We start from the raw sequence: 54372 nt of genomic DNA, 5'->3' as shown, positions 1-54372 counted from the left end.
TTGGCGAAGGTCGGCCCCTCGAGCAGGATCCCGTCGGCGCCCTCGACCATCCGCTCCGCGGTGCCGAAGGTCTTCTCCGTCCCGTACGTGCCGAGGCTCTCCCCGAAGATCAGCAGCTTGGGCCGGGCGGTGACCGGCATCGCCGCCCACCGGTCGTGCACCGCGGTGATCAGTGCGGCCGCCGCCTCGGTCACCTTGGTCCGGTCGACCGCGAACGAGATCGAGCTGGGCAGGTACGAATACTGCATCGACACCAGCGCGGTGTCCCCGCCGTACATGTACTCCAGCGAGCTGGTCACGTCGTTGTCCACCCAGCCGGTGCCGGTCGGGGTGAACACCGCGACGACGGCCCGGCCGAACGCGCCGGTGCGGTCCATCTCGCGGACCAGCAGCGCGGCCCGGCCCTGGACGTCCTCGGCCGAGGCCAGCCCGGCGTAGAGCCGGATCGGCTCGGACGCCGGCCGGCCGTTGAACGCGCTGAGCTGCTCGACCGACGGCACCCGGGCGACGAAGTTGCGGCCCTGCCGGCCGAGCGAGTCCCAGCTGATCAGCGACTGCGGCGCGCCCGAGCGCAGGGTGGTGGCCGGCTGGACCACGCCCCGCCCGGTCCCGCTGTCGGTGAGCGCGGCCGACCGGTCGGCGGTGGTGTAGAGGTTGCCCATGAGCAGGCCGTCGAACGCGCCGTAACCGAGCATGGTGACGACCAGGAAGCCGGCGCAGTAGGCGGCAGACTCGGGCACGAGCCGGCCGAGGAGGCGGGCGATGCCGTGCGCGGCCAGCCGCAGCAGCCGGGCGATCAGCAGCAGCACCCCGAAGGTGAGCAGGCTGATCCCGACCGTGCGCAGGGCGTCGTACTCCTGCTGGGGTTGCATGCCCAGGCGCACCCGGAGCTCGCGCTGCCAGCGGGTGCCGAGCCACAGGAACACCAGGATCAGCACCGGGAGCAGGGCGAACAGCAGGCGCCAGGCGATCCGCTCGACCCGGCGCGACGGCCACCATCGCAGTCGCACGAGAGCGCCGATGGCGGTGCCCACCGCGTACCCGATGGCGCCGGTCAGCCCGGCCACCACGCCCTGCAGGAACCAGGGGCGGGGGAGCAGCGACGGGGTGAAGGAGAGGCAGTAGAAGACGGCCGACAGGCCGAAGCCGGTGACGCTGAGCCTGCAGCGAACCATCCGGCGGCGCGGGACGACGTTGTTCTCGGGGCTGCGCCGCGGTGCTGGAATCCAGCTGCGCCGCGGCGCGGATGTCTCCGACGGGTCCGTCACCACCAGCTTGCGCATCAGGCGTTCCCCCCTCGCCGGCGGACTCCGTCAACCCATCTTCAACCACCGATGCCAGCGGCTGGGGGGCTCAATAGCTGGGCGGACCGTCATTTCGCATCATCTGGGGGAGACGGCCGCGGATCTGGTTGCGAAAAGGGTTCAGGTCGAGCGCCACCGGCCGATCACTGGCTGCGAGGAGGTGTTCACCATGCGGCTGCGAAACTGGATCGCGGTAGTGGTCAGTGTGCTTTTGCTGGCCGCGGCGGGGACGGTCGGCATCCTGGTCAACCGGTCGGCGCTGCGTGCGGCCGACGCGGTGCACCGCAACGACTCGCAGGCACTCGCGGTCAACAACGGCACTCTCACCAAGCAGCTGCAGTTGCTCTCGGCGAAGGAGCTGGCCTCCTTCCTCGGCGACCACACGCTGCACCTGGGTAAGAACAGCGCGGCCGACAAGGCGACCCTGGCCACGCTGGTGACCAAGAGCTCGACCTTCTCCTACGGCGCGCTGATCACCGACCTCAGCGGCACCGTGCTCACCGCGAGCCGCACCACCGGTCTGCCGTCGGCCACCGACGCCGCCTGGAAACCGCTGCGCGCCGCGCTCCTGGCCGGCCAGCCCGGCTTCTCCTCGATCATGAACGTGAACGGCACCTACCTCGAGGCGGTGGCGGTGCCGATCACCGTCGGCGGCAGCGCCGCCGGGCTGCTGATCGGCCTGAACGCGGTCGCCTCCACCTCGCTCCAGCAATACCTGGAGACGCTCAAGGACGACACCCACACCACCGTGGTGGTCGACGCGGCCGGCACCATCGCGGCCACCGACAACGCCGCCGACGTGGGCACGACGGTGGACTCGGCGATCCGGTCGGCGATCGCCGCCGCCCCGGCGAGCGGCACGTTCGTCGAGTACACGGCCGGCTCGACCAAGATGATCGCGATCGTGGTCGGGCAGCTGCCGGGCGGCTACGCCTACGTGCGGACGCAGACCCGCCAGTCGTTCGACGGTGCGGTGCACGCCAAGAGCCAGACCCTGAACATGACCCTGCTCGCCATGCTGCTGATCGGCGTGGCCGCGGTGTCGATCCTCGGGTACCGCACGATGCTGCAGCGCCGCCGCTCCGACGAGCGGTTCCAGGCCCTCTTCCAGCACGCCCCCGACCTGGTGTCGGTGCTCGACGCGGACGGGCGGATCGCGTTCTCCAGCCCGAGCGGCGCCGCGATCCTCGGCTTCGGGACCGGCAAGCTGGTCGGCACCAGCGTCTTCGACATCATCCATCCCGAGGACCGGCCGTACATGATGCAGCAGTTCGGGATGCTGCTGAACGAGAAGGACGCGGTGATCCGGCTGCAGTGCCGGGTCCGGCCGGCCACCGGCGAGTACCGCTGGTTCGAGTTCACCGCGTCCAACCAGATGGGCAACCCGGCGCTGGCCGGCGTGGTGATCAACGCCCGGGACGTGTCCGAGAACCGGGCGTTCCAGGAGCGGCTGGAGTTCGAGGCGCAGCACGACGCGCTGACCGGCCTGCCGAACCGGCGGCGGATGCAGGACGTGCTGGGCGCGTCGCTGCCGTTCGACGCGGTCGCGGTGCTCTTCGTCGACCTGGACGGCTTCAAGCCGGTCAACGACGCGCACGGCCACGAGGCCGGCGACGAACTCCTGCGCCAGGTCGCGGCCCGGCTCAGCGCCTGCGTCCGGGAGAACGACGTGCTCTCCCGGGTCGGCGGCGACGAGTTCGTGGTCCTGATGCCGGGCGTGCTCGACCCGGGTTCGGTCGAGGCCACCAGCGCCCGGATCCGCTCCGCGATCGAGGCTCCGTTCATGATCGACGGCAACGAGGTGCGGATCGGCGCGAGCGTCGGCGTGCACCTGGCCCCGCACTCCTGCGACCCGGACGAGGCGCTGCGCGCCGCCGACCACGCGATGTACACGATCAAGAAGGCCGGCGGCAGCCGGGCACTGCGCGAGCCGGTCGTCGCGGGGGTGTCCGGGAGGCACCGCGCCGAGCCGTGAGAGGGCACACTGGGGGTCTGAAGCCCCCAGCGAGCGCGAAACGGCGGTGCCTGCGGTGTCCCGGATCCTGTCCCGGCGTGACCTCGACTTCCTGCTCTACGAGTGGCTCGACGTCGAGGCGCTGACCTCGCGGGAGCGCTTCGCCGAGCACTCCCGGGAGACGTTCGACGCGTTCCTCGACGTGTCCGCCCGGATCGCCGAGCGGGATTTCGCCCCGCACAACCGGCGCAACGATCTCGAGGAGCCGACCTTCGACGGCGAGCGGGTGACGATCATCCCGGAGGTCGCGGCGGCGCTGAAGGCGTTCAACGAGACCGGCCTGATCTCGGCGAACATGGATGCCGAGGTCGGTGGCATGCAGTTGCCGCACGTGGTGGCCCGGGCCTGCTTCCTGTGGTTCCAGGCGGCGAACACCGGCACCTCGGCCTACCCGATGCTGTCCATCGGCAACGCCAGCCTGCTGCTCGCGCACGGCACGCCGGAGCAGATCGAGACGTACGCGAAGCCGATCCTGGACGGCCGGTTCACCGGCACGATGTGCCTGTCCGAGCCGCAGGCCGGCTCCTCGCTGAGCGACGTGACCACCAAGGCGGTGCCGGCCGGCGACGGCAGCTACCGGGTCACCGGCAGCAAGATGTGGATCTCCGGCGGCGACCACGAGCTGAGCGAGACGATCGTGCACCTGGTGCTGGCCCGGGTGGCCGGCGCCCCGCCCGGCGTGAAGAGCCTGTCGCTGTTCATCGTGCCCAAGCACCACGTCGCCGCGGACGGCACGGTCGGCGACCGCAACGGCGTCGCCCTGGCCGGGCTCAACCACAAGATGGGCTACCGGGGCACCACCAACGCGGTGCTCTCCTTCGACGACGCGACCGGCTACCTGGTGGGCAGGGAGGGGCACGGCCTCGCCTACATGTTCCACATGATGAACGAGGCGCGGATCGGGGTGGGCTCGGGCGCGGTGGCCCTCGGCTACACGGGTTACCTGCACGCCCTCGCGTATGCCCGGGAGCGGCTGCAGGGGCGGCCGGTCGCGGCCAAGGACCCGGCCGCGCCGCCGGTGCCGATCATCGAGCACCCGGATGTCCGTCGCATGTTGCTCGCCTCCAAGACGTACGTCGAAGGGGGTCTCGCTCTTGTGCTCTATGCGGCGAAGCTGCTGGACCAGCCCTCGGCCGAGAACGACCTGCTCCTCGACGTGCTGACGCCGATCGTGAAGGCGTGGCCGTCGCAGTGGTGCCGGCTCGCCAACGATCACGCGATCCAGATCCACGGCGGCTACGGCTACACGCGCGAATATCCGGTCGAGCAGTTCTACCGGGACAACCGGCTCAACTCGATCCACGAGGGCACCGACGGCATCCAGGGCCTCGACCTGCTCGGCCGCAAGGTCCTGATGCGCGACGGCGCGGGCCTGGCGCTGCTGCTGGATCGGATCCGCGCGACGGCTTCGGACAGCGAGCTCGGCAAACCCGTGCTCGCGGCGGCCGATCGGGTCGCGGCCACCACCGCCAAGCTGTGGGCCGACGGCAACCCGACGGTGGCGCTGGCCAACTCGACGGCCTACCTCGACGCCGTCGGTCACCTGGTGATCGCCTGGATGTGGCTGGAGCAGGCCGCGGCCGTCGGGGACAAAACCGACAAATTCTACGAAGGCAAGCGGCTGGCCGCCCGCTACTTCGTCACCCACGAACTGCCACGCACCGGCCCGCTGCTCGACCTGCTCGACTCGCGGGACACGCTGCTCGCCGACCTCGACCCGCAGGTGTTCTAGGTGGGCAGCGCGACCACGGTCCAGGCCGGCGACCTCGAGGTCCGCATCTCCAACCCCGACCGGATCTACTTCCCCGACCTCGGGCTGACCAAGCTCGACCTGGTCAACTACTACCTCGCGGTCGGCGACGGGATCGTCCGGGCGCTGCGCGAGCGGCCGTGCATGCTGCACCGCTTCCCGTCCGGCCTGGCCGGCGAGAAGGTCCACCAGAAGCGCGTGCCGAACGGCGCGCCGCCCTGGCTGGAGACGGTCCGGGTGACCTTTCCGCGATACCACCGGCACGCCGACGAGCTGTGCGTGACGAAACTGGCCGACGTGATCTGGGCGGTACAGATGTCGACCGTCGAGTTCCACCCGTGGAACTCGCGCCGAGCCGACACCGAGAAGCCCGACGAGTGGCGGATCGACCTCGACCCGATGCCGGACTGCACCTACGACCGGGTCCGCCGGGTCGCCGCGGTGGCCCGCGAGGTGCTCGACGACCTCGGCATCACCGGCTACCCGAAGACGTCCGGCGGCCGGGGCCTGCACATCTACGTGCGGATCAAGCCGGAGTGGGAGTTCGGCGAGGTGCGCCGGGCGGCCCTGGCGTTCGCCCGCGAGGTCGAGCGCCGCGCCCCCGACGACGTCACGACCACGTGGTGGCGCAAGGACCGCGACCCGGCCAAGCTGTTCGTCGACTACAACCAGAACGCCCGAGACCACACGATCGCGAGCGCCTACTCGGTGCGCGGCGTGGCGGCCGGCACGGTCTCCACCCCGATCGAGTGGTCCGAGATCCCCGACGCCGACCCGCACGACTTCACCATCAAGACGGTCCCGGACCGCTTCACCCGCCTGGGCGACCTGCACGCCACGATCGACGACACCGCATACGACCTGACCACCCTGCTGGAGTGGGCCGAGCGCGACGGCCTGGAGACACCCCCGGAGGACTAGGACGCCCTTGATCGAAACACGGGCGGGGCAGGCTGCTTCCTGTGGAGATTCTGCTGCTGGTTCCGGGGTCACCGGGGCGCTGGGGTCAGCCGCTGCCGGCGCTCGAGCTGCTTGACCATGCGGTTCGGGTCGGGCCGGACGATCGGCTCGGCCGGGTGACCGACGCCGTGCTCGTGGATGCCCGGCCGCATCCGCGCGAAGCCCGCGAGACCTGCCGCACCCTGCGGTTCGACGGCCTGGCGGTGCCGTTGATCGCGGTGGTTGCCGAGTCGGGGCTGGCCTCGGTCACCGCCGACTGGGGGCTGGACGACATCGTGCTGGCCGGCGCCGGGCCCGGTGAGCTGCAGTCGCGCCTGCAGATGGCGGCCGGGCGGCTGGCCGCCCGGACCGTCGACGGGCCGATCGAGGCCGGGCGGCTGACCATCGATCCGCGCTCGTTCAGCGTCACCGTCGGCGGGCGGCGGGTCGCGCTCGCGTTCCGGGAGTTCGAGCTTCTCAAGTTCCTGGCCCTGCATCCGGGGCAGGTCTTCACCCGCGAGCGGCTGCTGCGGGAGGTCTGGGGCTACGACTTCGCCGGCGGCCACCGCACGGTGGACATGCACGTCCGGCGGCTGCGGTCCAAGCTGGGACCGGGCAACGAGTTCCTGATCGCAACGGTCCGCCAGGTCGGTTACCGGCTCGGCGGCACACCCGAAGTAGATATCTTTAAAGATAGTACTTGCGATCTTTATAGATCGGAGCTACAACTGAGACATGGCATCTGTGACGATCACCTTCAACCCTGACCTCGAGGGGGACATCGAGGAAGCTCGCTCAATTCTGGACCGGCTCAGCGAACGCAGCGCCGCAACTTCGGTCAGCCCCGAGGTGGTGCGGGAGAAGATCATCGCGCTGCTGCGGGGTTATGGCGAGAAGCGTACGGAGTACATCCGGCAGGTGGCCCTGGCCGCTCCGGGCCGTGCCGCGTTCGCCGACCTCACCGCCGTGGTCGGGTCGGCCAAGGCCATCGGCGGCACCCACTCGGCGATCGAGCGGGCGTGGCGGGCCAAGGGCATGTCCACGACGTTCATCTCCACCGACCCCAGCGGCAACGCGCGCATGGAGCCGCACCTGGCCACGATGGTGCTCGAGGTGCTGCACGACCAGGTCGACGAGCCCGACCCGCTGCGCAGCGCCCGCTTCTAGGCACGGAAAAGGGTCCGCCCTCACGAGGACGGACCCTTCACCCCGGATGGATCACTCGGCGAGAGCCCCGCAGCAGGTCTCGATGATCATGCCGGCGACCACGTAGGGGTCCATGTTGGCGTTCGGGCGACGGTCCTCGAGCCAGCCCTTCTTCGCCTTCTCCACGGCCCACGGGATGCGCACCGAGGCACCGCGGTCGGAGGCGCCCCAGCTGAAGTTCTCCCAGCTGGCCGTCTCGTGCGCACCGGTCAGCCGGTCCTTGATCCCGGCACCGTACGCCTCGACGTGCGCAGCCGCGTTCCGCCCCAGCGCCTCGCACGCGGTCACGATCGCGTCGTAGCCCTGCATCGTGGCCTTGGTGGAGAAGTTGGTGTGCGCGCCCGCACCGTTCCAGTCACCGGGCATCGGCTTGGCGTCGAACGAGACGACCACGCCGAAGTCCTCGGCGATGCGGTGCAACAGCCACCGGGCGACCCACATCTGGTCGCCGATCATCGGAGCCGGCAGGACCCCGATCTGGAACTCCCACTGGCCCATCATGACCTCGGCGTTCGTGCCCTCGATCGAGAGCCCCGCCTTCAGGCACGCGGCGGTGTGCGCCTCGACGATCTCGCGGCCGACCATCTTCTCGCCGCCGACCCCGCAGTAGTACGGCCCCTGCGGCGCCGGGTAGCCGTTCTCCGGCCAGCCCAGCGGCCGGCCGTTCTGGAAGAACGTGTACTCCTGCTCGATGCCGAACATCGGTTCCTGATCGGCGTACTTCTCGGCGGCCGCGACGCAGAAGGCGCGGGTGTTGGTCGGATGCGGGGTGAAGTCGGTCAATTCGACATCACACAGCACGAGGATGTCGCCCTCGTTCCGCAGCGGGTCCGGACAGGTGTAGACCGGCCGCAACACACAGTCCGACTGGTCACCGGGCGCCTGATTGGTGCTCGATCCGTCGAATCCCCAGATTTCGGGTTCTTTGCCATCCGCCACGATGCGGGTCTTGTTCCTGAGCAACGGCGACGGCTTAGTGCCATCGATCCAGATGTATTCGGCCTGATATGGCATCCCGCAGCTCCCTCGGCGTTCTTCCGCTGGCGCGACAAACGTTTCAGGACGGAAAGTCGCGAACCATTGCCGCCATATGACAGGCCGGTAAACGGAGGCCGATCCGGCCAAGGCAAAGGCTTTTTGTCGTACGCCCCTGCCAGGCTCCCGCCATGACGAGTCCACTGCGCGACCGAGATGAGTTGATCCGAACCCTTTCACCGCTCCTGGGCGGAGAGGGATGTCACCCATCTCGGGGACACTCTTCAGCCTGAGTTTCCGTGACATTGCTGCGGCTGCGGGCGTAACGTCGGCGATAGCAATTCTGTTATCGTCTTGGGTCATGGCCTTCACGACGGTGCTGTTGCCTCAAGCTGCAGACGAACTCGGTGCCCTGCCGAGCGGCGAAGCCGTCGCCGTGGCCAATGTGATCAAGAAGCTGGAGTCGGTGGGGATCAGTTGAAGACCATCGACCAGGTCATCGAGGAACGCAAGCAGACTGACCCGGATTTCGCCGACGAGTGGGATCGTGGAGCGTTTGCTCGCGAGGTAGCGCTGGCGATGGTGCGGTATCGCACCGAACAGCAGCTCAGCCAGCGCGATCTGGCGAAGCAGACCGGTCTCAAACAACCCGTCATCGCCCGGCTGGAGACCGGCGAACACCCGCCGTCGTTGATGACGCTCGCGAAACTGACCCGGGCGACCGGGCTCGAGTTCCGCATCGAGATCACCCAGGGCGGCGTCGCGATGCCGCAGCGCCGGCTGACGTTCACCGCGCGATACCGGTGCAAGATGTCGTTCGACGTCCGCAATCGGGACGACAGTCGGCTGACCTCGGCCGAGCTGGCCTCGGCGGCCGACGCTCTGACCGCCGAGCTGCACAATCTCGAGGAATGCAACGAGTCCATGCGGGACTCCGTGGTCTTCAGGGACGCCGAGGCCGGCACGGTCACCGTCGCGATCACCGTCATCGCGGACGACGAACCCGGGGCCGCCCAGTTCACGTCCGACGTCTGCCGGACGGCCATTCACGCCACCGGTGGCTCCACGCCCGGGTGGTCGTCGGACTCGGAGGGGCCGTCGAGTCCCGACTTCCGGCCGACGGACCTGCACGTCAAGAACGCGGCCTGACCAGCGCCGCGAGTGCTAGTGGCGGCCCCGATTCAAGGGTTTGCCGTTGATGGTCAGGTGCAGGCGGGAGCTTCGGACGCCGCCCAGGTACGGCTCCAGGCGGTCCAGGGCGTAGTTGATGGCGCCGGCCTTCTTGTCCGGGTTGTGGCCGGGGAACTCGATCACGTAAGCGCCGGCCCGGGTGGCGGCCTCGGCGGTGTGGTCGGTGCAGTTGTTGGGCACGACCACGATCAGCTCCGGGCGCTGGGTCTGCCGCCGCAGCGAGGCGATGGTGTCGGCGATCGCGGCGGCCTCGTTGTAGGCCGGCACGACCGCGGCGACCCGCAATTGCCGTCGCTCGGTGCGGACTTTGCGCGTCAATTCACCCGGTGAAGAAAGCGGGAGCGCATTGTCTGTGTGTATTCTGTGCCGGGGCTGTGCGAACATGCCGGCGGTCATGCGAATCCTTGCTGATCGGTGAGCGTGCCCAGGGGACTTGGGCGTGTTGATCTTAGGAATGCGGCCGGGCCGGCCAGGTAGTCCGTCTGGTTTGGACAGCGATTCCGAATGGGCCACCCGAGTGGCGTATTCTCCCGGAAATTCGGGAAGGAAATGAATTGCGGGGTACGCACGTTTGATCGTCCTGATTCTTGGTGGGACCGCGGATGCCCGGGCCCTCGCGGGGGCGCTGCCGGGGCACACCGTGATCAGTTCGCTCGCCGGGCGGACCAGCTCGCCGCTGCTGCCGCCGGGTGAGGTGCGGATCGGCGGGTTCGGTGGCGCGGACGGGCTGGCCGGCTTCCTGACCGGGCGTGGCGTCGACCTTCTGGTGGACGCCACCCATCCGTTCGCGGCGACGATCAGTGCCAACGCGAGCCGGGCGGCGGCGCTCGCCGGGGTTCCGCTGCTGCATCTGCGGCGGCCGGGGTGGGTCGAGGAGGCGGGCGACGCCTGGCACCGCGTACCCAATCTTGGGGAAGCTTCCGCTCTTCTTCCCCGGCTCGGCCGGCGGGTTTTTCTGACCACCGGGCGGCAGGAGATCGCGGCGTTCGCCGGGGTGGAGGGGTGCTGGTTCCTGGCGCGGTCGGTGGAGCCGCCGGCTCCGCCGATGCCGGCCGATCTCGAGGTGATCCTGGATCGGGGGCCGTTCACGCTCGAGGGCGAACGGCAGCTGCTCGCCGGTCATCGGATCGACGTGCTGGTCAGTAAGGACAGTGGTGGGCCGGCGGCCAAGCTCGCGGCGGCCCGGGAGCGCGGGATTCCGGTCGTGCTCGTCGATCGGCCGCCGCTGCCGGCCGGGGAGATCGTCGCGACGGTGCGCGAGGCGGCGGCCTGGGTCACCCGGAAGCGGGACTCAGCGTAACCGCGCTGTTGCGCGCCGGTGGCACCCTCGGGCTATGTCACGCCGTCAGCTCTGTGGAGACCTCAATGGTGTTCGTGCGCTGGTGGCGGACGGGCTGGCCCCGCTCGAGGAGATGCCCGAGGACTTCTGGGTGACGTCGGCGCTGGTCCGGGTGCGCGGCCTGGACGGCATGCTGGTGGCGGCGGCCGGCGGGCTGTCCGCCTGGAGTCGCACGCTGATCAGTTCGGCCCTCGTGTTTCCGCTGCTCTGGGCGGTGGCGTGGGCGGCCGGTGCGGTCGGTCTCGGGGCCGTCTGGGTGATCGTCCTGACCGTGCTGGCGCTGGCCGTGGCCATGCCGGCGCTGCTCTGGGTGACCGGGCGCCTCTCCCGGACGGTCGACAGCAGACGGATGGGGCCGGCGCCGGCCGCGGGCGAGGCCGGCAAGGAGGACGTCGTCGAGGTGCTGCTGCGGGCCCGGGTCCGGCTCGTGTCGGCGGCTCTGCGACAGGTGGGATCGCGGCGCTGGGATGCCGGGCATCTGACCCGGCTGGTGCACACGGACCGGGTGGTCAGCCGGATCGCGGATGCCGATCTGCTGCTCTGCCAGGCCATCGACTTTTTGGAGATCCATGCGGCGGAGCAGCGGCGGGGAATGGTGGCATGACGGACGAGGACATCTTCGCCGGCGACGTGGAGGGCCGGCTGGAGAGACTGGATCGGCAGGTGCGGGCCGTGGTGCTCGACGCGCAGTGCCGGGACTGGATCGCGGAGAGGCCCGACCGGGTGGGGTTCGCGCGGCTCGGGCAGGTGCACCATGAGTTACGGTCGGCGATCCGGCGGTACAACCCGATGCGCAAGGCCGAGGACTGGGTGTGGCCGGTGCTCAGCACCGCCACCTGGCTGGTCACCACGCTGGTGATCCTGCTCGTCGCCGATCGTCCGGCGGCCCCGCTGACCCTGGCGTTCGCGCTGGTGGCGGGCCTGATCGTGGCGCAGGCGGCGATCTCGGTGACGGAGCAGCGGAAGAAGAAGGCGGCGGCGGCCGGGATCGAGGACCCGGCCCTCTACGCCGACCTCACCCAGCGGATCGAGGCGTGCGCGGCGACGGCGCGGGCCGATCCGGAGCAACGCGCCGCCGCCGAGGATCTCGGGCGGGCCCTGGACTGGGTGTCCGCGACCCGCGACGAGATCAGCCGTGGGTCTTCGCCAGCAACTCGATGATCTCGGCGGTGGTGCCGGTCTCGCCGAGGCGGGGGAAGATCTTCTCGACGCTGTTGCGGTGGGTGACCTCGTCGATGTCGGTCATCGCGTCGACCGCCAGGGTCACGTGGTAGTTGTGCTCGTGCGCGGCCCGGGCGGTGGACTCGACGCCGATGCTGGTGGCGATGCCGGTCAGCACGACCTGGGTGACGCCGCGGCGGCGTAGCTGCAGATCGAGGTCGGTGCCGTGGAAGGCACCCCAGTTGCGCTTGGTGACCACGATGTCGCCCGGGCCGGTGATGTCCTCGGCGATGACGTCCCAGCCCTCGGGGCGGGGGCGCGGCGGGCGCGGGCCGCCGTCGATGCGGCCGGTGACCGCGTCCGAGCCGTCGGCCAGGTTGGTGACCCGGACCAGGACCACCGGCAGGCCGTGCGCGCGGAACGCGGCGGCCAGCGATGCGGTGCGGGCGACCACGTCGGGGGCGGCGATCGGGGCGGTGGGTGTGGCCACGATGCCGCCCTGCAGGTCGATGACGACCAGGGCGGTCTTCGGGTCGAGGGTGGTGACGGGCATGGTTCAGGGCCTTTCATCGGAAGGGGTGCCGATCCGGCGCAGGGACCGGTCGGCGAGGACCACGACCAGCAGCAGGGTCGCGACGACGAGCAGGAAGATGGCGAGGTCGTGCAGGCCGGCGGTGTCGGCGCCGTGCTTGAAGAAGGCACCGGTGGCGGCCGAGGAGACCATCGCGCCGAGGTAGGCGAACGTGCGCAGCAGGCCGGCCGACGCGCCCATCCGGTCGGGGTCGGCCTGGAAGTAGACGGCGTTCTGGTTGGCCAGGCTGTTCAGGCCCTGCGGCAGCCCGCAGACCAGCGAGATCAGCACCAGCAGCCAGAGCGCGCTGCCCCCGTGCAGGATGAGCATCAGCGCCGCCACCGCGATCTGGCTGACCGCGCCGACCAGCAGCTTGCCGCGGAACTCGGCGCGCCGGCCGGTGAGCGCCGAGACCCCGATCGCGACCAGCGACATCGGCAGCAGGATCAGGCCGGCGTGCGCGGCGCTGAGCCCGCGACCGGCCTCCAGCCACTGGGTGAAGCCGTAGAGGAACGCGTACGCCACGGTCTGGGCGAGCAGGGTGCGGACGTACGTGGCGATCAGCGGCGCGTTGCCGCCGAAGACGCGTACGTCCAAGAACGGGTCGACGTAACGCAGCTCGCGCCACCCGAAGCCGGCGGCGAGGACGATCGTCAGCGGCAGCAGCCAGAGGTGCCCGATCGACGGGCTCATCAGGAAGAGCATCAGCGCGGTGAGCGTGCCCGCGAACAGCCCGATGCCCAGGTGGTCGAGGCGCGCGTGGGCCTCCGGCCGGTCCGAGCGGGGCAGCAGGATCGCGCCGAGCACGAGACAGAGGACGGCGAGCGGGATGTTGACCGCGAACAGCGCACGCCAGCCGGCCGCGCCGATGAGCAGGCCGCCCAGGGTCGGGCCGACCACGACGATGGTCTGTGCCGAGACGGCGAGGGTGGTGAGCAGGCCGCCGGGCTTCTCGACGCCGGAGCGGCGGATCAGATACATCGCCGCCGGGTAACCCGCGCAGGTGCCGAAGCCGAGCAGGACCCGGGCCGCCACCAGCACCCACAGCGACGGCGCGAACGTGCCGATGATCCCGGCGATGCCGACCACGGCGGCGCCGGCCAGGTAGAGCGGCCGGGCACCGTAGCGGTCGACGAGCCGGCCGACGACCGGCTGGCCGGTGGCGGTGGCCAGGTAGAGCCCGGAGACCAGCCAGGCGGTCTCGGCGGGCACGGCGTGGAAGGTGATCGCGATCGGGACGAGCGCGACCGCGAGCATCGACGAGTTGACCGGGTTGAGGATCGAGCCGAGGACCAGCGGCAGGATCAGCCGCCGGTCGAAGGTGCGCGGCGGCGCCTCGACGGCGGCGGTCACTGCCCGGCCAGCCGGTCGAGCAGGCCCATCGCCTCGATCACGGTCTGCCGCTCGGCCTCGGTGAAGTCTCGGGCCAGCGCCTCGGCCAGCCACTCCTCCCGCTCGCGCCGGGAGCCCTCGACCACCTGGCGGCCCGCCTCGCTCAGCGAGATCTGCTGGCGGCGGCCGTCGGTCGGGTCGGGGGTGCGGTCGATCAGCCCGCGCTCGGCGAGCGCCGCGACCAGGGCGGCCATCGACTGCGGGCGGATCCGCTCAAGGGTGGCGAGCATGCTCGCGGTGGCCGGGCCGTCCTTGGACAGACGGCTCAGCACCGACGTCTGCGAGGGGGTCAGGTCACCCAGATCGGCGACCTCGCGAAGCCGGCGGCGCAGACGGCTGTAAACCGTCCGCACCTCGCTGGCCGCACGACGAGCCGAAGCCGGGGTCTCTGTCATGCCCCAACCATAAACTCGTCAGTCTGAACTGACAAGTTTGAACTGATCAGTTGTGCCTGCCGTATTACTGCCCCAGGAGCCATGTGTGCGGCGCGGCCAGCCCTCGCGCCTTGGCCGGCCCCCACGAACCCAGCGGGTAGGAGATCGGGCGCGACGGGGTGTCGAGCAGCGGCTGGACCGCCTTCCAGGCGGCCGACAGCCCGTCCGGCCGGGTGAAGAGGGCGCGGTCACCGACCAGCACGTCGTGGATCAGGCGGGAGTACGGCGGGAGCGGGTCGGCATCCTGCACGCTGGTCAGCGGGAGCGCGACCCGGGCCGGCTCCAGCTCGTCGGCGATCCCGGGCTGCTTGGCCAGCAGCGACAGGTCGACCTCACCGGTGCCGGCCAGCGAGAACGACAAGACGTTCGATTGCGGTGGGAGCTTCGGGAACGGCTTTCCGGGGGTACGCAACACCAGGCTCACCCGCTGCTCGCTGACCGTCATCTTCTTGCCCGTACGCAACAGGAACGGCACGCCCTTCCATCGTGGCGAGTCGATCCACAGCTTGGCGGCGACGAACGTGTCGGTCCGCGATCGTGACGCCACCCCCTTGATGTCCTGGTAACCGGCGTACTGGCCGAGCACCGCCTCGGCCGGGTCGATCGGCCGGAATTTGCGGATGACGGTCTCCCGGGCCGACTGGAGCTCGGCCGCGGACAGTCCGGCCGGCGGCTCCATGGCGACCTCGGCCGCCACCTGGAACAGGTGGGTGACCAGCATGTCCAGCACCGCGCCGGTGGCGTCGTAGAACTCGGCCCGGTTGTCCACCCCCAGCGTCTCGGGCACGTCGATCTGCACGCTCTCCACGTGCTCACGGCTCCACAGCGCGCTGAACGCGGTGTTCGCGAAGCGCATGGCGTGCAGCTGCTGGGTCGCTTCCTTGCCGAGGAAGTGGTCGATCCGGTAGACCTGCGACTCGTCCAGCACGGCGTGGACCTGCCGGTTGAGCTTGCGGAAGGCGTCCGGCGAGGTGCCGAACGGCTTCTCGTAGACGACCCGGGCGCCGGTGGCCAGGCCGTGCTTGTCCAGCGCCTTGGTGAGCTCCGGGAAGGCCACCGGCGGCACCGCCAGGTAGTGCACGAGCTGGGCCTTCGGGCCGACCTCGGCCCGGGCGTCGGCGATCACGTCGAGCAGGCTGCCCGGTGAGTCGGTGTTGAAGCCGCCGCCGGCGAACCGCAGCCGCTTGGCGAACTCGCGCCACGGCCCCTTGCCGGGCGCCGGCCCGAACTCCTCGAGCGCCTCCCGGACCCGGCCGCGGAAATCCTCGTGCGAGACGTCGCCGCGGCCGTTGCCGACCAGGATCCACTTCTCCGGCAGCAGGCCCTCGATGGCGAGCGTGTAGAACGCCGGCAGGACCATCCGCCGGGCCAGGTCACCGGTGGCGCCGAACAGCACGAAAACCGTCATGACCGGCAGCTTTCCCGCTGCCGGGCCCGCTCACACCGGGCGGCGCCGTCGCGTAGGTCTCGGACGCCCGCCATCGCCGGGGTTCGCCACCACCAATCTGCAACTTGCACGGAGGGGGGTGCCATCGGTGCCCACCAATGGGGCACAGTGGACAGATGCTCACCGACGTGGACCTGCCCGCGCCCGGATTGCTCTGGACCAGGTGGGCGACGATCGCCGCCTCGCTGGCCGGCCTCGGGTTCGCCGATGTCTGGTTCGTCGACGACCGCGGGGCCCACCACGACAAACACGGCGGCAGCTGGGCCCGATTCGCGCTGCTCGACGGCGCCCGGGCCGTGCTGTTCGGCTATGACCTGGAACACAGTGCGACCGCCGCCGCCGATCCGCCGATCGACCTGCTCACCGGCGCGCCCGGCTGGCTGCCGTGGGCCGAGCTGACCGAGCTCGCCGATCAGGGCCGGCTCGGTTTCGTGGTCTGGCACGCCGAGGGCCGCTGGTCGCGGGTCCGCTACCGGGACGACATCGGCGACGGCCTGGTGCAGACCACCGGCGCGGTGCTGAGCAGCGAGAACACGCTGCGCGAGCTGGCCGACGTCATCACCGAGTGGGGCGAGCACGACCTGAGCACTCCCGCCGAGCGCGACGAGGTGCGCGAGGCGGCCGAGAAACTGCTGGCCGCGGCGGTGCGCGGCGAGGTGGCGGCCGGCGCGTTCGAACGGCTGCTGGGCCGGCTCCCGTCGCTCGACCTGAACAACGCGCTGTTCGCGGCGGGCCGGGGCGGGATCACGGCCGGCACCCGCCCGCCCCGGATCGAGCCGGGCGAGCGGCCGCCGATGCGCCGGGTCCGGCAGCTCAGCGAGGGCGAGCACGACCGGCTGGTCTGGGCGGCCATGCACGACACCGGGGAGCTGCGCCGGCCGGTTCCGCCGGTCACCGCCGAGCTGGACGCGCTGGCCGACTGGGCCCGCGGGCGGGCCGCGGCCGGGGACGGCCGGTGCACGGTGCTGATCTACGCCGACGCGACGAGCATCGGCGGCCAGCCGGGCGAGCATCCGCCGGCCGAGTTTCCGGGCGAGGACCGCCGGGAGGTGTTCCGCGAGCTCACCGACCTGGTGCGGGCGCTGCGCCGGGCCGAGTCCGACCCGCGCTACGGCCGATGGCTGTTCCTGCGGCTGGAGACGACCGGCGACGGCCTGCGGGTGGAACGGCGCTACGACACCTGGCCGGAGTGGTGGCCGGACGACGGCGTGACCGGTCCGTGGCGCACCAACCTCCAGGAGGAGATGGACGGCCGCGCCCCGGACTGGCGCCCGGACTGGGTGCGGCTCCTCGACCCGTCGGTGGCGTTCCGGCCCTGATCGCGCCAGCTTCAGCTGCGGCTTTAACTGCGGCAGCGGTCGGCGGAGTACAGGTGGCTGTCCGGGAACTGGGCTGCGGTCAGGGCCGGGCCGATCACGATCACCGCGGTTCGGCGGATGTCGGCCTCCTTCACCAGAGCCGCGATCTCGGACAGGGGGGCCCGCAGGATCTGCTCGTCGGGGCGGCTTGCCCTGGCCACCACCGCCACCGGGCAGTCCGGGCCGTACGACGGGAGCAGCTCGGCCACCACCGCGTCGATTCGCTGGACGGCCAGGTGCAGGACCATCGTCGAGCGGGACGCGGCCAGCGTGGTCAGGTCCTCGCCGGCGGGCATCGCGGTGGCTCGCTCGGCGGTTCTGGTCAGGATCACCGTCTGGGCCACGCCGGGGACGGTCAGCTCGCGGGCCAGCGATGCCGCGGCGGCGGCGAATGCCGGCACGCCCGGGGTCACGTCGTAGGGGACTCCGGCGGCGTCCAGGCGGCGGAACTGTTCGGCTATCGCGCTGAAGACCGACGGGTCGCCGGAATGCAGGCGGGCCACGTCCTGGCCGTTCGCGTGGGCCCGGACCAGCTCGGCGATGATCTCGTCCAGGGTCAGCGACGACGTGTCGATCTTGCGGGCGCCGGGCGGGCAGATCTCCAGGAGCTCCTCCGGGACCAGGCTTCCGGCGTACAGGCAGACCGGGGACGCGGCGATCAGCCGCTGGCCGCGCACCGTGATCAGGTCGGCGGCGCCGGGGCCGGCGCCGATGAAATGGACCGTCATACCGTCACCGACCAGATCGTTACCGGCATCATCGTTCTCCATCCCGTGAAACCACCGACCGGGGAACCCCGGCTCACCGACAGGCGGACCAGCTCGCCGCCGTGCTTCGCATGGGCGGCGGCCACCGCCGCCTCCGACTCGACGGTCACCGCGTTCGCCACCAGGCGGCCGCCCGGCGGTAACGCTGCCAGGCCGGCGTCCAGCACGCCGTCGCGGGTCAGGCCGCCGCCGATGAAGATCGTGTCCGGGGTGGGCAGGCCGGCCAGCGCGGCCGGGGCGCGGCCCTCGACCACCCGCAGTGACGGGACGCCCAGTGACCGGGCGTTCGCGCGGATCGTCGCGCAGCGTGCCGGGTCGGACTCGACGGTTACCGCCCGGCAGTCCGGGTGGCTGCGCATCCACTCGATGCCGATGCTGCCCGAGCCGCCGCCGACGTCCCAGAGCAGAGCTCCGGGGACCGGCGCCAGCAGCGCCAGGGTCACGGCGCGGACCTCACGCTTGGTGAGTTGACCATCAGTTTCGTACGCGTCGTCGGGCAGACCGGGCACGACGGGTACGGCCGGGCCGGCGCCGCAGTCCACGGCGATCACGTGGAGTGGGTCGACCTCGTGCGACCACTCGGCGGCGGTGCCCTCGACCAGGCGTTCACCCGGGCCGCCCAGCTGCTCCAGCACGGTCAGCCGGGCGGCGCCGAAACCAGCGTCCACCAGCAGCTCCGCCACCTGGGCGGGGGTGCCGGCGTCCCGGGACAGGACCAGGATCCGGCGGCCCGGGTTGAGCAGCCGGCGCAGGGCCGCCGGGTCGGCGGTGACCAGGCTGAGCACGTCGGTGCCGGCCAGCGGCCAGCCCATCCGGGCGGCGGCCAGCGACGCTGCCGATGGGTGCGATTCCACGCGTACGCGATCAATGCCCAGCAAACGCACCAGGGTGGCGCCGATGCCGTGGAACATCGGGTCGCCGCTGGCCAGCACGCAGACCCGCCGCCCGCGGTGCTCGTCGAGCAGGCCGGGCAGGGCCGGGAGCAGGGGCGATGGCCACGGGACGCGGGTGGCGCCGACCTCCGGCGGGAGGAGCTCCAGCTGGCGGGAACTGCCGAAAATCACCTCGGCTGCGGCGAGGGCGCTCATCGGCGTACCCGCAAGATCGGACCAGCCGCCGGCGCCGATGCCGACCACCGTGACCAGATCGGGGTTGTCGGCGCGCATGGCGTGACGTTATCGCGGTGCCGGACGCTGAGATTTTCTGCCTCCGGTTGAGCGAAGCCGCCGTGGGCTGCGTACTTCAACCAGACGGCTCCCCGAGACCGGGTCGTCACGCCGCCCGCAGGGGGTGGGCGGCGCCGAAGACGACCGCCGGACAGGTGAGGACGATGGCGCAAGGGCCGCCGATGTTCCAGACCTCTCGCGAGAAGCGCGAGCAGCGGGACCAGCGCGAGCAGCGCTCCCCTGGGGAAGAGGACGCACAGTTCTTCGCTGACCTGCGGGCCGCTCCCAACGATGACAACTGGGGAACTCAGCAGCCCTCCCGCTATGACGACGAGACGGACTCGCGCTATTCGACCGGTACGCGGTTGTCGGACCCGCGGATGCCGATCGAGCGCACCCCCGTCGACCCGTGGAGCGGCGCTGACCAGGACGAATACGCCTCGGAGCGGCGGGCCGTGCCGGAGCTCGACGACCGGCGGCCGCAGACCTGGGACACCTACATCGCCGACCGCGAGGTCGACGATCCGTACCGGCGCAGCGACATCCTCGTCGAGTCGCACACCGACCCGACCGGCTGGAAGGCCTCCGGGCCGGCCCAGCCGCCGATCCCGGACGACCGGCCGCCGGCCGAGGCTGTCAGTGGAAACCGGCTGCTCACCATCCTGCTGTTCTTCTCCGGGCTGGCCACCAGCGTGTCGCTGTGGCTGTTCGACACGCAGGCCGGCGCGATCAACGACACCGCCACCGCGATGCTCGCGGCCGGCCGGATCACCGGGCTGATCGGCGGCTACCTGCTCTTCATCCAGCTGCTCATGATGAGCCGGGTCTCCTGGCTCGAGGAGTGGGTGGGCGCCCGCGACCTGCTGCGCTGGCACCGCTGGCTGGGCACCTCGCTGGTGGTCGCGGTGCTCGCGCACATCGTCTTCATCGTCTACGGGTACGCGCTGACCGGCGACACCGGCGTGGTCGATCAGGGCTTCACGATCATCACGACGTTCCCGGACATGCTCAAGGCCACCGCCGCCACGATCATCCTGGTCGTGATCAGCCTGATCTCGATCCGCGGCGCCCGGGCGAAACTCCCGTACGAGCTGTGGCACCTGATCCACCTCACCGGCTACCTGGTGCTGCTCCTCGGCTACGGCCACCAGGTCGCCACCGGGGCCGACCTGAGCGGCAAGTTCGCCTCGGTGTTCTGGCCCGCCCTCACCGCCCTGGTCATCTCGGCGCTGGTCTGGGGCCGGCTGGTCGAGCCTCTCTGGCTGAACGTCCGGCACCGCTTCGAGGTCGCCGAGGTCGTGGCCGAGGGCACCAACACGTTCTCGATCTACATCGACGGCAAGAAACTCGAAAAGCTGCCCGCGCAGGCCGGCCAGTTCATGCGGTGGCGCTTCCTGACCCGCAACGGCTGGTGGCAGTCGCACCCGTTCTCGCTGTCCGCGGCGCCCAACAAGGAATGGCTGCGGCTCACCGTCACCGCCGTCGGCGGGCACACGTCACGCCTCGGCATGATGAAGCCGGGCACGCCGGTGTGGGCGGAGGGGCCGTTCGGCACGTTCACCGCCCAACGGCGTACCCGTCGCCGTGCCCTTCTGATCGCCGGCGGCAGCGGCATCGCCCCGATCCGCGCCCTCCTCGAGGACATGCCGCCGGACACCATCGTGATCTACCGGGCGTCCCGGCCCGACGAGCTGGTCTTCCGCGGTGAGCTGGAGGAGCTGGCCGAACGGCGGGACGCGTGGGTGCGCTACATCGTGGGATCGCGCAACGACCCCGGTCCGCGGCGGCTGTTCACGCCGAACGGGCTGCTGGGCCTGGTGCCGGACGTGAGCCGGCGCGATGTCTACCTGTGCGGGCCGCCCGGGCTCGTCGAGGCGGCGGTTTCCACGCTGCGGGAGCTCGACGTGCCGGACAGCCAGCTGCACCTGGACCCGTTCGAGTTCTGATCCCCCTTTCGGCTTTCGGCCCTCAAGCAAGGAGATTCGCGATGCGACGCAGTACCGCCGCCGCTGTCGGCACTCTCACCGGAGCCGCCCTGATCGTCGGGGTTCGGCTGAGCGTGCAGCCGGTTGCGCCGATCGCCGCACCGCCTGCTGTCGATCTCGTGGACAGCACACCGTCGGCTTCTCCGTCCAAGGCGGCGTCCTCGAAGAAGCCGGCGGCGTCGTCTTCTTCCAAGGCCGCCGAGAAGGAAGAGACCGGCCTCAAGGACGGCGTCTTCAAGGGCAAGGGCTCGCAGAACATCTACGGCACCGTCCAGGTCTCCATCAAGATCGCGGACGGCAAGATCACGGCGGCCGAGGCGACCTACCCCACGACCGGCAACAGCGCCACGATCAACCCCGGCGCGGTCGCGAAGCTCAAGCAGGAGACCCTGCAGAAGCAGAGCGCCAACGTCGCGGCGGTGTCCGGGGCGACCTACACGAGCAAGTCGTACCAGGAGTCGCTGCAGGCGGCGTTGGACTCAGCCAAGGCGTAGGGTCCTCCTCGTGCGCCACGTCGAGCAGGTGATGGGTACGGCCGTCAGCATCGAGCTGGCCGACGACCGCCCCGAGCGGGAACTCCGCGAGCTGATCGCCGACGTGTGCCGCTGGCTGCACGAGGTGGACGCGCGCTTCTCCACGTACAAGGACGACAGCGAGGTCAGCCGCATGCGCCGCGGCGAGCTGACCGCCGCCGACTGCTCGGCCGACATGCGCCACGTCCTGTCCGCCTGCGCCGACCTCTGGCGAGACACCGACGGTTACTTCGACGCGTACGCCCTGGGTCCGCTCGACCCCTCCGGCTACGTCAAGGGCTGGTCGGTGGAGGTCGCCTCGGACCGGCTGCTGGCGGCCGGCTCGGCCAACCACTACATCAACGCCGGCGGCGACATCCGCATGCGCGGAACCCACCCCGAGGGCGGCCCGTGGCGGGTCGGCATCCGCCACCCGTGGGAGTCCGACAAGGTCAGCTGGGTGCTGGCGCTGACCGACGGCGCGATCGCGACATCGGGCACCTACGAGCGCGGCAACCACGTGATCAACCCACGCACCGGCCAACCGGCCAAGGGGCTGCGCTCGGTGACAGTGGTCGGCCCGAGCCTGGCGTTGGCCGACGCGTACGCGACGGCCGCACTGGCGATGGGCGAGCCCGGCCTGAACTGGCTGGCCAAGCTGGCCGCCGACGGTTACGAGTCGGCGGTCGTGACCGACGACGGCCGGGCCTTCAGCTCCGCCAACCTCCCCGCCGCGGTCTAGGGCGCATCTGACGGATCACCCAGGGCTGCGGCGTGGCCCAGAGCGCGCCTGACGGCGCCCGCGACGCGCCCACATACAACACCGGTATGAGGGCGCGTCGCGGGCGACGCCAGCCACACTCTGGACCTCGCCTCGCACTTGGGTGATCCGTCAGATGCGCCCTAGCTTCGTTCTGCGTTCTTTTCTGCGCGGGCCTCCAGGTACTGCCGTTCGGGCAGGCTGAGCGTGCGCCGGGCGGCCAGCCGGTACTGCGCACGTGCCGCCGCCCGGTCGCCGGTCATCTCCAGCAGATGTGCGCGGACCGCCGCCACCCGATGGTGTTCGGCCAGGGCCGGATCGGCCGCCGCCGTCGCCAACTCGGCCAGCGCGACCACCGGACCGTCCACCTCGGCCAGCGCGACGATCCGGTTCAGCGTGACCATCGGCCCCGGCGCGAGGAGCCGCAACAGCCCGTACAGCTGCAGGATCTGCGGCCAATCGGTGAGCTCGGGCCGCGCCGCCTCGTCGTGAATCGCCGCGATCGCGGCCTGCACCTGAAACGGCCCGATCGTCGCGCTCCGCAACGTCCCGGTGATCAGCGAAACACCCTCGGCGATCGTCGTGGAGTTCCAGAGCGTGCGGTCCTGCTCGGCCAGCGGCACCAGACCGCCGTCGGGCCGCGTGCGCGCCGGCCGCCGCGCATCGGTGAGCAGCATCAGCGCCAGCAGCCCGGCCACCTCACCGTCTTCGGGCAGCTGTCCTCGCAGCTGCCGGGCCAGGCGGATCGCCTCGGCCGTCAGCTCGACGCGGCTGAGCTCCGCACCGGAACTCGCGGTGTGCCCTTCATTGAAGATCAAATAAAGCACCTGGAGTACGGCGGTGAGCCGCGCCGCCCACTCCTCCGCCGACGGCATCTCGAACCGTGCGCCGCTCGCCCGGATGCGCTGCTTGGCCCGGCTGATCCGCTGCCCGACGGTAGCCTCCGGAACCAGCAGAGCCCGCGCGATCTCCGCCGTGGTCAACCCGCCGACCGCCCGGAGCGTCAGCGCGACCTGCGAGATAGGCGTGAGCGACGGATGACAGCAGAGAAACAGCAGGGTCAGCTCATCGTCACCACGCGGCTCGACCGCGTCCGGCATCCGCCCGGCCGTCTCCTCACGCCGGCGCCGGGCACTCTCGTTGCGAGTCAGCTCGACCCGCCGGCGAGCGGCCACCCGAATCAGCCACCCGGCCGGACTATCCGGAACGCCCTCGACCGGCCACTGCTTCGCCGCCGCCAGCAGGGCCTCCTGCACCGCGTCCTCGCAGGTGTCGAGGTCACCGTAGCGACGCACCACCGCCCCCAGCACCTGCGGCGCGCACTCGCGGAGCAGATCGTCGAGCGCCCTCACATGTCCCCTCACATGTCCCACTGGCTCATGTCCAGCACGGGCCGCACCTCCACCTCGGTATTGGCCGCGTCCGGCACCTTGGCCGCCCAGGCGACAGCTTCGTCGAGCCCCGCGCAGTCGATCAGATAGAACCCGGCCAGATGCTCCTTCACCTCCGCGTAGGGCCCGTCCGAGGCGATCGTGCGACCGTCACGGACGGACACCCACTTGGCCAGCTCCGGATCGGCCAGCCCTTCGGAGGCGACCAGCACACCCGCCGAGCCCATCTCAGCGCTCAGCTCCATGTGCCCACGCCCAAAATCCATCCGTTCCTGATCGCTCAGCTTCGCCCAGACCGCCAGCGACCGCTCATTCGACTGAATCAGAATCAAGTACTTCACGGTCTCTCCTCGCTTCCCCGCCATCGTTTCGGTGTCGCAGAGATGTCGAAGCCGAGATCGCGGTTTCGACGTACCGGCGGAAAGGAGTTGCCATGTCGAACGACGAGACCCAGATCCGCAACATCCTCACGGCGCAGGCCGCCGCCCTGCAGGCCGGCGACGTCAAAGCCATGCTGTCCCATTACGCCCCCGAGGTGGTGTCGTTCACGCTGGCCCCACCGCTGCGCCAGCAGACCGACCCACACGACCCCGCCCCCACCGAGCGGTGGATCGCCACCTTCGAGGCGCCCCCAGCCCGCACATACACGCAGGTGACCGTGACGGCCGGCGCGGAGGTAGCTTTCGTGACCGCCCTGACCAGCCTGTCAGCCACCCCGAAGGGCAGCCCCGAGCCATTCACCCTCTGGCACCGCACCACCATCGGCCTGCGCAAGACCAACGGCCAGTGGCTGATCACCCACGAACACGAATCCGTCCCTTTCGAGATGGACGGCTCCTTCCAGGCCTCAGTCAACTTGAAGCCGTAACCCAGCCCTCCGTTGGTCAGAAGTCGGCGAACAAGTAGGGCAGCTGGCGGGGGAACATCATGGCCAGGGTCGGGATCGCCGCCGGCGTGATTTCGCCCAGGCCCCGGGTGAAGACCTCCACCGGGTCCAGGACGCCGTAGACCAGGGCGCTGAAGCCGGCCGCCGTGAGAGTGGCGGCTGGGGTCGTGCCCTTGGACACGGCGAGGGTGCCGTCGCGGGCGTCCAGGTGCCAGATGCCGCCGATCAGATCGTCGTCGGCGATCTCGACAGTGACCTCGCCCGGGCCGGCCTGCGAGCCGGACAACGCCTCGATGTCGAGCACCCGGACCATCGGGGCGTTGTCGGTCGGGTTGTCGACCTTGCCCGCGACGGTCACCGTGAAATCGACGCCCCACAGCTCGGGCACGTCGTCGGCGCTGATCCGGACCGAGACGCGGGCCACCTGGTCGACGTGCCGGGCGAAGAACTGGAGCAGCAGCGCCCGGCCGAGCGGTCCCGTGCAGTGCAGATCATGCGCGACCAGGTCGCCGCCGTGGGCCTCGATCACGTAGCGCACCACGCCGACCACCTCGCCGCCGGAGCGGGCCACCGCCACCCACGACTTCATGTCCCGGTTTTCCGAGGCGCGCACCTCGTCGAAGACCGCGAACCCGTGCCGTCGGCTCATCACGCGCTGGATGAGCCCGTCATACTCCTCGAAGGCCTCGCTCATCGGCAGGCGCTCCACCTCGCCCGGGAGCTCCGCGCGCAGCAGATGACCGAGCCCCTCCGGGGCGAAGACGGCGGTCCGGTGCCGGGGGATGCCCACGAAGCCGAACTTCGCGTAGAAGCTAGGGCGGAACGGGTAGAGCGCACTCACGGCACAGCCCTCCTCGCGCACCTGCCGCAGCAGCCGCTGCAGGAGCTCACGCACCAGCCCGCGGCGGCGGGCCGCCGGATGCGTCGCGACCGAGGCCACGCCGGCCATGTCGTAGACGGTGCCGCGCACATTCTCCCGCATGCGCAGGGCAGCCACCCCGGCCAGCGTCTTGCCGTCCTCCTCGGCGATCAGGTTGACCGCCGTCTCGAAGAACCGCATGCGCCCGCGATAGGTCTCCTCATCCTCCGAAGACCACGGCGAAGGCATGAACGCATAGCTCTGCAGCGGGAACATGGTCGTCGTGCGCTCGGCCGCGCTGATCTGCCGGAAGTTCATGGAGTTATCCAACACCGGGAGGCCGGGGGAGTGCGCGCCAGATTTCCAGGCTGTGGATAACCGGGAAAGCGCAGCTTGCGGACCGGCGGCGACGCGCCGGGGGACCCCGGTTTGGCAAGGCGGACGGCAACAGGCTAAGGTTTCATCCGTCGCCAGGGAAGCGCAAGCGCCCCGGGAGAGACAAGCGGACGTAGCGCAGCTGGTAGCGCATCACCTTGCCAAGGTGAGGGTCGCGGGTTCGAATCCCGTCGTCCGCTCGGAGTGGCCTTGCGGGGCTGACTCGGTGGAGTGGCCGAGAGGCGAGGCAACGGCCTGCAAAGCCGTGTACACGGGTTCAAATCCCGTCTCCACCTCGGCGAAAGCCAAGGGCGATTGGCGCAGCGGGAGCGCGCTTCCTTGACACGGAAGAGGTCACTGGTTCGATCCCAGTATCGCCCACCAGCTCAGAGGCCATGTCCAGACGATGGACATGGCCTCTTCTGGTTGCTGAGTGACTAGCTGAGTGACTATCCCTCCATGCTGGAACTCCGTGCATCGAAGACGCGGTCCAGGGCTGTCACTCTGCTGAGCAACGTGTGAGCCACGTCTGTGGTGCCGTGCCGGCTCGCGGCTTCCGCCCGGTGCCGGCTAGTCCTGTCGCAGCCAGAGCGGGCGACACAGCGCATGCTCGGGCAGGTCCCGGCGGAGGAGGGCGACTGGGGCTTTACGAGACTCGAACGCCTGAGGGGTTTCCCCAACACGCTTTCCAAGTCTGCGGAGTGCCGTCCGGGGCGGGTCGATCACGTTCGCTACCTGAGAGAATCCCCGTGCAGCCTGACTCCCGGACATGGCCGTACAGAGACGAATGAGACGGAGACTGAGACGGGTCGGAGGGTTCCCGGGCCGCCGAGGAGACGAACGCATGACCTTCTCCGAGTGTGCCGACGGCGACGGCTTTGACGGTGCGGGTCTCGCGACGGCCGTGACCGCGGTCGCAGGTCGTGGAAGTGCATGCCGGGCACGACCGGTGCGATCAGGCGGCGGGGGTTGCCGTCGGTGGCCGGTCGCCAGTAGCGGCGGCTGAAGTTGGAGCGGCGGTAGAGGCCGCCCTCGGCGCCGACGAAGACGTGAGTGTGGTCGTGGGAGTCGAGGTGGTCGCGGAGCCGGGTAACCAGGAACGGCGGCAACAGGATGTTGCGTACGGCGGCCGGGGTCTTGGGTGGTCCGAGTTCGAGGGTGCCGGCGATCTCGTGCAAGGAGGAGCTACGAGCAAGGGCTTTAGCTTGAGACGAGGGTGTTGGCGGTGTCCGCGACCGCGCCGATGGTGGCCTGGGTGCGGGTGTTGGCCGCATGCAGGGCAATCGCCATGGCGCCGACCTCGTCCCTGGTATGCACATCGGCGGTCACGGTGAGGTCCCCGCCGGCGATCGCGTCGACGGTGGCGGACACTCGGCGCAGCGGCGCCACAATGCGCCGAGCGGCATACAACACCAAGCCGAGCGCGAGCCGGATACCGACAATCAGCACCACGATGACCTGCGAGCGCCCCTGCTTGACAGTCGGCTCTGGCCGCAGCCCCGGTGCGGAGGCCCTGGGCCGCTTCAGCCTTCGCCGCGACGGCCAAGAGACCGGCCGCGCCCGCTGTCGTCGGTGCGGCCACTGTCAGATCGTGTGCGCAGCGGAGGTTGCGTCCAACCACGCGGCAGCGCGGGCACGGACCGGCGAATTTCTCCGGACCACGGCAGTCATGCCGGTAAGAGCGCCATGCTGATTGCGCCTCCATGAAGGCGGTGCGATCGGTCCCGTCGCGACCGTTTCCTGCGGTTGATGCCGTCGAACTGTTCCTTCCGATGCGCAGATGATCAGGCGCGTAGCGGTGGTCACGCGGACCGGCGGGTATCGGCGATCCGGCGTACCAGTGCATGGACGGTCGTGTCGATCGTCTGTCCTTCCCGGGCGGCGGCCGCGATCATCTCGGAGAAGTTGTCGACCCCGGACAGTCGTTTGGCTGCTTCCCGGACGAGGCCGCGAATCTGGGCGAACAGTTTGACGGCGTCGGCCCCGTCGTCGATCCGGCTGCATTCGACCCGGCCGTTGAACGTCAGGGTGCCCATCTCCCGCAACAACGCGTCCAGCTGGCCGAGCGGCGTTCGTAGCTGCGGCATCAGGTCCCGTAACTCGCCGAGGAGCCGGCTGGTGGTCCGCACGTCGTCCGAGATCCCTTCGGCCAGCAGTCCCAGGTCGTCGATGAGGATCGGGTCGGGGGCCTGGTCGCGGATCAGTTCCGTGACGAAGGTCCGCAACGCGTCGGCCTCGAGCTTCGAGGCGGCGACGGAGTACGCGAGCGCACCGAGGGTGGTGCGAATCCGGTCGATGATGTTGGTGAGCAGTTCAGCGGCGGCGAGGATGCCGCCGACGCCGTCCTTGACGAGCCCGGCGACCGCGGAGACCCCGGCGGCGCGCTCACCGAGCTGGTGACCGAGCAACGCCGTCTGCAACGAGAAGAGGTAGATCTTGCGAGCAAGGTCCCGGACGTACGCGGACTGGTCGGCGAGCTGCGCGCCGTGGGACTCGAACATGTCGATCCGTTGCACGAGCGCCAGCAACGAGTCTGAGACCCGGGCGTACTCCTGGCCGAGTTCGGCGGCCTGCAGCGCGGCGCCGCGGCGGTCGGGCCGGCCCGACGCGTGGAACTGCTCTTGGGCAGCCTCCATCACCTCGGTGCGGGCGGCGACCTCGGCCGGGAGGAGTTGGCCCATGAACGCCTCGTAGCCGGCGAACCCGGCACCGGTGAGCAGTTCGCCGAGCTGGGCCGTGCCCGCCGCGATGATTTCCGGGCCCGCCGCGCCGGCCGCCTCGGCGGCCCGCTCGGCGTTGAGGACGTCGGTGTAGATCGCCTGGACGGCGGCGAACAGTTCGGGGTGGCACGGCTTCTGGCGGATCGACAGGTATCCGCCGGTGACGGGCCGGATCGAGGCGAGCACCCAGTAGTAAGAGCCGTCGGCGGCGAGGTTCACCGTGTAGGCGCTGATCTGGAGCCCGGCGGCGAGCCGGTCCCAGACGAGCGCGAACACCGACCGGGGCATCCACGGGTGCCGGACCATGTTGTGCGGCTCGCCGATCAGCTCCTCGCGTGCGTAGCCGGAGACGCGGACGAACACCTCGTTGCAGGACAGGATCCGGCCCTTGGCGTCGGTGCGGGAGAAGAACAGGTCACTGACCCGGAACGTGCTCTCTCGTCCGGTGACGGCGGGGCGGGCGTGACGCACGAGGTCCTCCAGCGTAGTGGTCTGCCGACAGGACCGCGCCGTGTCGAGTCCAGCACTCGCCGACGCCCACCCGGCGGGGTAAGGGCTCTACGGCAGCCGTCAAGCGAAGCGGTGGCGGCCTGCCCCCGGATGGCTCGTTCCTCCCCGACTACTTATCGGCCGATCCATCCGCGAGCGGAGAGCATCCGACTGAGCAACGTAAGGCCCTCGCCCGGTTCGAGCATCGGCCAGGCCGGGCTTGCCACGCGGGCGGCCCTACGCGAGACGGCGAACTCGCGGCCGGCGGGCGACGCGGTCACGCACACGCTTGCTCCGCTGCATCGCCTGGCAAGCGTCCTGGAGGGCGAGCTGGACCTCAAGATCACAGTACGACCATGCGCGCCGAGTCCCCGCTAGCCTCGTGGTAGCCGCACCATTTCGAGAGTCCCGCCGCGGCCTTGGGCGTCGGAGCGCAGCGCAGTACACCCGTCATGGTGGCCGGGCGGCAGGGCTCGCTGCACCGTCGCTGTTCGAGCATCGGATCAGTCTGGCGGCGCTGCCCGGTGACCGGCGTTGGGCTGGTCAGGTGTTGCGTCGGCGTACGGCTGGTAGCGTCACAACTGGCCCCTGAGCTGCGGGTATGCGGTTCGGATTCTGCCAAGTACGGTCCACCATATCCGCTGGTCAGCGCCTTGATCAGCGTCTGTTCTGGACTGTGATCTTGCGTTTGTGGGAACAGTTTTGCTCCCACAGTAACTGAAGAGGTCCCATTCGACCGTTACCAGAAGCTGCCGCTGTCCAATGCTGACACGGAAGTGGTCACTGGTTAGGTCCAAGTATCGCCCACCATCTATATATGCAGGTTAATCGGCCGGTTACCGATCAGTTGGTAATGTGTCTTATGGTATCTCGCCCGTTACGTCGGAGCATGGTCACCGCTCTCGTCCGGGGTGACAGCTTCCGTTAGCCGATTGCCCTGCTCCCCGGTGAGCACTTCCTACTTGCCAAGGTTGTTGGCGGAGGCAACGGCCGTTCCGGAGCGGCAGCGTTCGCCGCCCGAGCCGTGGCGGAGCATCTTCGTTCCCGGACCCCAGAGCAGGTTACCGAGGTCGCGGCTGCTTCGCCGCCGCGACCCGCGGCGCGCGCTGCGGGTGGCGGCCGGGTGGTTGGCCGCGCTGCTGCCTGCCGCAGTCGTCACCCAGCCGTGGGCGTAAAGCCGAGGTACCGCTTGCGGGAACACGGTTGGTACCGGGAGAACATCCCGGCATGAGCTGGCCGAGATGCGTATGCCGTCCGCATGGCCGCCGGTAACGGGAACCCAGCCGCGCCTCCGCCTCCCGCAAGTCGGCGTCGTCCCAGCCGTCGCCGACCACGATCGGGCTCGCGTACTGGGCAGCGAACAGGCGGATGAACCGCCACGCGCCGACGGCATCCCTCAGGCCTCGGGCAAGCTCGACATGAAGATCGAACTGGGCTCCCACAACCCGACACCGTAGCCGGGTCAGCCCGCACTACTGACGCGCATCTGTCTCCGGATCTGGCGAGTCGCTCGCAACGGGACAAGCCGATGATCACCGACGGTGGTTCCCCGTGCGGGCCGGACAGCGGCGCCGTCGATCGGCTGGTTGGATGGTGTCGTGCAGCCGGATATCGAGTGGCTTGACGGCCAAGAGATCGATGGCGTCGTCGAGCGATCATTTCGCGTCACGCTGCCGGGCCGCCGTGTTCCGGGTGTGCTGTGGCTGCCGCCGTCGGGGTCCGCCCCGGTGCCGCTGGTGCTGTTGGGTCACGGCGGCAGCGGGCACAAGCGAAGTGTCCGGGTGCTCGAGCATGCCCGCTGGTTCGTCGCTCAGGCCGGATTCGCCGCGGTCGCGATCGACGGCCCGTACCACGGCGAGCGGGTGCCGGCCCCGGTACCGGCCGAGCAGTATCAGGCCCAGATCGCCGAGCTGGGGATCGAGGTGGTCCTCGACCGGATGATCGACGACTGGCGGGCCGCCGTGGACGCCGTTGCCACCTCCGGCGGGGTCGACTCCGGCCGGCTCGGCTATCTGGGCATGTCCATGGGGGCGCGGTTCGGCCTGGCGCTGGTGGCCGCGATGACCGACCGGTTCGGGTGCGTGGTCCTGGGCAAGTTCGGTCTTCGGCATGGAGGCGATTGACCACCTGGCAGAGGCCGGTCCGGGTCTTGGCAGGCCGCTGGTCGACCGCATTCACGGCAGCCGGCTGCACAACCTGAAGGAGCTGCGGCCTGGCTCCGCCGGGCGGTCGGAGATCCGCCTGCTTTCGTCTTCGACGTCGAGCGGGAAGCGGTGATCCTGGTTGCTGGGGACAAGGCGGGCCAGTGGAACCGCTGGTATCGGGAGAACATCCCCGTTGCGGAGGAGCGGTACGAGCAGTACGCGGTCGAGCGTAAGAACAAGGAGGGGCCATGACCGGGCGTCGGTGGAGCGAAGTGAAGGCCGAGGCGGTGGCCCGCCAGCCGTGGCTGGCCAGTGACGAGGCGGGGGAGCAGCGAGCGGCGATTCGAGCCGAGAACCTCGGCCGTATCCGGGGGGCATGAGCTGGCGGAGATGCGCAAGTCGGCCGGGCTAACCCAGGCCGAGGTAGCGACGACTCTTGGGGTGAGCCAGGCCCGGATCTCGCAGATCGAGCATGGCCAGGTCGACAGCCTGGACACGCTGCGCGCGTACGCCGAGGCGCTCGGCGGCGAGGTTTCTATAGTTGTCTCCCGCGGGCCGCTGACTTTGCGGGTCGCCTGACCCGGTTGTTGGTTGGCCGATTCGTCCGGCGGTGGGAATGTCAGAGGCCCCGTCGTCGTCCGGCACCGAGCCGAACAGGGCTCGACGGCGATGGTGAGGGTGGCGAGCGGTGGGCCTCTGGGAAGTCCGCGCCTGGTGTCCGGCGCGTCGGAAGGCGAGGCCGGTGCGCTCGCCTGCATTACTTCGTTTGTCCTGGTAGTGGCCCGCATGGCTAGCGGATGTGGGGAGCGCCGGACGATGATTGCCGCTGACCGGTGCGATGCCGATCGGTCGACAGCGCGTTGAGCTGAAATATTGGCTGCTCATGCGAATGTGAGCAGCATCCTCGGCATACTCGGGGTAGGCGCCGAGGCGATCCAGGCGCTTTCGAGCGTGGCCCGCTTGACCCGGTACATCGCCTCCCTGAGGGGCACACCGTTGCTGCGGTCGATGGTGGCGTAGTAGTCGATCAAACCCGTGCCGTGGTTGGTCCGGTACACGCGTGAATGCGGCGTCTGCAGCTCGTAGGTGCGATTGGTCTCCAGCCGGCCCGCAGGCCGGTGACGCACCCGAAGGCGAACACCATGTCGCTCCGCCCATGCCGTGACACCTCCGATTGTCTCGAGGACTGGTGAGGTAGAGCTTCGTGCGAGTCGGAACCGCAGCAGCAGCGCACCCACTGGGCGGCCGTGGCTAGATACGGTGCCGATACGCTCGGGCGCATACCGGATCGGTTGGAGCGGGCCATGCTGGAGATCGACAAGTTTGATCTTGACGAGATCGCGTTCGCGTTGTCGGATCAGAACGTCTACGACGAGCACCTGCACCTGGTCGACCCGGAGACCGGGGAGATGATGCTGTGGACCCGTGACGGCGGCATCGACGGCAAGACCCCGGTCGACCTGGACGACCTGGACCTCGTCGCGATCCGCCCCCTGCCCTCGTACGTCTGGCATGAGGACATGGCCGACTTCACCGAGTTGGTCAGCGATGACCAAGCGGCCCGCCGGCTCGCCCGCGCGATCAACGGCCGCGGTGCGTTCCGCCGGTTCAAGGACGAACTTCACGAGGAGTACCCGCACCTGTTACCGGCCTGGTATGCGTTCCGTGACGCCCGAGCCGCACGCCGGGCGGTCGACTGGCTGTTCGACGCTTCGCTGATCAGCCACGACGCCGCGGACCGCTTCCGGGCAGAGCATCCCGATCCGGCTGTGCCCTGAGGCCGATCCCCCCTAACGGGTGCGTCCGCGAGGTTGTCGGGTTGGTAGCGTTGGCGGCTTGCCGGGACCAGATCGGGCGGAGATCAGTGGGTAAGAACAGTCGCGAACGGCACAAGGCCAAGCGGAAGACGGCGGACGCGGCGCAACGCCGAAGGTCCGAGCGGGCGGCGGGTGGTGCCGATGATCCGTTGGGCCTGTTCGGTACACCGCGTGTTCCCTCGCAGCTGGAGCTCGCGGAGCAGATCATCGAGCAGGCGATCCACGCCCAGCATGGCGAACACAGCGCCGAGCTGGACCGTTGTCATGCTCTGTTGATCGCGGGGCCGGGTGGTGCAATCGGGATCCAGGTCGTCAACCGTGCCCTGCTGGCGCGGTTGCTGCACGATGTGGAGCAGGCGTGGCGGCGCGGCTGGCAGCCGGCCGAACTGGTCCGGGTGGCGCGCCGCGAATGCGGCGCACGTCATGGCCGGCTGATGGTCGATGCCATCGCGGCGCGGATGCGCGGCTATCCCATGGCCACCGTCGACCCGTGGTGGCAGTCACAGCTGGCGATCCTCGAAGCACGGGTCTGGTGGGACCACGATGACCATTACGTGAGGATCTGGGGTGACCGGCAGGGTCTGGACCGCGCCACCTCGATCGCCGCGCTGATCGACGTGCTTCATCTGCTCGCGACGCTGCCGGCGATCGAGGTGGTCGGCCCGGCTCCCGGCGATGCCCGGCCGGCCACGGCGCCCGCGCCGACGGACGTCGACCAGCGGATGCTCGATCGGGTCCGGGCGTTGCTGGCCAAGGCGGAGTCTACCGACTTCCCGCAGGAGGCCGACGCGTTCACGGCCAAGGCGCAGGAGTTGATGGCCCGGCACCGGATCGACCACGCCCTGCTGGTGGCCGCGACCGGTGAACGCGACCAGCCGGTCACCCGCCGGGTCGCCGTCGACAATCCGTATGAGGCGCCGAAGTCGTTGCTGCTCCAGGTCGTCGCGGAGGCGAACAGTTGCCGGGCGGTGTGGGCGAAGCGCTTCGGTTTCACCACCGTCGTCGGCTTCCCGGCGGATCTGGATGCCACCGAACTGCTGTTCACGTCGCTGCTGGTGCAGGCGACCAGGGCGATGACTCAGGCCAAACCCACCACCGACGAGTACGGGCGTAACACCACCCGCTCGTTTCGGCAGTCGTTCCTGACGGCGTACGCGTCGCGGATCGGTGAACGGCTCAGCGCCGCGGCCGACGAGGTCGGCCAGGAAGCGGCCGGCTCGGCCGGCGGCGCCCAGCTGCTACCGGTGCTCGCGGCCCGTGACGACGCGGTACGCGAAGCGTTCGAGAAACAGTTCCCTCAGCTGACGCACCATACGACGAATATCAACAATCGGCAGGGCTGGGCGTCGGGCCGGGCCGCCGCCGACCGGGCAGCACTGCACGGCCGGCACGCGGTCGCCCACGAGTGAACCCCACCGGCAGCCCCGGCAGCGGCCGGTTTCGCTCTTCGCGGTGTCCGCTGCCGGCCGTACGGAGTGTCGCCCGCATGCATGGCCGACGCCCGGGGCGCTTCCCTGGTCAGGCGGTGCGGGTCGAGGCGAGTATGACGGTGTCGAGTCGGCGGTTGGCGTCGGCGGTGTCGAAGTGCGCTGGGTCGAAGTCGCTGCCTTTCTCGATGCCGAGCCATTCCAGCAGGTGCTGGTGTTCGGGGTGGGTGGGATCGGCGAGTGTGTCGATGAGGTCGGCGTAGCCGTGGACACCGCCGCAGTCTTCCGGTGGGCAGGCGCTTGCACCGGCCGTGCAGGTGGGGTACCGGCCGCCGGGCTCAGCGGTCAGCAACTGTTCCAGCACGATTTCGTGTTCCCAGCAGTCGCCGAAGTCGTACTCGTACCTGACGGTTTCGCCTTCTCGATCGGCCAGATCGCGCAGGGTCGTGCGGCGTTCGTCCTGCAGCGGGGAGTCGAGGTCGGGCACGCCGTAGCGGCCGCTGGGATGGATGAACATGTGCAGGTGTGAGTTGGTCCAGCCCATGGCGGCTTGAATCACCCGGTCCAGCCGGTCGAGGCGGATCGTCGCGGGCACGAGCAGGCGGCGCCACACCGGCGGTTCCGCGTCCAGCAGGGTGATCTTGAGCTGGGCGATCTGGTCGCCGGGCGCGACGGCGCCGTACCGGGAGCGCAGAGCCCACTCGGCCAACGGCGTCAGCCGTAGCGTCCCGGCTGCGGCGTCCTCTTCGGCGAGCGCGCCGAGGGTCACCAGACCGGCCGCGGCGCGGCGTACGTCATTGTCTGTGGTCTTGCGCAGGCGAGTCAGTTGCTCGGTCGTGGCGTCGTCCAGGTAATAGCGCGCGCTGAGCGCAGACCAGACCTCCTCCTGCACCGCGCCGGTGGGCGCGGCACCGCCGCCGTCCGCGATGCCGCCGAAAAGGACGGCGATGCCGTCGGCGAAGTTGTCGCCAAGCAGCGACTGGAACCAACCGGCGGAGCAGATTGCCGGTCCGAGTTGGTCGAAAGCAGCGAACATGAGGTTCCACAGCTGGGCCGGCCGATCGATCAGCCGCTGGTTCTTCTTCACCGGGACCAGCCGGCCGTGGACGACGCGGACGAGTCCCGCGGCCTTGGCCCACGCCACCACGATCGCGAGGACAGGCAGCTCAGCGCTGCTGCGGGTACGGAACACCCGCTCGCCGATGACGGGATCGATTTCGTCGCCGGTATCCAGCAGGCCGACCAGATGGCGGGCGTCGGCCATGGTCAGCTGTCCGGTCTGAGTTAGCTTGCGGCCCTGTCCGACCCACCGTGTCAAAGCGGTGACCTGCCTTAGCGCAGGTGTGGAAGCTGCCACGGCGGCGAGATCGTCTTCAGGCATGGGCAGTAAACCTCTCGAGCGTCATCGTCATCATCGACAGCTGCGACAACAACCGTACGGCGACGCGCACGCGGGGCTGGCCGCGCTCGATCTGCCGGCCACCAGCGACCGAACGGGCGGGACGCCGGCTCTCATCCGAATTTGGCGGCTGGCGATCGAGTTCGACGTCATTCAGCTCCGTCGCACCCGAGTCCTCGCCGGCTCAGGCGCGAGTCTCATCGCGAACACACTGGCGGGCGCCGCAGAGCCGGAACAGGTCCTCGACTTTTGGTCCGATCTGGCCGACGAGTTGCTGGATCCTCCGGCGCCGGCGATCGCGCCGAAGAACGGCGAGCACCTACGTGACTGGATGAGGCCCTGGATGCCCCGGTTCCTCGGCATCTTGTACACCGCTACAGCAAGCAGCGAACCCGCCGTCCTGGACACCATGATCGACCAATTGCTCGACGAGTACGAGCGCCGCCTCCCGCCGGGCGATCCCGCGCTGTTTGCCGGACTGGCCGCCGCGGTCGTCCGCAACACCCTTTCCGACCTGGCCTCCCGCAACGGGTTTGCCTGCGCCATTCTGCTCGGGGTCGGCGCCCCGGGGCGCCGACCGGACTGCGACTTCTTCTTGTGCTTACGAGACACCGGCACGGCCCCGGATCGTACCCGGGGCACAGGGCAGTTACCGACCCCGGGAATACCCTTCGGACCCTGGAGCCGCTCGGTCAACATGCTTCAGGTGAGCCTGCTGGCGAGCGCGGACAAGGATGTCACGGCCAGCAGCGCGGCTCGCGGCATGGACGGATGCGGTTGTCGCCACCCGAGTGCGCAGTCATTCGGCCGAGGGATACCGAGGGCTTCTTTCCGGGGCCACCCTCGAGGAGGGGCCGAAGGGCTAGGAGGCGGAGATGGTGAACCGGCGGCGTGTAGCGACGAACGTCAGAGTCCTAGCGCCTGAGGTCGTCCCCATAAGTCCCGAGGACTATCAGAAGGCCGTCACGGCACTGGCCCAGATGATCGAGCAATGGTGGCGCAACCACCACTACAACGAGCCCTCTGATCCTGGCCGGCCGGCTGGTCTGCCCCACTCGCCTCTGGTCGGCCGACCTGGGCAAACTTGAATCGAGGGTTTGATCTCCAGGCTGTTGTACAATATGACGTACAACACTGGAGGGGTCATGAAGGTCATCACTGCTTCGGACTTGCGGGCGAACCTCGCGAACGAGTTCGACGCCATCGAGAACGACGCCGAAGATCTTGTAGTTACCCGCAGTGGGCACGAGCCGCTGGTCGTCATGCTGAAGAGCGACTATGACGCGTGGCGCGAAACTGAGTACCTGTCTCGTGGCGCCAACGGCCGCGAGTTGCGCCGTCGGCGGGCGGAGATGGAAGCCGGTGGGCTGGTCCAGCATGAGCTCATCGAGCCGGACGCGGAGGGCTCTGTGTGAAGCTCGTCTGGCACCCGGATGCGTGGGACGAGTACGTGGGCTGGCAGTCTGGTGATCGCAAGACCCTTAAGCGGATCAATGATCTCATCAAGGACATTCAGCGAGGCGAAGACGGCGGCATCGGTAAGCCGGAACTCCTCAAGGGCGACCTCTCGGGCTGGGCCTCGCGGCGCATCACCGAAGAACACCGGCTCGTGTACCGCGTACTGGACGCCCAGGACCAGTTGGAGATCATGTCCTGCCGCTATCACTACGGTCGATAACGCTTCGTTCCTGATCAGGTGCTGCTGGCCTGGCCGGGCTTCCACCTCGGCGGCCGGTGGGTTTCCATGGCCGAGTTGTTCGGATCCGGCGAGCAACTCACCGCCGGTGGTGGGTTCACCGGCGGCGACGGAGAGATGTTCTTTGCCGCCGTGGCACGCACTGCTGTGGACTGGGACGGGGCGGCCCACGGGTTGATCTTGACCGCTGATCGTGGATACACCAGCGCGGCGAGGTGGACGAACGGTGAGCCGGGTCAGGGTATCCGTCGGCGGACGGCTGGTAGCGTCACGATCGGCCCCTGAGCTGTGGGGATGCGGTTCTTATTCTGCCAACTATGGTCCACCAATAGGCCCTGACCTGGGCAAACGTGAATCGGTTGTTGGCAGTGCGCGAACCATGTCGGTCAGACATATGGTGAGCTGGGAAACCCTCTGCTAAGGCGGCCACCCGGTAACCGGGGCCGTCTGGCTCGTGCGCAGAGATGATGACGAGCTCAATGCGTTGCCGGTCCGGGCGTTGGTGCCGCCGGACGTGGCGCGAAGTTCAGGTGCCGGGCGTTCTTGTTGCGGCGGTCGGGGCCGGGACCGACTTCGTTGGTGTCTTGCGGAGACCCAGTAGCAACACTGTGGCCGATGAGAGCAGCACCGCCGGTACGGGCAGATCGTGCGGATCGAACGATGTCACGCCCGCCACGCCCGCTTCCGCGACGAAGATCTTCTGAATGATGTAGTTGAGCTGGTAGACGCCGACGGCAAGGCATGCCGCGGTGCCGAGGGCGTAGCCCCAGGCGGTCCGGCGCCAGAGTTGAACCGCTACCAGGGCAACCGCGGGAACGAGCAGGGTGAGGTCGAGCGCGTAGGCGAGGTGTACCCGTTGCGATGGCATGGGCAGCACGTCGGACGGTTGTTGTCCGGTGATGGCGAATCGCACCGCCGCCACGCTGTACAGCACCACGATCGCCGCTGCCGGGAGCGCCAGCAGGACGCTGATCCACCGGACCGGCGTGCGGCGTGCGGACCGCTCGTCAACCGAGGTGACGTCGAGGGCTGCCAGTGCCAGCCCGAAGGCGAACACTGACGACACGAATGCGGCCACGTGGAGCAGGAACAGGTCGTTGAACTGCGCGCCGAAAACGTAGTAGGCGAGGCTGTAGATCGAGTAGGCGAGCATCCCTATCCACGCCAGATGCGCTCGCAACGAGCCGCGTATGGAGCCGATGACGGCAAGGGTCAACGCCGGCATGCCGACGAGCATGGTGGCCAGATCGTTGCCGCGAAAGGCCGCCGCGGCCACCGCCGCGTCAGGGTAGAGACCATCGATGAGAAGCCCACCCGTGGCGGCGGCGCCACTCAGGACCAGCACGAGTCCACTCGTTGCCCATGCCAACCGTAGTCTGGTTCGGGCCTTCCCGCCGTGGATGTCCAAAGGGTGAGGCCGGCCGCGATCATGGGTCCGGATGTCAGGTGCCGACGGGATATCCATGTGAGCCTCCAGGTGACCGCTACGCCCCAGGGTGACGCGAACCGACCGCGGCGATTCGACGGCAACGTAGGCAGGATCGCGAGGAGACCGCCAGGGCCGGGCGGCCCGTTGTCCTAAGGCTGAACAGGCCGCCGTAGGGCGGTCGTGCGGGGTTCGGTTCCTCCGCTGGCGAGCCGAGGGGGTCGGCGCCTGTCCCGGCGCAGCCGTCGAGTGACAACACCACGGCCACAGCCACTGAAGGGCCGTTCGTCAGCACTTCGCGGTGGACACACCGCATGTTTCAGTCAACAATGAAACCTATGAAACGGCCATCCGGCACTGAAGAGTCCAATCACGATGCCTCAGTCGGACCGTCGGCGGACGTGCTGGAATGGGTCGAACGACTCGCCAAGTACTGCTCGGACCAAGATGGCGTGCCGTTGATCGCCGGGCGTGTGCTCGGCTGGCTGATGATCTGCGACCCGCCCGAGCAGTCCGCGCAGCAGATCGCGACCGCGATCGGTGCCAGCCGGGCGTCGCTGTCGACGAACCTCCGGCTGCTCAGCTCCGTCGGGTTCGTCCGCGTCCTGACCAAACCGGCAAGCCGGACGGTGTACTACCGCGTCGACGACGACGCCTGGGAGAAGGTCGTCCAGCGGCAGATCGCCTCGCTGGCCTCCCTCGGGAACATCCTGCACGACGGCACCCCCCTTGCCGGTCCATCACCCGATCGCGGTGGACGCCTCGCCGCCGCCAACGAAGTCTTCCGATGGATGCAACAGATCTTCGACAACGCGCCACCGCTGCCCTCATCCACCCGCGCAGCCAAGGAGTAGCGACGATGACAGCACGACCACCTGCAGCACAGACCGCCTTCGGCCCGATGGTCATCGCCGCATGCGAACAGATCCTCCCCGCGGATCAACGCTTGTTCGACGACCCGGACGCCGTTCGTCTGCTACCACCCAGCCAACGCCTGATCGTCGGCGCCTGCCGGTGGAAACCGGTCTACCAACTGCTCGTCCGGGCCACCGACGGTAAGGCGCAGGGACTCTGGGCCAGCATGCTGTGCCGTAAACGGTATGCCGACGACAAGGTCCGCGATGCTTTGCACGACGGCATCAAACAGTTCGTCTTCCTCGGCGCCGGGCTCGACACCCGGCCTGCCCGCCTCGTGGCACCGACCGGCGCCCGCTCGTTCGAGACCGACCTGCAAGCCAACATCGCCTACAAGCGCCGCCGCCTCATCGAGACCTACGGCCGGCTACCGGCCAACACCACCCTCACCGCCGTCAATCTCGAAACCGACGATCTCACCGCCGCGCTCACCGCGGGCGGATTCGACTGGAACGAACCGGCCATGTTCGTCTGGGAGGCCGTCACCCAGTACCTGACCGAGGACGCAGTCCGCAAGACACTCGCCTGTCTCACCCCGGCCACGTCCGGGAGCCGGCTCATCTTCACCTACATCCGCCGCGACTTCCTCGACGGCACCGAGGACTACGGCGCCGCACCGGCACGGCGCGAGTTCGTCATCAAACGCCACGTCTGGCACTTCGGGCTGCTCCCCGACGAGACGCCCGCGCTGCTGCGCGACTACGGCTGGACCGAACACGAACAAGTCGGACCCACCGAGTACGCCGATCGTTACCTCAGCCCCCTCGGACGAGACCTGACCGTGTCGCAGATCGAACGATTCGTGTACGCCGACCGCTCGACCGACGAGGCTCACACCTGAACCGAAACCATCATCATCAACATCTCTGCAAAGGGTTTGGGCCAGGAGGAGGTTGCGCCTTGGCGTTCGTGATCCAGCAGTGGTGGGCAGGCGGCCACGGCCGCAGCCGATCGGATCGGCATGGTGGCGCTACGGCGGGCGGCGGCCGCTGAATCGGTCAGGTCGTGCGACGGCGTACCGCCGGTAGCGTGACGATTGGGCCCTGAGCTGCGGGTATGTGGTTCTTATTCTGCCAACTATGGTCCACGAGCACCTGAGCGCCTCCTGTCCGCAAAACGCGCGGACCGGGGGCGCTCGTCATATCAGCGCAGGGGGCCGAGCCCCCTGAAACCCCCACGGTGCGATGGTTGCGCTCGCTGCTGTGGTTGCGCTTGTTGGTCTTGGTTGCGGTTGCTGGTTTTTTGGTTAGGTCAGTGGGTGGATTACCTCGTTGGCCAGCCACTGGGCGTTGTGGTGGGTCAGGGCTGCGGCTATGACTATGTGCTTTATGTCGGCGTCGATCATTTGTCTGATGGTGTCTTGGGCTTTTTGGGCGGCGTCTGGTTCGGTGGCTCGGACTATCAGCTGCATGGATCTGGTTATTGTGGCTGGGTCTCGGCCTATCTCGTGGCAGTGCTGGATCAGCTTGGCGTTGCGGGTGGCGTACGCCTCGTCCAGGCCGCCTGGGTAGTTCCAGATGTCGGCGTGTTCGGCCACTATCCGTAGCATGCGGTCGCCGGCGCCGGCGACCATGATCGGTGGGTGTGGCCGTTGTGTTGGGCGTGGTGCGCAGATTGCTCCGCGCAACGTCAGGGAAGGTCCGTCGTAGTCGAAGGGCTGCTCTGTCGTCCACAATCGGGTGATCACGTCTAGGGCTTCTGCCAGGTCTTTTACGGCTTGGCCGGGTGTCACCAGTGGGAAACCGTATGCTGCGAACTCCCGCACTGCCGGGTTGGGGCCGGGCACCCGGCTTCCGCCGGCGCCGATGCCGAAGTCCAGTCGGCCGTTGGCGATCACGTCGACCGTTGCGGCCATCTTTGCCAGGAGCGTTGGCGAGCGTAGCCGGTTGCTCGTGACGATTACCCCCAGTCGCAGGCGGCTGGTCTGCGCAGCCAAGGCTGCCAGCAGCGTCCAAGCCTCCAGTGCGTCGGCGTCGGCGTTGCCGCGTATCGGAATCAGGTGGTCCCAGAGCCAGGCGTGCTCGAACACGTCGATCTGATCGGCTTCTCGCCAAATGGCCTGGATCTGGTCGTACGTCAAGCCGATCTGGCTGGTCTTGATCCCGAAACTCACCGGCATTCGTCAGCGCTCCAAATCATCAGCAGAACTGACGATCAGCCTAGGCTTAAACTTGCCGGGTGCCAACACCGCGAGTCGCCGGACGTCTGGGCTACCTGCTCAAACACGCCCAGATGCAGTACGCCGAGCTGACCACCGAGGCGATGCGACCGCACGGCATCACCGGCCGGCAATGTGCGGTGCTCACGGCGATCGACGACCAGGAACCGCAGTCTCAGCAGGAAGTGGCCCGGCGCCTCGACCTGGACCGCACCACCATGGTCGCGCTGATCGACGAATTGGAGGCCAAGGGCCTGGTCAGCCGCAGCCCCGCCCCCGACGACCGCCGTAAGAACGTCGTCGCCCTCACCGCGCTCGGCCGCGGGACCTTGACCGCGGCTCTGGCCGCGACGACGGAAGCCGAGAACACCTTCCTGGCGCCACTGTCCCGGTCCGATGCCGAGGCGTTCCGGCGACTGCTCGCCGCCGTGGTGCGCACCTGAATCTCAGGCCTCCGGCCCGGGCGCGGGCGGGGCGGTCTCGCGCCGGGAGCGCGGCTACCCTTTGCCGGGAGCGGCGGTGATCGGCTCCGTGCCGCAACTGGCGATTTGTTTGGCCCGGAGTTAACGGCTGACCTGCGCGGGTTGCACGATACCGAGTGTGAGCCTGTCTCCGATCAACCTGTTGGCGTCCAACGCCGTCCTGCTCTGCGCGCTCGTCCTCGGCGTCGGGCACCTGCTCGGCAGTATCCGGATCCGGGGCGTCGCGCTCGGCGTCGCCGCCGTCTTCTTCGTCGGTCTTGGCGTCGGCGCCCTGGACGAGCGCCTGCGACTGCCGGACTTCGCCGACCAGTTCGGGCTGGCCTTGTTCGTCTATCTCATCGGCCTCGCCGCCGGCCCCACCTTCTTCGTCGCCCTGCGCCGGCGTGGTCTGCGCGACAATGCCTTTGTCGCCGGAGTCCTCGCCGTCGCGTCGCTGACCGCGGTCGGAGCCGCGAACGCCTTCCACCTCAACCCCGCCACCGCCGCCGGAGTGTTCGCCGGGGCGCTGGTCAACGTGCCCGCGCTCGGTGGCGCCCAGGAGGCGCTGCGCGCCGTCGACCCGACCCACGCCGGCTCCCTGGCCAGCGACGCAGCGGTCGGCATGAGCCTGACCTACGGGTACGGCGTGGTCGCCATGATCGGTGCCCTCATCACCTACATGATGTTCGTCCGGGTCGACTTCGCGCGCGAAGCCGCCGAGAACGAGCACCTTGCTCCCGCCCCGAGGACGCTGGTCCAACTGACCCTGCGCGTCACCCGAGGAGCCGGCACGGACATCCGTGAGCTCACCGACGAACTTGCCCGCGACGGCGACGTGCTGCTGGTACGGCTGCGACGCGGCGACCGGGTGCTCCTGGCCACCACGGTTGCCGCCCTGGACCAGGGGGACCTGCTGTCGGTCGTCGGGACCCGCACCGCCACCGGTGAACTCGTCGCACGCCTCGGCGAGAAGGCCTGGCCGGCATTGTCGTTGGACCGCGGCGCCCTCGACTTTCGCCGCATCACTGTCTCCGACCCCGCCCTTGTCGGCACTGCCATCGCCGACCTGGACCTGCTGCGCCGACACGGCGCGCTCATCACCCGCGTACGCCGTGGTGACCACGACCTGATCGCGACCCCCGTCACCCGGCTGCTTCTCGGCGACCGGGTCCGCGTCGTCGCCCCCCGGGATCAGATGTCCGACGTGACGGCCCTGTTGGGCGACTCCGACCAGTCGCTGGCCCGGGTGGACTTCACCGGCCTCACCCTCGGTCTCGCGCTGGGCCTGCTGCTGGGCGCGGTCGCGGTGCCGCTCGCCGGCGGCGCGACCCTCCGCCTCGGACTGGCGGCCGGGCCCCTCATCGTCGGACTGATCCTGGGCCGGGTCGGGCGGACCGGCCCGATCACCTGGCAGCAGCCCCGATCGACGATCCTGGTTCTTCGCCAGGTCGGCGTCGCGCTGTTCTTCGCCGGCGTCGGACTGAAGTCGGGCGGCGCGCTCGTCCGAGGGTTCTCCGACGGTGGCGCTTGGAAAATGATCGCCGTTGGTGCGCTGGTGGCGGCCGGCACCGCCGTAGCGTGCATCGCCGTCGGCAGACTCCTGCGCATGCCGCTCTCGTGGCTGATGGGTGTGATGGCCGGCATCGACACCAACCCGGCCGTGCTGACGTTCGCCGAAGACCGGGCCAAGAATGAGCTGCCGGCCCTGGCGTACTCGATGGCTTTCCCGGTCGCGATGGTCTTGAAAGTCCTCATCGCGCAGTTGATGGTCGTGCTGCTGTCGCACCAATGACCGGCTGCGGTAAGCGCCGACCCTTTTGGGAGGCATGAGTGGCTCGGGGCCGCCTCTTTCGGGGCGGTGGGGGTGTGCGGTTGCGGGCTACCCTTTGCATGATCGTGGATGTGAAGAGGGTGTTTTATGCCTAACGATGTCGATGCCGCTGAAGACTGGCTTGATAGCTGGGCGGCTGGGGTCAGTGCTCAGGCTGAGCGGGCCGTTGCTCTGTCTCGCCGGGTTGCGGCGCTCAGCGCCAGCGCGGAGAGCCGGGACGGATCTGTTCGGGTGACCGTTGGGCCGTCTGGGCAGGTGGAGTCGCTCGAGCTTGAGGATCGGGAGCTCGCTGAGCGCATTCTTGCCGTTATGCGGCAAGCGCAGGCCGGCCTTGCTCGCCAGGTTGCCGCTCAGGTTGAGGACACCGTTGGGGCTGACTCCGAGACCGGGCGGGCGGTCATCAACTCGTTCGATACCCGGTTCCCTGAGCGGAGCGCCGGTGACGAGAACGACGGGGAGGCCGGGCGTGGCCGGTGAGCGGGTGCAGTTTCCGGGCTACCTGGTGGAGCGGCATGCCGGCAGTGTTGAGCAGGTCGGCGACGCTGTTGACCTGGCTCGCTCGGCGGTTCATGACGTCGTGATGGACACCGGGGCGTACGGGCAGTTGTGTCAGTTTCTTCCGGGGATTCTCAGTCCGATCTTCGGACTGGGTGCGGACGCCCTCTACAAGACCGTTGACGTGCTGCACGAGACTGCTGCCAACCTTCGCACCACCGCGGCGGACATGTCCGGTGCGGACACTGCGAGCAGCCGCCGAGTCACCGAGGCGGGGCCGGCTCTGGAGTTGCCGCTGTGACCAATCCGCTGGTCGCGTCGGAGCAGAGTTCGACGACCTGGTACACGGGGCTTGGGCTTGTCGAGGATGCGGAGCAGATCTCCAGCGGCATTCATGACAACAGCTGGGTCGACGGCACCCTGGGTACGGTCGGGGGCACCCTCGACGTACTCGGAATGGTTATTGATCCGATCGGGTCTTTGGTGGCCTGGGGCGTTTCGTGGCTCATGGAGCACGTCAAGCCGCTCAAGGACGCGCTCGACTGGCTGGCCGGCAACCCGGACGCCATCGCCGCCCACGCTACGACCTGGCAGAACGTCTCCAAGTTCAGTGCCGACGCGCAGGCGCAGTTCATGGACGCCATCCGGCAGGAGGTCGCGGACTGGCAGGGGTCCTCCGGCGACGCCTACCGGGAGCACGCCGGGATGCTCGCGCAAGTCATCTCCGGGATTTCGTCGGCCGCGCACGGCATCTCGTACGCCGTGGAAGGCGCGGGACTGCTCGTCGGTCTTGTTCGCGGCATCGTCCGGGACCTGATCGCGCAGTTCATCGCTACGCTCGCTGCCCGGCTGCCGCAGTGGCTCGCCGAGGAAGGGCTGACCCTCGGGCTCGCCACCCCGGTGGTGATCGGGCAGGTTGCCGCGCTGGTCGCCAAGTGGGTCGAGAAGATTCAGCACTTCATCCGTGGTTTGCTCAGCAGTCTTCGCCGGCTGATCGGGAAGGTTGGCTCGCTCGGTGACGTCCTGGACGGGCTCACCGGCAAGCTGTCCGAGTTGCTCCGGTCGGTCCCGGGTGGCGGCAAGAGCGGCGGCGGCGAAGAGCCGAACCTCCCCAAGGGCTGGCACGAAGGGGACCAGATCCCGGCGCCGCGCAGCGGTGGGGAACTGCCCACCGACGCGCACCTGGGCGGCCGATATGTCGGCGAGAACGACCCGACCAATCCGAGCCGGGCGTTCTATCCGGACACGGTGCACTACATGGACGACGCCGAGCGGGAGGCGCATCGGCTGTTCGTCGACGGTGACGGCAACCTGCGCAGCGCCGCGGACGGCAGCCTCTACGACACGTCCACCGGCACCACCGCCTGGTCCGGCGGCGGCCGGGCGATCTTCACCATGGACGGCAGCGGTAACCTCTACGCGACGCTTGACCAGCGTGTCGGCCAGACCCACCACTCCTCGCTGCTCGCCGGTGACTCGGTGGTGGGTGCGGGCGAGATCGAGGTGGTGGACGGGAAACTGGTCGCGATGACCGACCAGAGCGGGCACTACCATCCCGGGGCCGAGATGAACGACAAGGTTCTGCAGAGCCTGCGGGATCAGGGCCTGCTGACCGATCCCGACTTCAAGCAGTACGGATGGGGTGGCGAAGAACGGTGACCGTGGATCCGGATGTGACGCGCGGCGTCATGAACCAGCTGCTTTACCCGATCGACGGCGCTCCCGACCTGAGCGACGCCACCGCCGCCCGGCTGGTCGACAACATGATCGACGGTCAGGTGTACAGCACGGTGGTCGCGGATTTCGCCGCGGCGATCGACCAGGTCCTGCGGGACGGTGCGCTTCACCCGCAGACCGCCGCGATCAGCGGGCGGTACTCCGAGGCCGAGTTGCTGGAGTTCCTCCGCCGGGTGGCGCAGCGGCTCGCGGAGCGCAAGCCCTGGCCGCCGCCGCTGTTCACCAAGCTTGACGTCGCGGAGTGGCCCTCGTTCGGTGACGCCACCGTGCTCGGCCGGATCGATCGGCCGATGCATGCGGTCAAAGGGGCGATCAAGCATCAGTTCGACGCGGTGCCCGCCGGTGACGGCAAGCTGCCGGTGCTGATCCTGCAGCTGCGCACCGGTGAGGCCGTTGCGGTGATGGGGTCGGTGGACCCGCGGGCCACGTCGTTCGTGCTGCTCTACCGCGGCCAGGACGACCCGGCCGAGGTCCTCGCCCACTTCCGCGAGCTGACCCGCTTCCGGCCCGGTGACATCGTCGCGGTCTAGGTGTTGCCGGTCTAAACGCGGGCCGGGATCAGCGGGGCGCTGTTGGCCACGGGTAGTTCGGCGTGCACGGTGAAACCGTCGGCGGTGGGGCCGGCGGTGAAGACGCCGCCCAGGGTGCCGACCCGTTCGCGCAGACCGAGCAGGCCGTGGCCGGTGGACAGCCCGGCGTCGGCCGGGCGGTGCCCGCCGTGGTTCGCGACGTTCAGCGTCAGGCTGTCCCGGTGCCAGGCGAGGTGCACGTCGATCGCGGCGTCGGGGCCGGCGTGCTTGACCGTGTTGGTCAGCGACTCCTGGACTATCCGGTAGCAGGCCAGCGAGACGCTGGGGTCGATCGGCGCCGGGGTGCCGGCGGTGCGATAGGAGATCGTCAGGCCGGTGTTCCGCATGCTGTCCAGCAACTCCTCGATGCCGTCCACGCCGGGGCCGGCGGTCGCGTCGTCGCCGGTCTCCCCGGCCTCGCCGGCCGAGCGGAGCAGGCCCAGCAGGCGCCGGAGTTCGGCCATGGCCTGGGTTCCGGCGTGTTGGATGACGCCGAGCGCCACGCCGACCCGGTGCGGGTCGGCGTGCAGGACGGTCTGGGCACCGGCGGCCTGTACGACCATCACACTGACCGAGCCGGCCACGATGTCGTGCAGTTCGCGGGCGATGCGCAGCCGCTCATCCCGCAACGCTCTCGCCTTGGCGTCCCGCTGCTCGGCGGCCAGGGTGTTCAGGTGCATCCGGGCGGTCCAGGCCCGGTAGCCGGCGCCCCAGACACCGAGCAGCAGAAGCCCCTGGAACAGCAGGATCAGTTCGGGCTGCTTCACCTTGTCCAGCTCCGGCGAGCTGACGACCTGCGCGACGATGACTGCGGCGGTGGCGAACAGCCCCGGCGCCGACCATGCCGGCTCTCTCCGACTGGCCACCGCGTAGAGCCCGACCAGCAGGCCGGCGATGAGTCCTACATCGGGTACGAGCGCCACGACCAAGATCCCATACCCCACCTGGACGGCGAGCACCGCGACCGGGAACCGTCGCCGGAACAGGAGCGTGCCCATCACGACGGCAGTGCATACCGGCAGCACCACGCCGCCGGGCATCTTCCCGTCGTCCATGCTCGCCATGACATCCACCGTGATGGCCAGTGCGGTCAGCAGCACGTCCCGAAGGAGCGCCGCGGCGAGCCCCCGTGGGTGCCCGCCGCGGCCGTTACCGGTCATTGCCAAGGGGAAGGTCGGCGGACACCTGCGGAGCAAGGAGAGACCCCAGATCCGCCTCCGGCGGGAGGACGACAACCCAGTGGTCCGGGAGGTCATGCGTCCAGTCGTCCGGGAGCTGGTGGTCCCAGTCGTCCGGCAACTGGTGGTCCCAGTCGTCCGGGAACTGATGGCCTCCGTGTCCAGAATGATCGTCGGAGCACCACTCCGGTTGGGCCTTGCACAGCCAGAACCATGCCGTCCCGGGGTTGACGCAAATCCGCGCCCCGGTCGGGCATGCCGCAGCGGGCCCGTTGCTCGACGGAGCGGCCTCGGCCGCGCCGCCCGTCCCCCCGAGCATGGCCGAGGTGGTCAGGGCGGCCATCGCAACCGTGGCGCAAGTTTTCCAGAACATCGTCGTTCCCCCGTGTTTCGTTCCTGACCATGGCCGACTTAACTCGCATTTCGGTCACGGCGTTGCCATCACAGTTTCACGCGCCGGAGCGGCCGTGTCGTCATTCGCGAGCGGTACCTGAGTCGTACATCCGTCGCGGTATGCCCCTGATCCGGCCCAGGGGGAGCAGCAGCATCAGGTAGATCAGCAGCGCGGCCGGCATGGCCCGCGGGAACTGGTCGTTGATCAGCATCACGGCGATGCTCGCCTCGACCGGCAGGGCCCGCTGCCGGCCGGGTGCGCGGTCGGCAACGGCGGGCGTGCGGTGGGCCAGGGCGAGCGCCCAGCTCATCCGGTGGGCGGCCGCCTGCGGGTGGTCGCCGAAGGCGAAGGCGGCCGCCGCGACACATCCCTCGGCACCCGAATGCCGGCGAAGTGCCGCGGCGACCGCGTCCCGGACCTCCCCGGGTGCGGGCGCGGAATCGGTTTCCAGAGCACTGACAAAAATTGCGTACGCGTACGTCTGCAAATCCATTTTATTGCCCCCGTGTTCGCCGATGATTCGACTTTTCGGAGGTAATCATCGCCGGGTTGGCTGCCGGGCGCGTCCGTCCGTAGCGGTCAATACCGCGTACATCCGGAGCGTCAGTTCCCCTCGGGGATATCGTCCGGCCGCACCAGGCCGCCCTGATAGGCCATCACGACCGCCCCGGTCCGGTCGCGCACCCCGAGCTTGTTGATGATCCGGCACACGTGCGTCTTCACCGTGGCGATCGAGAGGTGGAACTTGGCCGCGATGTCGTCGTTGCTCATCGCGTACGCCATCTGTACGAGAATTTCTTTCTCGCGGGTGGTGAGCCGGTCCAGGGCGCCGGGCGCGGGACGACCCGCGACGGGCCGGCTGGCGATGTCGGCGATCACGCCGGGCGTCACGTTGGGCGCCAGGTAGGCCAGACCGCTGGCCACCGACTCGATGGCGGTCACCAGTTCGGTCGGGGCGGCGTCCTTCAGAAGGTATCCGGAGGCGCCGGCGCGCAGGGCGGCGCAGACGTCCTCCGGGGCCGAACCGAGCCCGGTCAGCATGATGACCTTGATGGTACGGCTGGGATCGCTGGTGAAGTCGTCGCTGGTCAGCTGCCGGGTCGCGGCGACGCCGTCGAGCTTCGGCATGGCGAGGTCCATGACGACGACGTCCGGCTGCAGCCGGCGCGCCATGGCTACCGCCTCCGCCCCGTCGCCGGCCTCACCGACCACCCGGATCCGGGGGTGGGTGGACAGGAGCATGAGCAGCCCGCCGCGGAAGAGGGGCTGGTCGTCGGCGATCAGAACGTGAATGTCGGCCGAGCTGGTATCGGTAATCATGAACATGCCTCCCTGGTGCCGCTGATCTACTGGCGTCCGCCATTATGGACAAAATGACGGCGCGAGCCGGCTCATCCGCCAATTTGCCCGCTGTTCAGGGGCCAGGCCCGGGTCGCGTCATTCCCTGGCGTTACCGGCCATTCGGCGAATACCGCGGCTGCTTTACGTCATTGCCTCGGCAATTACATGCTCAGCCCGATGTGCTGCGGGCCCTGCCCGGGCAATTCTTGAACGGTCCGAACAAGCGATCCTTCAAGAAATGCGAGGCAGTCAAATGCCAACCAATCCCATCAGCCTTATCGGTAACCGCACCGTGTCCGTCGGGGTTCACGAGGAGACCGACCCGGCCAGCACCCGGGGCCGATTCCCGGCCGCCCGGGTCGGCCGCGAATTCATTCCGCCGCTGCGGCCCGGGAAGCGGCCGGAAAAGGTGTTCGACGACATCCGCGAGCTCGCCGCACCCTGGCGGGGCGGTGGCGTCTACGTGTCCTACAAGCCGTCGCCCCGGGAGGTCGCGGCCGGCCGGTGGACCAGCGTCCACCGCGAGATCGGCGCCTGGCTGGCCGACCACCCGTGGGTCGGGATCATCGTGCATCACGAGCCGGAGGGCGGGCCGGACCGTCTCGACGGCGCGACCTTCCGGGCCGTGTTCGAGCGGTCCCGCCAGGAGATCAAGGCCGGCTGGTCCGGTGCGCGCGTCGCCTACTGCGCGATGGCCTACCAGTGGCGGCCGGGCGGCCGGGCCGCGAACCGGCCCGGTGACTGGCGGAAGGTCGTCGCCGACGAGTACCTGTGCGACGTCTACTCCGGCAAGAACGAGCGGAACGGCGCGTTCCCGGCCGACCTGATCCTGCCGGAGCACCCCGGGTACATGGGCTGGTTCAACGAGATCGTCCGCCCGCACCTGGCGGCCGGCGAGCCGGTGACCTACGGCCTCGGCGAGCGCGGCTTCATGGGTGCGGACAAGATCCGGGCCGCGACCATCCGCCGCGAGTCGGCCTGGCTGACCTCGGTCTTCGACCGCTATGCGGCCGGCCGGCAGACGAAGTACCTGCCGCCGAGCGTCTACCTGGCCTGGAACAGCCCGGGCCGGGAGAAGGAGTACGCGTGGGTGCTGACCGGCGACTCCGCCGTCGCGATGCGCGAACTGACAGCCGAATTCGCCAAGCACGTCTGATCGGAGAGAGAGATCATGCCGCACAGTCAGAACGGCTGGGTCGCCGGCACCGTCCGCAAGCTCGGCGGTCTCGACACCTCACCCGTACCGGGCACCACCATTCGGCTTCCGCAGGGCGTACGCCGTGGCGACGTCGCCACCGTCCTGCTCCACGTGGCCGGACAGTTCCACCGCACCGTCGAGCCGCTGCACGCCGGGCAGTGCTGGGGGTACGCGTACCGGAGGATCCGGGGCTCGACCGTGTTCTCCAACCACGCCTCGGGGACCGCGATCGACCTGAACGCGCCGGCCCACCCGATGGGCGCCGAGGGCACGTTCACCCCGAAGCAGGTGGTCGCGATCCGCCGGATCCTCGCCTTCTGCAACGGGACGGTCCGGTGGGGCGGCGACTACCACGGCCGTACGGATGAAATGCATTTCGAAATCGTCGGGAACGCGAGCGACGTGGCCCCGATCGCCAAGAAGATCGAGCACCGCCTCTGATGGAAGAGGGCCTTCGACCGCACGCCCGGGTCGGAGGCCCTCTTCCCCGGTTGAGGGGTAAAGCCAGAACCTCCCTGGCCGCCGCCGGGCGTGACACCGTCGAGGCATGTCATCACGGCGTGGTTCTTCGCCGCCGTCGCGGGCGTCGGCCTGACCCTGTTCCAGGAGTTGATTACCCGGCCGGGGCTCGCGACCGGCCTCTACACCAACACCCGCCGGCTGGGCGCGGTCGTTTCCGGGCCGCTCATCGGCTTCGGATCGGCGACCCGCCTCGGCTACGGCGGAGTGTTCCTCGCCTGCGCGGTGGTCACCGTGGCCGCCGCGGCCGGGCTTCCCCTGCTGGACCGAAGATCAAGGAGAAAGACATGCGAGCAACAGTCATCTACGGGGCCGGCGACGTACGCGTAGAGAACGTGCCGGACGCCGCCCTGCGAGAACCCACCGACGCCGTGGTCCGGGTGCTGCGATCCTGCATCTGCGGCAGCGACCTGTGGCCGTACTCCTCCCGTCCGGCGTCGGACCACCCGGACCGGATCGGGCACGAGTTCCTCGGCGTGGTCGAGGAGACCGGCTCGGCGGTATCCGGCCTTCGCAAGGGCGACGTCGTGGTGGCCCCGTTCGTGTGGGCCGACAACACCTGCGACTTCTGCCGGGAAGGCCTCCAGACCTCCTGCCGGCACGGCGGCAGCTGGGGACGCAACGGCGTCGACGGCGGGCAGGGCGAGGCCGTACGCGTCCCGCAGGCCCAGGGCACCCTGGTCAAACTGCCGGTCGCGGCGGACTCGGCGCTGCTGCCGTCGCTGCTGACCCTGTCCGACGTGTTCCCGACCGGCCACCACTGCGCGGTCACCGCCGGGGTCGGCCCGCGCACCACCGTGACGGTGATCGGCGACGGCGCGGTCGGCCTGTCCGCGGTGCTGGCCGCCAAGCGGCTCGGCGCCGAGCGGATCATCCTGATGGGCCGGCACAAGGACCGCACCGACCTGGGCCGCGAGTTCGGCGCCACCGACGTGGTCGCGGCGCGCGGCGAGGAAGGCATCGCCGCGGTTCGCGAGCTGACCGGCGGCGACGGCACGCACACCGTGCTGGAGTGCGTCGGCCTCGAGGACGCGATCACGACCGCCTTCGGCGTCGTCCGCAACGGCGGCACGGTCAGCCGGGTCGGCGCCCCGCAATACCCCGCGGTCCCGGCCGGCTTCGGCGTCTTCCTGCGCAACATCACCCTCACCGGCGGCGTCGCGCCGGCCCGGGCGTACATCGAAGAGCTTTTGCCCGAGATCCTCGACGGCCGCATCCAGCCCGGGAAGGTCTTCGACCGCACGGTCTCCCTCGCCGACGTGCCGTCCGGCTACCAGGCCATGGCCGGCCGCGAGGCCCTCAAGGTCATCATCGAGTCGTGAAAGGCACTCCCATGAACCTCACCCTCAACAACGGCGTCGAGATGCCCGCCCTCGGTTTCGGCGTCTTCCAGACCCCGCCGGACGAAACCCGCACCGCCGTCACGTCCGCGCTGGAGGCCGGCTACCGGCACATCGACACCGCTGCCGCCTACGGCAACGAACGCCAGGTCGGCGAGGCCGCCGCCGGCTCCGGCGTCTTTCTCGAAACCAAGATCTGGATCAGCGATTACGGGTACGACGAGACGCTGCACGGATTCGACAAAAGTGCCGGCAAGCTCGGCGTCGACCAGATCGACCTGCTGATCCTGCACCAGGCGTTGCCGTCCGACTTCGACCGGACGCTGGCCGCCTACCGGGCCCTCGAGACGCTGCTCGCCGACGGCAGGGTCCGGGCGATCGGGGTCAGCAACTTCATGGTCGAGCACCTGACCGCCCTGCTCGACGTGTCGACGGTGGTGCCCGCGGTGAACCAGATCGAGGTGCACCCGTACTTCCAGCAGCGCGAGGTGCAGGAGTTCGGCGCCGCGCACGGCATCCTCACCCAGGCGTGGGCACCGATCGGCGGCATCACCTTCTACCGCGACAGCGGCCACACCAGCACCCTCGACGACCCGGTGATCGGCGAGATCGCCCGGGCGCACGGCAGGACTCCGGCCCAGGTGATGCTGCGCTGGCACCTGCAGCAGGGCCGCTCGGCCATCCCGAAGTCGGTCCGCCCGCAGCGCATCGCGGAGAACTTCGCCGTCTTCGACTTCGAGCTCACCGCCGAGCAGTTGACCGCGATCGACGGCCTCGACACCGGCAAGCGCGGTGGCCCGGAGCCCACCGACATCACCCTGGCCACGTTCGGCCGCGAAATTCCGGAGGCTTGATATGCGTACGGCTAAATTGGGTGACCTGGAAGTCGGCCGCATCGGCCTGGGCGCCATGGGCATGTCGTACGGCTACTCCGGTGCCGGCAGCGACGACGCCGAGTCGATCCGCACCATCCACCGCGCCGTCGACCTGGGCGTCACCCTCATCGACACGGCCGAGGTCTACGGCCCGTACGTCAACGAGGAACTGGTCGGGAAGGCCCTGCGCGACCGCCGTGACCAGGTGGTGCTGGCCACCAAGTTCGGTCTCGTCTCGCACACCGGCCGCGGCACCGGCCGGGCGGACAGCAGCCCCGACAGCATCCGGGTCGCGGTCGAGGGTTCGCTGAAGCGGCTCGGCACCGACCGCATCGACCTGTACTACCAGCACCGGGTCGACCCGGACACGCCGATCGAGGACACCATCGGCGTCCTCGCCGACCTGGTGCGGCAGGGCAAGATCCGGCACATCGGCCTGTCCGAGGCGTGGACCGACACCA

58 protein-coding genes, 3 tRNA genes and 1 pseudogene (2 of these 62 only partly in view) are annotated in these 54372 nt (G+C 69.3%); 41 read left to right on the top strand and 21 right to left on the bottom strand.

Annotated features, from left to right (window positions below; genetic code table 11):
• A protein-coding gene (locus Adu01nite_RS18805; RefSeq protein WP_203728183.1) for an alpha/beta hydrolase crosses the window boundary here: on the bottom strand, positions 1 to 1283 show its 5' portion. The gene continues 430 nt to the left of window position 1, outside the view; only the first 1283 of its 1713 coding nucleotides appear in the window; the start codon lies at positions 1281 to 1283; its stop codon lies beyond the left edge, outside the window.
• A 190-nt stretch (positions 1284 to 1473) separates the two neighbouring features.
• On the opposite strand from Adu01nite_RS18805, the gene Adu01nite_RS18800 reads away from it, so the two are divergent.
• Genes Adu01nite_RS18800 through Adu01nite_RS18780 form a run of 5 tightly spaced genes read left to right on the top strand, consistent with a single transcriptional unit; the run spans position 1474 to position 7174 of the window.
• Positions 1474 to 3279 (top strand): sensor domain-containing diguanylate cyclase, encoded by a 1806-nt coding sequence (locus tag Adu01nite_RS18800; protein ID WP_203728182.1) that lies wholly within the window; start codon positions 1474 to 1476, stop codon positions 3277 to 3279.
• Positions 3280 to 3325: 46 nt separating this feature from the next.
• Complete coding sequence (locus tag Adu01nite_RS18795; RefSeq protein WP_438871085.1) at positions 3326 to 5050, top strand: acyl-CoA dehydrogenase; 1725 nt, start codon at positions 3326 to 3328, stop codon at positions 5048 to 5050.
• Positions 5051 to 5989: a non-homologous end-joining DNA ligase gene (ligD, locus tag Adu01nite_RS18790; RefSeq protein ID WP_203728180.1), complete on the top strand. Its 939-nt coding sequence runs from the start codon at positions 5051 to 5053 to the stop codon at positions 5987 to 5989.
• 41 nt (positions 5990 to 6030) lie between these two features.
• Complete coding sequence (locus tag Adu01nite_RS47850; RefSeq protein ID WP_239132518.1) at positions 6031 to 6774, top strand: response regulator transcription factor; 744 nt, start codon at positions 6031 to 6033, stop codon at positions 6772 to 6774.
• Positions 6743 to 7174 (top strand): hypothetical protein, encoded by a 432-nt coding sequence (locus Adu01nite_RS18780; RefSeq protein ID WP_203728179.1) that lies wholly within the window; start codon positions 6743 to 6745, stop codon positions 7172 to 7174. Before Adu01nite_RS47850 ends, Adu01nite_RS18780 begins: the two co-directional genes overlap by 32 nt.
• Before the next feature lie 51 nt (positions 7175 to 7225).
• Here Adu01nite_RS18780 and glnII read toward each other — a convergent pair whose 3' ends face one another.
• Positions 7226 to 8227: a glutamine synthetase GlnII gene (gene glnII / locus Adu01nite_RS18775; RefSeq protein WP_203728178.1), complete on the bottom strand. Its 1002-nt coding sequence runs from the start codon at positions 8225 to 8227 to the stop codon at positions 7226 to 7228.
• A 438-nt stretch (positions 8228 to 8665) separates the two neighbouring features.
• On the opposite strand from glnII, the gene Adu01nite_RS18770 reads away from it, so the two are divergent.
• The gene (locus Adu01nite_RS18770; protein ID WP_203728177.1) at positions 8666 to 9337 is read left to right on the top strand and encodes a helix-turn-helix domain-containing protein; all 672 of its coding nucleotides are present in this window, start codon (positions 8666 to 8668) and stop codon (positions 9335 to 9337) included.
• A gap of 15 nt (positions 9338 to 9352) precedes the next feature.
• Here Adu01nite_RS18770 and Adu01nite_RS18765 read toward each other — a convergent pair whose 3' ends face one another.
• Positions 9353 to 9697: a glycosyltransferase gene (locus Adu01nite_RS18765; RefSeq protein ID WP_203728176.1), complete on the bottom strand. Its 345-nt coding sequence runs from the start codon at positions 9695 to 9697 to the stop codon at positions 9353 to 9355.
• A 253-nt stretch (positions 9698 to 9950) separates the two neighbouring features.
• Between Adu01nite_RS18765 and Adu01nite_RS18760 the strand changes: the two genes are divergently transcribed.
• From Adu01nite_RS18760 to Adu01nite_RS18750, 3 genes are read left to right on the top strand one after another with little or no spacing between them, the layout of a single operon-like run.
• Positions 9951 to 10679 carry a cobalt-precorrin-6A reductase gene (locus Adu01nite_RS18760; protein ID WP_203728175.1) on the top strand — a complete coding sequence of 243 codons (729 nt, stop codon included), beginning with the start codon at positions 9951 to 9953 and terminating at the stop codon, positions 10677 to 10679.
• Between the two features lie 34 nt (positions 10680 to 10713).
• Positions 10714 to 11322 carry a hypothetical protein gene (locus tag Adu01nite_RS18755; protein WP_203728174.1) on the top strand — a complete coding sequence of 203 codons (609 nt, stop codon included), beginning with the start codon at positions 10714 to 10716 and terminating at the stop codon, positions 11320 to 11322.
• A complete protein-coding gene (locus Adu01nite_RS18750) occupies positions 11319 to 11879 on the top strand; it encodes a hypothetical protein (RefSeq protein ID WP_203728173.1) in 561 nt (186 codons plus the stop codon). Before Adu01nite_RS18755 ends, Adu01nite_RS18750 begins: the two co-directional genes overlap by 4 nt.
• Here Adu01nite_RS18750 and Adu01nite_RS18745 read toward each other — a convergent pair.
• The 4 genes from Adu01nite_RS18745 to Adu01nite_RS18730 form a co-directional block, all read right to left on the bottom strand.
• On the bottom strand, positions 11848 to 12432 hold the full coding sequence (locus Adu01nite_RS18745) for an isochorismatase family protein (RefSeq protein WP_203728172.1): 585 nt from the start codon (positions 12430 to 12432) through the stop codon (positions 11848 to 11850). The two genes, Adu01nite_RS18750 and Adu01nite_RS18745, sit on opposite strands and share 32 nt — an antisense overlap.
• Positions 12433 to 12435: 3 nt before the next feature.
• Positions 12436 to 13803, bottom strand: coding sequence for an MFS transporter (locus Adu01nite_RS18740; RefSeq protein ID WP_203728171.1), 1368 nt, complete (start codon positions 13801 to 13803; stop codon positions 12436 to 12438).
• The gene (locus Adu01nite_RS18735; RefSeq protein ID WP_203728170.1) at positions 13800 to 14237 is read right to left on the bottom strand and encodes a MarR family winged helix-turn-helix transcriptional regulator; all 438 of its coding nucleotides are present in this window, start codon (positions 14235 to 14237) and stop codon (positions 13800 to 13802) included. Before Adu01nite_RS18735 ends, Adu01nite_RS18740 begins: the two co-directional genes overlap by 4 nt.
• A 64-nt stretch (positions 14238 to 14301) precedes the next feature.
• Positions 14302 to 15684 carry a glucose-6-phosphate dehydrogenase gene (locus Adu01nite_RS18730; RefSeq protein ID WP_203728169.1) on the bottom strand — a complete coding sequence of 461 codons (1383 nt, stop codon included), beginning with the start codon at positions 15682 to 15684 and terminating at the stop codon, positions 14302 to 14304.
• Between the two features lie 155 nt (positions 15685 to 15839).
• On the opposite strand from Adu01nite_RS18730, the gene Adu01nite_RS18725 reads away from it, so the two are divergent.
• Entirely contained in the window at positions 15840 to 17042 is a 1203-nt protein-coding gene (locus tag Adu01nite_RS18725; RefSeq protein WP_203728168.1) for a hypothetical protein, read from the top strand.
• 23 nt (positions 17043 to 17065) lie between these two features.
• Here the strand turns inward: Adu01nite_RS18725 and cobM are convergent, their stop codons facing one another.
• Complete coding sequence (gene cobM, locus Adu01nite_RS18720; RefSeq protein WP_203728167.1) at positions 17066 to 17809, bottom strand: precorrin-4 C(11)-methyltransferase; 744 nt, start codon at positions 17807 to 17809, stop codon at positions 17066 to 17068.
• Positions 17806 to 19014, bottom strand: coding sequence for a precorrin-6y C5,15-methyltransferase (decarboxylating) subunit CbiE (gene cbiE, locus Adu01nite_RS18715; RefSeq protein ID WP_203728166.1), 1209 nt, complete (start codon positions 19012 to 19014; stop codon positions 17806 to 17808). The genes cobM and cbiE overlap by 4 nt, the downstream gene beginning before the upstream one ends.
• A 182-nt stretch (positions 19015 to 19196) precedes the next feature.
• Between cbiE and Adu01nite_RS18710 the strand changes: the two genes are divergently transcribed.
• Genes Adu01nite_RS18710 through Adu01nite_RS18700 form a run of 3 tightly spaced genes read left to right on the top strand, consistent with a single transcriptional unit; the run spans position 19197 to position 22253 of the window.
• A complete protein-coding gene (locus Adu01nite_RS18710; protein WP_239132517.1) occupies positions 19197 to 20960 on the top strand; it encodes a ferredoxin reductase family protein in 1764 nt (587 codons plus the stop codon).
• Between the two features lie 41 nt (positions 20961 to 21001).
• Positions 21002 to 21493 carry an FMN-binding protein gene (locus Adu01nite_RS18705; RefSeq protein WP_203728165.1) on the top strand — a complete coding sequence of 164 codons (492 nt, stop codon included), beginning with the start codon at positions 21002 to 21004 and terminating at the stop codon, positions 21491 to 21493.
• A 31-nt stretch (positions 21494 to 21524) separates the two neighbouring features.
• Positions 21525 to 22253: an FAD:protein FMN transferase gene (locus tag Adu01nite_RS18700; RefSeq protein ID WP_203728238.1), complete on the top strand. Its 729-nt coding sequence runs from the start codon at positions 21525 to 21527 to the stop codon at positions 22251 to 22253.
• Positions 22254 to 22414: 161 nt separating this feature from the next.
• On the opposite strand, the gene Adu01nite_RS18695 is transcribed toward Adu01nite_RS18700, so the two are convergent.
• Both Adu01nite_RS18695 and Adu01nite_RS18690 read right to left on the bottom strand, forming a co-directional pair.
• On the bottom strand, positions 22415 to 23623 hold the full coding sequence (locus tag Adu01nite_RS18695; protein WP_203728164.1) for an RNA polymerase sigma factor: 1209 nt from the start codon (positions 23621 to 23623) through the stop codon (positions 22415 to 22417).
• An 8-nt stretch (positions 23624 to 23631) separates the two neighbouring features.
• Complete coding sequence (locus tag Adu01nite_RS18690) at positions 23632 to 24003, bottom strand: YciI family protein (protein WP_203728163.1); 372 nt, start codon at positions 24001 to 24003, stop codon at positions 23632 to 23634.
• A gap of 92 nt (positions 24004 to 24095) precedes the next feature.
• On the opposite strand from Adu01nite_RS18690, the gene Adu01nite_RS18685 reads away from it, so the two are divergent.
• Positions 24096 to 24530 carry a YybH family protein gene (locus tag Adu01nite_RS18685; protein ID WP_203728162.1) on the top strand — a complete coding sequence of 145 codons (435 nt, stop codon included), beginning with the start codon at positions 24096 to 24098 and terminating at the stop codon, positions 24528 to 24530.
• A 16-nt stretch (positions 24531 to 24546) separates the two neighbouring features.
• Here Adu01nite_RS18685 and Adu01nite_RS18680 read toward each other — a convergent pair whose 3' ends face one another.
• A complete protein-coding gene (locus Adu01nite_RS18680) occupies positions 24547 to 25725 on the bottom strand; it encodes a GNAT family N-acetyltransferase (protein ID WP_203728161.1) in 1179 nt (392 codons plus the stop codon).
• Positions 25726 to 25909: 184 nt separating this feature from the next.
• Here Adu01nite_RS18680 and Adu01nite_RS18675 point away from each other — a divergent pair.
• The 3 genes from Adu01nite_RS18675 to Adu01nite_RS18665 all read left to right on the top strand — a co-directional run bounded on the left by Adu01nite_RS18675 (position 25910) and on the right by Adu01nite_RS18665 (position 26166).
• A tRNA-Gly gene (locus Adu01nite_RS18675) sits at positions 25910 to 25982 on the top strand.
• 25 nt (positions 25983 to 26007) lie between these two features.
• Positions 26008 to 26078: transfer RNA gene (locus Adu01nite_RS18670), tRNA-Cys, on the top strand.
• A gap of 13 nt (positions 26079 to 26091) precedes the next feature.
• A tRNA-Val gene (locus Adu01nite_RS18665) sits at positions 26092 to 26166 on the top strand.
• A gap of 816 nt (positions 26167 to 26982) precedes the next feature.
• On the opposite strand, the gene Adu01nite_RS18660 is transcribed toward Adu01nite_RS18665, so the two are convergent.
• Positions 26983 to 27234 carry a HAMP domain-containing protein gene (locus Adu01nite_RS18660; protein WP_203728160.1) on the bottom strand — a complete coding sequence of 84 codons (252 nt, stop codon included), beginning with the start codon at positions 27232 to 27234 and terminating at the stop codon, positions 26983 to 26985.
• A 350-nt stretch (positions 27235 to 27584) separates the two neighbouring features.
• Complete coding sequence (locus tag Adu01nite_RS18655; protein ID WP_203728159.1) at positions 27585 to 28973, bottom strand: PAS domain-containing protein; 1389 nt, start codon at positions 28971 to 28973, stop codon at positions 27585 to 27587.
• Between the two features lie 1559 nt (positions 28974 to 30532).
• Between Adu01nite_RS18655 and Adu01nite_RS18650 the strand changes: the two genes are divergently transcribed.
• The 4 genes and pseudogenes from Adu01nite_RS18650 to Adu01nite_RS18640 all read left to right on the top strand — a co-directional run bounded on the left by Adu01nite_RS18650 (position 30533) and on the right by Adu01nite_RS18640 (position 31714).
• A complete protein-coding gene (locus Adu01nite_RS18650; protein WP_307836640.1) occupies positions 30533 to 31114 on the top strand; it encodes an alpha/beta hydrolase in 582 nt (193 codons plus the stop codon).
• A pseudogene (locus tag Adu01nite_RS18645) lies at positions 31101 to 31387 on the top strand (type II toxin-antitoxin system RelE/ParE family toxin); the annotation flags it as partial. The gene Adu01nite_RS18650 and the pseudogene Adu01nite_RS18645, both read left to right, overlap by 14 nt.
• Entirely contained in the window at positions 31384 to 31515 is a 132-nt protein-coding gene (locus tag Adu01nite_RS48505) for a hypothetical protein (RefSeq protein WP_275414669.1), read from the top strand. The pseudogene Adu01nite_RS18645 and the gene Adu01nite_RS48505, both read left to right, overlap by 4 nt.
• Before the next feature lie 10 nt (positions 31516 to 31525).
• Complete coding sequence (locus Adu01nite_RS18640; protein WP_203728157.1) at positions 31526 to 31714, top strand: helix-turn-helix domain-containing protein; 189 nt, start codon at positions 31526 to 31528, stop codon at positions 31712 to 31714.
• Positions 31715 to 32016: 302 nt separating this feature from the next.
• Here the strand turns inward: Adu01nite_RS18640 and Adu01nite_RS18635 are convergent, their stop codons facing one another.
• Complete coding sequence (locus Adu01nite_RS18635) at positions 32017 to 32262, bottom strand: hypothetical protein (RefSeq protein WP_203728156.1); 246 nt, start codon at positions 32260 to 32262, stop codon at positions 32017 to 32019.
• Between the two features lie 177 nt (positions 32263 to 32439).
• Between Adu01nite_RS18635 and Adu01nite_RS18630 the strand changes: the two genes are divergently transcribed.
• On the top strand, positions 32440 to 32913 hold the full coding sequence (locus Adu01nite_RS18630; protein WP_203728155.1) for a UPF0158 family protein: 474 nt from the start codon (positions 32440 to 32442) through the stop codon (positions 32911 to 32913).
• 86 nt (positions 32914 to 32999) lie between these two features.
• On the top strand, positions 33000 to 34361 hold the full coding sequence (locus Adu01nite_RS18625) for a DUF2786 domain-containing protein (RefSeq protein ID WP_203728154.1): 1362 nt from the start codon (positions 33000 to 33002) through the stop codon (positions 34359 to 34361).
• A 109-nt stretch (positions 34362 to 34470) separates the two neighbouring features.
• Here the strand turns inward: Adu01nite_RS18625 and Adu01nite_RS18620 are convergent, their stop codons facing one another.
• Positions 34471 to 35760, bottom strand: a complete 1290-nt coding sequence (locus Adu01nite_RS18620; protein ID WP_203728153.1) for a plasmid pRiA4b ORF-3 family protein — start codon at positions 35758 to 35760, stop codon at positions 34471 to 34473.
• On the opposite strand from Adu01nite_RS18620, the gene Adu01nite_RS18615 reads away from it, so the two are divergent.
• From Adu01nite_RS18615 to Adu01nite_RS18600, 4 genes are all read left to right on the top strand, one after another.
• A complete protein-coding gene (locus Adu01nite_RS18615) occupies positions 35759 to 36703 on the top strand; it encodes a hypothetical protein (protein ID WP_203728152.1) in 945 nt (314 codons plus the stop codon). The genes Adu01nite_RS18620 and Adu01nite_RS18615 overlap by 2 nt on opposite strands.
• 220 nt (positions 36704 to 36923) lie before the next feature.
• A complete protein-coding gene (locus Adu01nite_RS18610) occupies positions 36924 to 37193 on the top strand; it encodes a type II toxin-antitoxin system Phd/YefM family antitoxin (RefSeq protein WP_203728151.1) in 270 nt (89 codons plus the stop codon).
• Positions 37190 to 37456, top strand: coding sequence for a Txe/YoeB family addiction module toxin (locus tag Adu01nite_RS18605; RefSeq protein WP_203728150.1), 267 nt, complete (start codon positions 37190 to 37192; stop codon positions 37454 to 37456). Before Adu01nite_RS18610 ends, Adu01nite_RS18605 begins: the two co-directional genes overlap by 4 nt.
• 18 nt (positions 37457 to 37474) lie before the next feature.
• Positions 37475 to 37759 (top strand): hypothetical protein, encoded by a 285-nt coding sequence (locus tag Adu01nite_RS18600; protein ID WP_203728149.1) that lies wholly within the window; start codon positions 37475 to 37477, stop codon positions 37757 to 37759.
• Between the two features lie 241 nt (positions 37760 to 38000).
• Here the strand turns inward: Adu01nite_RS18600 and Adu01nite_RS18595 are convergent, their stop codons facing one another.
• Positions 38001 to 38819: a hypothetical protein gene (locus Adu01nite_RS18595; RefSeq protein WP_203728148.1), complete on the bottom strand. Its 819-nt coding sequence runs from the start codon at positions 38817 to 38819 to the stop codon at positions 38001 to 38003.
• A gap of 419 nt (positions 38820 to 39238) precedes the next feature.
• Here Adu01nite_RS18595 and Adu01nite_RS18590 point away from each other — a divergent pair, with 419 nt between their 5' ends.
• Together Adu01nite_RS18590 and Adu01nite_RS18585 are read left to right on the top strand one after the other, a co-directional pair.
• On the top strand, positions 39239 to 39754 hold the full coding sequence (locus Adu01nite_RS18590) for a GbsR/MarR family transcriptional regulator (RefSeq protein WP_203728147.1): 516 nt from the start codon (positions 39239 to 39241) through the stop codon (positions 39752 to 39754).
• A 5-nt stretch (positions 39755 to 39759) separates the two neighbouring features.
• Positions 39760 to 40656, top strand: a complete 897-nt coding sequence (locus Adu01nite_RS18585; RefSeq protein WP_203728146.1) for a class I SAM-dependent methyltransferase — start codon at positions 39760 to 39762, stop codon at positions 40654 to 40656.
• Positions 40657 to 41061: 405 nt separating this feature from the next.
• Here the strand turns inward: Adu01nite_RS18585 and Adu01nite_RS18580 are convergent, their stop codons facing one another.
• Positions 41062 to 41928, bottom strand: a complete 867-nt coding sequence (locus tag Adu01nite_RS18580) for an LLM class flavin-dependent oxidoreductase (protein WP_379131608.1) — start codon at positions 41926 to 41928, stop codon at positions 41062 to 41064.
• A 65-nt stretch (positions 41929 to 41993) separates the two neighbouring features.
• Between Adu01nite_RS18580 and Adu01nite_RS18575 the strand changes: the two genes are divergently transcribed.
• The 6 genes from Adu01nite_RS18575 to Adu01nite_RS18555 all read left to right on the top strand — a co-directional run bounded on the left by Adu01nite_RS18575 (position 41994) and on the right by Adu01nite_RS18555 (position 47027).
• Positions 41994 to 42416 carry a MarR family winged helix-turn-helix transcriptional regulator gene (locus Adu01nite_RS18575; RefSeq protein WP_203728144.1) on the top strand — a complete coding sequence of 141 codons (423 nt, stop codon included), beginning with the start codon at positions 41994 to 41996 and terminating at the stop codon, positions 42414 to 42416.
• A gap of 157 nt (positions 42417 to 42573) precedes the next feature.
• The gene (locus Adu01nite_RS18570; protein ID WP_203728143.1) at positions 42574 to 44226 is read left to right on the top strand and encodes an aspartate:alanine exchanger family transporter; all 1653 of its coding nucleotides are present in this window, start codon (positions 42574 to 42576) and stop codon (positions 44224 to 44226) included.
• A 126-nt stretch (positions 44227 to 44352) separates the two neighbouring features.
• A complete protein-coding gene (locus Adu01nite_RS48945) occupies positions 44353 to 44742 on the top strand; it encodes a YbaB/EbfC family nucleoid-associated protein (RefSeq protein WP_369076823.1) in 390 nt (129 codons plus the stop codon).
• Positions 44732 to 45061, top strand: coding sequence for a hypothetical protein (locus tag Adu01nite_RS18565; RefSeq protein WP_203728142.1), 330 nt, complete (start codon positions 44732 to 44734; stop codon positions 45059 to 45061). Before Adu01nite_RS48945 ends, Adu01nite_RS18565 begins: the two co-directional genes overlap by 11 nt.
• Positions 45058 to 46419, top strand: a complete 1362-nt coding sequence (locus Adu01nite_RS47845) for a WXG100 family type VII secretion target (protein WP_239132516.1) — start codon at positions 45058 to 45060, stop codon at positions 46417 to 46419. Before Adu01nite_RS18565 ends, Adu01nite_RS47845 begins: the two co-directional genes overlap by 4 nt.
• A 29-nt stretch (positions 46420 to 46448) precedes the next feature.
• Entirely contained in the window at positions 46449 to 47027 is a 579-nt protein-coding gene (locus tag Adu01nite_RS18555; protein ID WP_203728141.1) for a hypothetical protein, read from the top strand.
• Between the two features lie 11 nt (positions 47028 to 47038).
• Here the strand turns inward: Adu01nite_RS18555 and Adu01nite_RS18550 are convergent, their stop codons facing one another.
• From Adu01nite_RS18550 to Adu01nite_RS18540, 3 genes are all read right to left on the bottom strand, one after another.
• Positions 47039 to 48226 carry a sensor histidine kinase gene (locus Adu01nite_RS18550; RefSeq protein ID WP_203728140.1) on the bottom strand — a complete coding sequence of 396 codons (1188 nt, stop codon included), beginning with the start codon at positions 48224 to 48226 and terminating at the stop codon, positions 47039 to 47041.
• Between the two features lie 491 nt (positions 48227 to 48717).
• Positions 48718 to 49131: a hypothetical protein gene (locus Adu01nite_RS18545; protein ID WP_203728139.1), complete on the bottom strand. Its 414-nt coding sequence runs from the start codon at positions 49129 to 49131 to the stop codon at positions 48718 to 48720.
• 110 nt (positions 49132 to 49241) lie between these two features.
• Positions 49242 to 49958, bottom strand: coding sequence for a response regulator (locus tag Adu01nite_RS18540; RefSeq protein WP_203728138.1), 717 nt, complete (start codon positions 49956 to 49958; stop codon positions 49242 to 49244).
• Positions 49959 to 50271: 313 nt separating this feature from the next.
• Here Adu01nite_RS18540 and Adu01nite_RS18535 point away from each other — a divergent pair, with 313 nt between their 5' ends.
• From Adu01nite_RS18535 to Adu01nite_RS18510, 6 genes are all read left to right on the top strand, one after another.
• Entirely contained in the window at positions 50272 to 51135 is an 864-nt protein-coding gene (locus Adu01nite_RS18535) for a hypothetical protein (RefSeq protein WP_203728137.1), read from the top strand.
• Between the two features lie 15 nt (positions 51136 to 51150).
• Positions 51151 to 51618: a M15 family metallopeptidase gene (locus Adu01nite_RS18530; RefSeq protein ID WP_203728136.1), complete on the top strand. Its 468-nt coding sequence runs from the start codon at positions 51151 to 51153 to the stop codon at positions 51616 to 51618.
• A gap of 90 nt (positions 51619 to 51708) precedes the next feature.
• Positions 51709 to 52026 (top strand): hypothetical protein, encoded by a 318-nt coding sequence (locus Adu01nite_RS18525; RefSeq protein WP_203728135.1) that lies wholly within the window; start codon positions 51709 to 51711, stop codon positions 52024 to 52026.
• Positions 51984 to 53018, top strand: coding sequence for a zinc-dependent alcohol dehydrogenase family protein (locus tag Adu01nite_RS18520; RefSeq protein WP_203728134.1), 1035 nt, complete (start codon positions 51984 to 51986; stop codon positions 53016 to 53018). The genes Adu01nite_RS18525 and Adu01nite_RS18520 overlap by 43 nt, the downstream gene beginning before the upstream one ends.
• Positions 53015 to 53890: an aldo/keto reductase gene (locus Adu01nite_RS18515; protein ID WP_307836639.1), complete on the top strand. Its 876-nt coding sequence runs from the start codon at positions 53015 to 53017 to the stop codon at positions 53888 to 53890. Before Adu01nite_RS18520 ends, Adu01nite_RS18515 begins: the two co-directional genes overlap by 4 nt.
• 1 nt (position 53891) lies before the next feature.
• Positions 53892 to 54372: the beginning of an aldo/keto reductase gene (locus Adu01nite_RS18510; protein ID WP_203728133.1), read on the top strand. The gene runs 503 nt beyond the window's last position; only the first 481 of its 984 coding nucleotides appear in the window; the start codon lies at positions 53892 to 53894; its stop codon lies off the right edge, out of view.

Source organism: Paractinoplanes durhamensis, from assembly GCF_016862175.1.
Classification (GTDB): domain Bacteria; phylum Actinomycetota; class Actinomycetes; order Mycobacteriales; family Micromonosporaceae; genus Actinoplanes; species Actinoplanes durhamensis.
The sequence above is the reverse complement of the archived record's forward strand: the minus strand, read 5'-3'. Positions and strand labels throughout refer to the sequence as shown.

What these genes read in the sequence shown, in the direction of transcription:
- Adu01nite_RS18555 (WP_203728141.1), top strand. Translation starts at nt 46,449, where the DNA reads ATGAACCAGCTGCTTTACCCGATCGACGGCGCTCCCGACCTGAGCGAC.
- Adu01nite_RS18705 (WP_203728165.1), top strand. Translation starts at nt 21,002, where the DNA reads ATGCGACGCAGTACCGCCGCCGCTGTCGGCACTCTCACCGGAGCCGCC.
- Adu01nite_RS18710 (WP_239132517.1), top strand. Translation starts at nt 19,197, where the DNA reads ATGTTCCAGACCTCTCGCGAGAAGCGCGAGCAGCGGGACCAGCGCGAG.
- Adu01nite_RS18630 (WP_203728155.1), top strand. Translation starts at nt 32,440, where the DNA reads ATGCTGGAGATCGACAAGTTTGATCTTGACGAGATCGCGTTCGCGTTG.
- Adu01nite_RS48945 (WP_369076823.1), top strand. Translation starts at nt 44,353, where the DNA reads ATGCCTAACGATGTCGATGCCGCTGAAGACTGGCTTGATAGCTGGGCG.
- Adu01nite_RS18610 (WP_203728151.1), top strand. Translation starts at nt 36,924, where the DNA reads ATGAAGGTCATCACTGCTTCGGACTTGCGGGCGAACCTCGCGAACGAG.
- Adu01nite_RS48505 (WP_275414669.1), top strand. Translation starts at nt 31,384, where the DNA reads ATGACCGGGCGTCGGTGGAGCGAAGTGAAGGCCGAGGCGGTGGCCCGC.
- Adu01nite_RS18680 (WP_203728161.1), bottom strand. Translation starts at nt 25,725, where the DNA reads ATGAACTTCCGGCAGATCAGCGCGGCCGAGCGCACGACGACCATGTTC.
- Adu01nite_RS18745 (WP_203728172.1), bottom strand. Translation starts at nt 12,432, where the DNA reads ATGCCCGTCACCACCCTCGACCCGAAGACCGCCCTGGTCGTCATCGAC.
- glnII (WP_203728178.1), bottom strand. Translation starts at nt 8,227, where the DNA reads ATGCCATATCAGGCCGAATACATCTGGATCGATGGCACTAAGCCGTCG.
- cbiE (WP_203728166.1), bottom strand. Translation starts at nt 19,014, where the DNA reads ATGCGCGCCGACAACCCCGATCTGGTCACGGTGGTCGGCATCGGCGCC.
- Adu01nite_RS18620 (WP_203728153.1), bottom strand. Translation starts at nt 35,760, where the DNA reads ATGCCTGAAGACGATCTCGCCGCCGTGGCAGCTTCCACACCTGCGCTA.
- Adu01nite_RS18755 (WP_203728174.1), top strand. Translation starts at nt 10,714, where the DNA reads ATGTCACGCCGTCAGCTCTGTGGAGACCTCAATGGTGTTCGTGCGCTG.
- Adu01nite_RS18685 (WP_203728162.1), top strand. Translation starts at nt 24,096, where the DNA reads ATGTCGAACGACGAGACCCAGATCCGCAACATCCTCACGGCGCAGGCC.
- Adu01nite_RS18730 (WP_203728169.1), bottom strand. Translation starts at nt 15,684, where the DNA reads ATGACGGTTTTCGTGCTGTTCGGCGCCACCGGTGACCTGGCCCGGCGG.
- Adu01nite_RS18750 (WP_203728173.1), top strand. Translation starts at nt 11,319, where the DNA reads ATGACGGACGAGGACATCTTCGCCGGCGACGTGGAGGGCCGGCTGGAG.
- Adu01nite_RS18780 (WP_203728179.1), top strand. Translation starts at nt 6,743, where the DNA reads ATGGCATCTGTGACGATCACCTTCAACCCTGACCTCGAGGGGGACATC.
- Adu01nite_RS18585 (WP_203728146.1), top strand. Translation starts at nt 39,760, where the DNA reads ATGACAGCACGACCACCTGCAGCACAGACCGCCTTCGGCCCGATGGTC.
- Adu01nite_RS18700 (WP_203728238.1), top strand. Translation starts at nt 21,525, where the DNA reads ATGGGTACGGCCGTCAGCATCGAGCTGGCCGACGACCGCCCCGAGCGG.
- cobM (WP_203728167.1), bottom strand. Translation starts at nt 17,809, where the DNA reads ATGACGGTCCATTTCATCGGCGCCGGCCCCGGCGCCGCCGACCTGATC.
- Adu01nite_RS18530 (WP_203728136.1), top strand. Translation starts at nt 51,151, where the DNA reads ATGCCGCACAGTCAGAACGGCTGGGTCGCCGGCACCGTCCGCAAGCTC.
- Adu01nite_RS18550 (WP_203728140.1), bottom strand. Translation starts at nt 48,226, where the DNA reads ATGACCGGTAACGGCCGCGGCGGGCACCCACGGGGGCTCGCCGCGGCG.
- Adu01nite_RS18545 (WP_203728139.1), bottom strand. Translation starts at nt 49,131, where the DNA reads ATGGATTTGCAGACGTACGCGTACGCAATTTTTGTCAGTGCTCTGGAA.
- Adu01nite_RS18800 (WP_203728182.1), top strand. Translation starts at nt 1,474, where the DNA reads ATGCGGCTGCGAAACTGGATCGCGGTAGTGGTCAGTGTGCTTTTGCTG.
- Adu01nite_RS18615 (WP_203728152.1), top strand. Translation starts at nt 35,759, where the DNA reads ATGGGCAGTAAACCTCTCGAGCGTCATCGTCATCATCGACAGCTGCGA.
- Adu01nite_RS18540 (WP_203728138.1), bottom strand. Translation starts at nt 49,958, where the DNA reads ATGATTACCGATACCAGCTCGGCCGACATTCACGTTCTGATCGCCGAC.
- Adu01nite_RS18640 (WP_203728157.1), top strand. Translation starts at nt 31,526, where the DNA reads ATGCGCAAGTCGGCCGGGCTAACCCAGGCCGAGGTAGCGACGACTCTT.
- Adu01nite_RS18725 (WP_203728168.1), top strand. Translation starts at nt 15,840, where the DNA reads ATGCTCACCGACGTGGACCTGCCCGCGCCCGGATTGCTCTGGACCAGG.
- Adu01nite_RS18735 (WP_203728170.1), bottom strand. Translation starts at nt 14,237, where the DNA reads ATGACAGAGACCCCGGCTTCGGCTCGTCGTGCGGCCAGCGAGGTGCGG.
- Adu01nite_RS18520 (WP_203728134.1), top strand. Translation starts at nt 51,984, where the DNA reads ATGCGAGCAACAGTCATCTACGGGGCCGGCGACGTACGCGTAGAGAAC.
- Adu01nite_RS18590 (WP_203728147.1), top strand. Translation starts at nt 39,239, where the DNA reads ATGAAACGGCCATCCGGCACTGAAGAGTCCAATCACGATGCCTCAGTC.